The following is a 56361-nucleotide window of genomic DNA, read 5'->3' as shown; positions in this document are numbered from 1 at the left end:
GAAGGCGTACTGGCCTGGCGTTTCCCCATGCAGGATTTCGAGATCCAGAACGGCGCCATCCTGAATGTGCGCGAATCGCAGGTCGCCGTCTTCGTCAATGAAGGCAAGATCGCCGATGTCTTCGGTCCCGGCACGCACAAGCTGACGACGCAGACTTTACCGCTGCTGACCAACCTGAAAAACTGGGACAAGCTGTTCGATTCACCGTTCAAGTCGGACGTGTATTACTTCAGCACCCGCGTGCAGACGGGCCGCAAATGGGGCACGCCGCAGCCGATCACCATCCGCGACAAGGATTTCGACATGATCCGCGTGCGCGCCTTCGGCATGTACTCGTACCGCATCGCCGACGCCCGCACCTTCTTCACCGAGATCAGTGGCACGCGCGAAGTCTATACGCGCGACGAGGTGGAAGATCAATTACGCGGCATTTTGATGTCGAGCATGGCCAGCTCGCTGGGTGGCGCGAACGTTCCCTTCCTCGACATGGCGGCCAACCAGGCGCTGATGGCGCAGGAGGTCAAGGATGGCCTGGCGCAGGCGTTTGCCCGCTATGGCGTGGGTCTCGACGAATTCAACGTGGCCAGCATCAGCCTGCCCGAGGAATTGCAGGCGGCGCTCGACGAGCGCATCTCGGCCGGCATGAAGGGCGGCCTGGGCGCAGACAAGATGAGCGGCTTTACGAAATTCCAGGTGGCCAATGCGATTCCGCTGGCGGCGCAAAACGAAGGCGGCATGGCCGGCATCGGTGCGGGACTGGGCGCCGGGCTGTCGATCGGCCAGGTGATGGCGCAAAGCATGGGCGGCGCGCTGCAGCAGCCGGCACCTGCCCCGGCCGCACCGCCTGCGGCGCCACCGGCTCCTGCGGAAGAGCCGATCGAAGCGCGCCTGGAAAAACTCAAGGGCTTGCTCGATAAGGGTCTCATTTCGCCAGCCGACTACGACGGCGCCAAGGCTGAACTGCTGAAAAAACTGATCGGCTAAATACTAGCGAAATACGACTGCATGCAAACTGTTTCCTGTCCCAGCTGCGGCGCGGAAGTTCACTTCCGCTCGCACGCTTCCGTGCTCGCCGTGTGCGAGTACTGCCAAAGCACCATCCTCAAGGACGCCGATTCCATCAGGGACATGGGCAAGATGTCGGCCGTCCTGGAAGACTATACGCCGATCCAGATCGGCACGGCCGGCGTGCACGATGGCGTGCACTTCACCGTCGTCGGCCGCATCCAGCAGCGCTACAGCGCCGGCACGTGGAACGAGTGGTATCTGCTGTTCGACGACGCCAGCACGGCGTGGCTGGGTGACTCGTCCGGCCTGTACACCTTGACGCGCGAGCGCAGCACACAAGGTAGCTTACCCGTCTTTGGCGAGCTGGCGCCGGGCAAGCGCTACACGATCTGCGGCGAGCCGTACACGGCGGCCGAGATCCGCAGCGCCGAATGCATCGCCGGCCAGGGCGAACTGCCGTTCAAGGTGGGCGCCGGCTGGCGCATCCAGGTGGCGGACTTCCGCAACTACGCCAGCTTTGTCACGCTCGACTACACGGATGGCCCGCAACCGGTCGTCTACCAGGGCGTCGCCGTCACCCTGGACGGTTTGCAGTGCCAGCTGCTGCGCGACGACGACGCCATCGCCAAAAGCGCCGGCAAATACCGAGGCAAGCTCGACGCGCTCGACTGCCCGTCCTGCGGCAGCGGCATCAAGTACGTACCCGGCGCGGCGGCGCAACTCGTGTGCCCCGCCTGCCATGCGCAGCTCGACGCCAGCGGCCCGGAAGCACAGGTGCTGGCCATCGGCAAGCAGGTGCACGACAACGCCGACATCACGCTGGAACTGGGCGCCAGCGCAAAGATCAGCAATGTCGATTTCACGGTGATCGGCATGATGCGCCGCGCCGACGACGAAGGCAGCGAGTGGAACGAATACCTGCTGTACAACGCGCGCGCCGGCTTCTTCTGGCTGGTGGAAACGGACGATGGCTGGTCACGCTCGAACGTGCTGCCGAACTGGCCCAACTGGGCGTCGCTGGACGCCTCTACCTGCACGCTCGATGGCGCCACCTACCGCAAACTGTACGACTACGGCTCGCAGGTCGTGTATGCGGCGGGCGCCTTCAACTGGAAAGTGGCCGTCGGCGACAGCACGCGCGTGTTTGAATTCGAACAGGGACAGACCAAGCTGGCGGCGGAGCTCACCGGTGAGGAAATGACCTGGTCGCGCTCCGTGCCCGTCGCCTATGACCAGATGGCCGCCTGGTTCGGCGCCGCCTTCCATGGCGCCAGCAAAACGACGAATATCCAGCTGAGCCATCGCGGCATCGCCAAGGTCTTCATCGTCATCGTGCTGGTCCTGAATGCGATCCCGATGTTTGTCTCGTTCTCCAGCACCCTGATGTGGAGTTTGCTGGGCTGCCTGGCGCTGTTCCTGCCCGCCGCTTTTCTCGACAAGAATGCAAAGAATCCCCCATGAGTAAATACGTGATCTATGCCCTGATGGTGACCTTCAGTGTCACGGCCGCCAACTGGGTGCGCATGTTCAAGGTGGCCGGCAGCAGCAGCGGCAGCAGCTGGAGTTCGCGTACGGGCAGCGGCGGCGGCAGCTATGGCGGCGGCTCCAGCGGCGGCAGCCACAAGTAAGCATGGCAGCCACACCGCATCTGCCCCTGGGCACCCATTTGCTGGCCGATTTGTCGGACATCGCGCCGGAACGCCTGCATGACTGCGCCGCGCTCGAGCGCCTGCTGCGCGATGCGGCCGTCGCGGCTGGCGCGCAAGTACTGCACAGCCATTTCCACAGCTTTGGCGCCGGCCAGGGCGTCACCGGCGTGGTGCTGCTGGCCGAGTCGCATATCTCCATCCACACGTGGCCGGAATGCGGCTTTGCCGCCGTCGATATCTTCATGTGCGGCGCGGCGCGGCCGCAACTGGCGCTCGATGCCATCAAGGATGCGCTGCAGGCCGCGCACTGCCAGCTGCAGTCCGTGCGGCGCGCGCCACCCGGGCAAGCATAAGCCCGCTGGTGGATCGCGGGGGGATCGCTTACACTGTCGGCTCATCTCCCAACCGTGACTTCCATGCGCCGTTCCGCCCTGTTTGCCCTGCCCCTGCTGCTGCTGGTCTCCGCCTGCAACGACTACACGGCGCCCAGCCTGTACCAGGCCACGACGCCCGAGTGCAAGACGTGGACGGAGGGTTCACGCTTCGAGCTGCCGCGCGGTATCAGCGTGTATGCCACGCCACCCGTCACCCTGAAGGAAGGCGGCACGGAGCTGGCGCTGATTTTTACGCTTCCCATCGGCACGCAAGCCAGTTTCACGCGCCTGTCCTTCCTGCTGGAAGAGCCGAAAAAGCCCCCCTTCGCCGAAGCGAAAGTGCTGACCATCTACCAGCGCGGCATGAACCGCAAGGCGGAAATCGTCGACGTCATCGAGACCTTGCCCATCATGTTTTCCGCCGTCGGTTCAAGCGCCGAAACCCAGTGGCGCCTGCGCCTGCAACTGCCGCGCCAGCTGCCGCAGCGCTTTGACCTGTCGATGCCCGACATGCTCATCGCCGGCAAGCGCTACCCGGTGCGCACGTTTACGTACCGCTATTTCCCCGAGCGCCAGGCTTACGGCATGTGCAGCTAAGCCACACCTTCCGTTGACGCCGGCGCACGCCGCTGGCACACTGGGGTTTTCCATCACACTTGAGGAGTAGACAACATGCGCCATTCGGATACTGCCGTGCTGTCGGCTGCCTGATCACCGTTTTTCCCCGCTAAGGCTCTTGGCCCGCAACTCCCCATACGCGTGATCGCGTAGCCGACGTTCCCCTTCTTTCGTGCCAGTCATGGCGACTGGCGGTGCCTGCACGCACAGGCTTCATGTCCGCACGCGGACGACAGAATCTGGAATCACGCTACCATGATCGCATTCGATTTTGCGCAACTACGCCTTATCGGGCTGCAGCAGGCCATCGCCAGCGCAGCCACCCAACTCGAACTCTCTTCCCCAACCGCCCAACTGCTGCGCGTTTGCGCCGTGCACCGCGACAGCATCGGCGTGCACGACGGCATCCTGGAACAGCCGGCGCAAATCCTGCCGCGTCTGCTGCATCAGCTGCAGGCGCAAGACAATATTCTTACTGTCGGCGACTGGGTCGCCGCCGAACCCGACGCGCACGCTACGCTGTGGATAACAGCGCACTTATCCCCAGTCACGCAGATCGCCCGGCGCGGCAATGACGGCCGGCGCCAACTGCTCGCCAGCAATGTCGATACGGCCCTGCTGGTGATGGGACTGGACGAGGATTTCAATCCACGCCGTCTGGAGCGCTATCTGGCCATCGTGCTGGCGGCGCAAGTGACGCCCGTGGTGGTGCTGAGCAAGGCCGACGTGGCCGACGACGTGCCGGGCAAGCTGGCGCAGCTCAGACAGCGCCTGCCGCCACACGTGCCCCTGTTTGCCATCGATACGCGCCATGCATATGACGTGGCCATCCTGGCACCGTGGCTGGGTGCGGGCCAGACCCTGGTGCTGCTCGGTTCATCGGGCGCCGGCAAGTCCAGCCTGACCAATACTTTATGCGCGACGGAGCAGGCAACCAACGGCGTGCGCCATGGCGACGGGCGCGGCCGGCATACGACGACGGCCCGCTCGCTGCACGTGTGCGCCAGCGGCGCCTGCATCATCGACACGCCGGGCTTGCGCAGCTGGCGCGCCGATGCCGATGCGGATACGCTGGCGGCCACGTTCGACGACATCGCGGCGCTGGCGGCGACGTGCCAGTTCCGCGATTGCCGGCATGCCAGCGAGCCCGGTTGCGCCGTACGCGGCGCCGTCGATGCGGACCGCCTGCGCAATTATCACAAGCTGCTGCGTGACGCGCGCCGTATCGAGGAGACGCCGCTCGAGCGCATCGCCGCGCGCGCCAGGTGGAAGACGGTATTGAAGGCGGGACTGGAAAGGGGCAAGGACAAGCGCCGCTGATTTCTGCATAAAAAAAAGGCAGCCCGAAGGCTGCCTTTCTTGTGCGGCGCAGATTGAAATTAAATCTTGCGCAGCTTCTGGATCGCTGCCAGTTGCGCAATCGCGCTGGCCAGCTCGGCTTGCGCTTGCGCGTAGTCGATGCCCGAATCCTTGTTGTGGATATTTTCTTCCGCCAACTTCTTCGCTTCCAGCGCTTTCGCTTCGTCGAGGTCGTGACCGCGGATCGCGGTATCGGCCAGGACGGTCACGGTATCCGGTTGCACTTCCAGCAGGCCGCCGGCAACGAAGACGAACTCTTCTTCAGCCTGGCCGACTACCTTGATGCGGACCGCGCCCGGACGGATGCGGGTAATCAAAGGCGTGTGGCGTGGGTAGATACCCAGCTCGCCTTGTTCACCCGGCAACGCGACGAATTCTGCTTCACCTGAAAAAATCAGTTCTTCAGCGGAAACCACGTCAACGTGAATTGTGTGTGCCATGTGTGTCCTATCGGGTTGAAGAACCCCGCCTTGTAAGGGGCGGGGTTAGGCCCAGACTTAACTTAGTTAAGTTTCTTGGCTTTTTCGATTGCTTCTTCGATCGTGCCGACCATGTAGAACGCTTGTTCCGGCAGGTGATCGAGTTCGCCCGAAGCGATCATTTTGAAGCCCTTGATCGTGTCTTTGAGCGAAACGTATTTACCAGGCGCGCCGGTAAAGACTTCAGCGACGTGGAAAGGCTGCGACAGGAAACGCTGCATCTTACGTGCGCGGGCGACCAGCAGTTTGTCTTCCGGTGCCAGCTCGTCCATACCCAGAATCGCGATAATGTCGCGCAATTCCTTGTAGCGTTGCAGGGTCGTTTGCACGGCACGCGCGGTGTCATAGTGCTCTTGACCAACGATCAACGGATCGAGCTGACGCGAGGTCGAATCGAGTGGGTCCACGGCTGGGTAGATACCCAGGGAAGCGATGTCACGCGACAGCGCAACGGTCGAATCCAAGTGAGCAAACGTGGTAGCAGGCGACGGATCGGTGTAATCATCGGCTGGAACGTAGACGGCCTGGATCGAGGTGATCGAACCGGTCTTGGTCGACGTGATACGCTCTTGCAGACGGCCCATTTCTTCAGCCAGGGTCGGTTGGTAACCCACAGCCGACGGCATACGGCCCAGCAGTGCCGACACTTCGGTACCAGCCAGCGTAAAGCGGTAGATGTTGTCGACGAAGAACAGAACGTCTTTGCCTTCATCACGGAACGATTCAGCGATCGTCAGGCCGGTCAGCGCGACGCGCAGACGGTTACCTGGCGGTTCATTCATCTGACCGTAGACCATCGCCACTTTGGAGTTCTCTGGATTTTCCAGATCGACCACTTTCGCGTCAGCCATCTCGTGGTAGAAGTCGTTACCTTCACGCGTACGCTCACCAACACCGGCGAACACGGACACGCCGCTGTGCGCTTTGGCGATGTTGTTAATCAGTTCCATCATGTTCACGGTCTTGCCTACGCCAGCGCCGCCGAACAGACCAACTTTACCGCCTTTTGCAAACGGGCACACCAGATCGATCACCTTGATGCCGGTTTCCAGCAGTTCTTGCGAAGGCGACAGTTCGTCGTATGCAGGAGCGGTGCGGTGGATCGACGCGATCTGCTCGTGCGACACGGGGCCGCATTCGTCGATCGGGTTGCCCAGCACGTCCATGATGCGACCCAGGGTTGCTTTACCGACTGGCACCATGATAGGTTTGCCGGTGTTCTGGATCATCATGCCGCGACGCAGGCCATCGGACGAGCCGAGTGCAATGGTACGGACAATGCCGTCGCCCAACTGCTGTTGTACTTCCAGGGTCAGTTCCGAGCCTGCCATCTTCAAGGCATCAAATACCTTAGGCATCGCGTTGCGGGGAAACTCAACGTCCACCACAGCGCCGATACACTGAACGATTTTGCCATCAGCCATGTTCGTTCCTTCAATATAGTTAAATTCGTTTAAACCGCAGCCGCACCGGCGACGATTTCGGAGAGTTCTTTGGTAATCGCAGCTTGGCGGGTCTTGTTGTAGATCAGCTTCAATTCGCCGATCACACTACCCGCGTTGTCGCTTGCAGCTTTCATCGCGACCATCCGTGCCGATTGCTCGGACGCCAGATTCTCCGCGACTGCCTGGTACACCAGCGCTTCTACATAGCGCTCCAGCAATTCGTCGATGATGCTTTGTGCATCCGGCTCGTAGATGTAATCCCACGAGTGTGCGCTCTTGTCGGCGACCATTTTGTCAGCCGTCAAAGGCAGCAGCTGTTCGACCACTGGTTCCTGCTTCATCGTGTTGATGAATTTGGTGTAGCACAGGTACACTGCGTCGAGCTTGCCAGCCTGGAACTCTTCGAGCATGACCTTGACGGGTCCGATCAATTTTTCCAGATGGGGCGTATCACCAGTTTGAATGGCAGAGGCGACGATCTTGACGCCGATGCGATTCAAAAAACCCAAACCCTTGTTACCGATGGCAACTGCTTCAATCCGGTTGCCAGCTGCTTCCAGCTCGCGCGACTTCGACGTCACCTGGCGCAGGATGTTGGTATTCATGCCGCCGCACAGACCCTTGTCGGTCGTCACAACGATGAAACCTACTGCCTTCGCTTGCGTACCCTGGGCAGCTGCCAGGAACGGGTGCGTGTATTCCGGATTGGCATTCGCCAGATTGGCGGCGATATTCCGAATCTTGTCACTGTAGGGACGAGCGGCCCGCATCCGGTCTTGCGCCTTGCGCATTTTGGACGCGGCGACCATTTCCATCGCCTTGGTGATCTTCTTCGTATTCTCTACGCTCTTGATCTTGCCTCGTATCTCTTTGCTTGATGCCATGAGTCCTTACTCCTTCTGCGCGTAGGGCGGCGCCTCACTCAAGGTGGGCGCCGCCTGGCCGCTTAATATGCGCCGGATTTCTTGAAATCAGCAATGGCCGCCGACAGAGTTGCTTCGCTGTCTTTGTCGAGTTGCTTGGTTTCTTCGATCTTGGCCAGCAGAGCAGCTTGCTTGGTCTTCATGTAAGCGTGGACACCAGCTTCGAACGACAGCACTTGCTTGACTGGCACGTCGTCCATGAAGCCTTTGTTCACCGAGAACAGCGATACGGCCATCAGCGAGATCGACAGTGGCGAGTATTGGGCTTGCTTGAGCAATTCCGTCACGCGGGCACCACGGTCCAGCTGCTTGCGGGTCGATTCATCGAGGTCCGAAGCGAACTGCGCAAATGCGGCCAGTTCACGGTACTGCGCCAAGTCGGTACGGATACCGCCGGACAGGTTTTTGATGACCTTGGTCTGGGCGGCGCCACCGACGCGCGATACGGAAATACCGGCGTTAATTGCAGGACGGATACCGGCGTTGAACAGCGAGGTTTCCAGGAAGATCTGACCGTCGGTAATCGAAATCACGTTGGTTGGAACGAATGCGGACACGTCGCCAGCTTGCGTTTCAATGATCGGCAGTGCCGTCAGGGAACCGGTCTTGCCTTTGACGGCGCCGTCGGTGAACTTCTCGACGTAGTCGGCGTTCACGCGTGCTGCGCGTTCCAGCAGGCGGCTGTGCAGGTAGAACACGTCGCCTGGGTACGCTTCGCGACCTGGTGGACGGCGCAGCAGCAGCGAGATTTGACGGTATGCAACAGCTTGTTTGGACAGATCATCGTAGACGATCAGTGCATCTTCACCGCGGTCACGGAAGTATTCGCCCATGGCGCAACCGGAGTACGGCGAGATGTATTGCATGGCGGCCGATTCCGAAGCGGAAGCGGCGACAACGATGGTGTATTCCATCGCGCCGTGCTGTTCCAGCGAGCGCACGATGTTCTTGATCGACGAGGCTTTTTGGCCAATCGCGACGTAGATACATTTCATGCCCTGGCCTTTTTGATTGATGATCGCATCAATCGCCACAGCCGACTTGCCGGTTTGACGGTCGCCGATGATCAGTTCGCGCTGGCCGCGGCCAACTGGAACCATCGCATCGATCGACTTCAGGCCGGTTTGCATTGGTTGCGAAACGGATTCACGGGCGATCACGCCCGGCGCGATTTTTTCAATCGCGGCCGTCAGTTTGGTCTCGATGGCGCCTTTGCCGTCGATCGGCTGACCCAGCGCGTTGACAACGCGGCCGAGCAGCTCAGGACCGACTGGCACTTCCAGAATGCGGCCGGTGCATTTCACCGTGTCGCCTTCGGAGATGTGCTCGTAGGCACCCAGAATCACGGAACCGACGGAGTCGCGTTCCAGATTCATTGCCAGGCCAAACGTGTTGCCTGGGAATTCCAGCATCTCGCCTTGCATCACGTCCGACAAACCGTGGATGCGGCAGATACCGTCGGCGACGGAAATAACCGTGCCTTGATTACGCACTTCAGCGCCGCCGTCAAGACCTTGGATCCGGCTCTTGATCAACTCGCTGATTTCAGATGGGTTGAGTTGCATACTAACTCCTAAAAGTGTTTCTCTCAGCTTGCGCGAGGGGTAAGGGTCTGTCTAAGCTGGCCTGCCGAAGCGCGTGTCTTACGACACCAGTGCAGCGTGCAGTTGCTGCAGCTTGGCGCGCACCGAGGTATCGAGCACTTGGTCGCCAACGACCACGCGCACGCCGCCGAGCAGCGATGGATCCACTGTGACGGCAGGGTTGAGCTTACGACTGAATTTCTTTTCCAGCGTTGCGACCAGCTCGGCCGTTTGGCCTTCGCTCAGATCGAAAGCGCTCGTGATCTCGGCGTCAGCCGCACCTTCCAGGCCATTTTTCAGGGCATGGAATTGCGCGCCGATTTCCGGCAGCAGGCTGATGCGGCCATTTTCGATCAACATCGTGACGAAGTTTTTCACTTCCTCATTGAGCGGCGATTTCAACAACGACAGGATGGTGGCGGCGACGTCGCTTTCCGAAACTTTCGGATTGCGCGCGTACGCCTGTACCTCGGGGTGGCTACCGATCTGTGCCAGTTCGGACACCAGCTCGGACCACGCCGCGAGGTTGCTTGACTCCTTACCAGCTTGGGCTACGCGGAACAAAGCTTCCGCGTAGGGACGGGCGACGGTTGCGAGTTCTGCCATGATTACAGCTCGACAGCAAGACGCTGCAACATTTCGGCGTGAGCCGTAGCGTTAACTTCACGCTTCAAGATCTGCTCGGCACCCTTGACAGCCAGGTCAGCCACCTGAGCGCGCAATTGTTCGCGTGCTTTCGACAGTTGCTGTTCGGCGTCCGACTGGGCTTGCGCAATGATACGCGCAGCTTCAGCTTGTGCATTTTGCTTGATCTCTTCAGCAACCAGCTGCGCGCGCTTTTCAGCGTCCGCAACGCGTTGCGACGCTTCTTCACGTGCACTGTTCAATGCCTCTTGCGCACGCTTTTCAGCGACTGCCATCGAAGCCTGACCTTGATCGGCCGCAGCCAATCCATCCGCGATTCGTTTGGCACGCTCATCCAGCGCGTTGTTCAGCGCTGGAAATACGAACTTCATCGAGAACCAGACCAACACCGCGAAGGTGATCATCTGGCCGATGAGCGACATATTGATGTCCATACCTTTGCTCCTAACTAAAAGTTTCTCCTAGGGTTGGAGCGAATTACTGAGCAACAGCCGTCAGAGCGGACAGGAACGGGTTAGCGAACGTGTACAGCAGAGCAACACCAACGCCGATCATCGAGATAGCATCCAGCAGACCAGCGATAACGAACAGTTTGGTTTGCAGTTGTGGCATCAGTTCTGGTTGACGTGCCGAAGCTTCCAGGAATTTGCCACCCAAGATAGCGAAGCCCAGAGCGGTGCCGATTGCGGCCAGGCCGATGATGATTGCTGCTGCCAGAACGGTCATGCTTTGTACTTGTGCGATCAGAGCTTGCATAAAATTCTCCTAAATTTAAAAACGAAAGATACTAAAAAAACAAAATATAAAGTTAATGATTAATGTTTCTCAACCGCGAGGCTCAGATACACAACCGTCAACGCCATAAACACAAAAGCTTGCAAAGTTACAATCAAGATATGGAAAATTGCCCATGGACCACCCAACGCCCACTGTGCCCACCAAGGCAACAACGCGATCAAGATGAAAATCAGTTCGCCGGCATACATATTGCCGAACAGTCGCAGCGACAGGGAGATCAGTTTTGCAACCAGCTCAACCATTTGCAGCAAGAAATTGACAGGTGCCAGGGCGATCGTGCCGATCAGGCCGCTCGCATGGAACGGTGCCGTGAACAGTTCCTTGATCCAGCCGCCCAGGCCCTTGGCCTTGATCGAGAAGGCGATCACGCACAGCACGACCGACAGCGACATGGCGAAGGTGTGGTTGACGTCGGCGGTCGGCACGGCGCGCAGTTTATGCACGCCAAACCAGCTCAGGATCTTCGGCAGCAGGTCAACCGGCAGGAAGTCCATCGCGTTCAGCAACCAGACCCACACAAAAATAGTGATGGCCAGCGGCGCGATGACCTTGCTTTTCGCGTGGAAGGCCCCATTAATAGTGTCATTGACGATTTCCATGACCATTTCGACGAAGTTTTGCAACTTGCCAGGGACACCAGCCGTCGCGCGGCGCGACGCCATATAGAAAACAGCCAGGAAAACAAAGCCCAGAATGGCCGAAATCCAGAACGTATCCAGATTGATCATGCCGTCGGCACTTCTCAGGTGGGCCAGATGGTGACTGATGTATTCTGTGGCGTTGGCCGGGGCAGCATGGCCCGCTTCAATAGCGTGTTCTGTGGTCATAATGAATTTAGATTTGTCGTTTCAGAGCTCAACAGGCCCCAAAACCAATGATTAAACAGCGAGCAATGAAAACCAGTATGCTAAGGTTGCCACCGCGAAACCCAAGATCAGCCATAACCAGGCGGCCGACTGAAACAACACCAGTGCCAATATAAACAGCACCGCTGTGATAAATATTTTCACCACTTCTGCGCGCAAATGCGCCCGGAATGCCTTGTTGGCGTCGCTAGAACCGCGAACCACCAACAGGGCATACACCAGGCTACCGATGACTGCGATAGCGCCGCCGTATGCGGCGGACCAGCCTCTGACATTGCCACCAAAAAACAGGGTGACCGTGGCAAAGCTGATAGCAATTGCGAGCTGCAATGCAACTACTTTGTAGACTGGCTTGGCAATACTTTGTTGTGAATCACTCAATTGCCAAGTTCCCAGAAAAATCTACACACGCAAAGACACGGGATTATAGTTGGCTTTGATCTATAGAGTCAAACGTTGCTGCACCGCAGCAGGGCAATTGCTGCGTGAAACTGACGCTTTACCGACTATTCGCCGCCTTTTGCACCACTATATGGCAAAGCCGCTTGTCTGGCCGCTTCCAGCCGTGTTATCAAGGAATCACGTGGTCCATCCGGAAAGCATGGCCGGATTGTCCACACCGCAGGTCCCCTGCCTTTGCAGCTTGCTATTTAACCACGCAAGCGGGTCAACAAACCATCGAGCACGTCAAGATCGGCAAAATCAATCACCAATTGGCCACGGCCCTTGTTGCCCATCTTGAACACCACGGGCGTGGCCAGCGCATCGGACAGCTCTTCTTCCAGGCGCGCGATGTCGCCGGACTTTTCCTTCTGACGCGGCTCGACCGGGTTAGCCACTTCCTCGACCGTGCGCGTCACGAGCTTTTCCGTTTCGCGCACGGACAGGCGCTTGGCCACGACCTGATTGGCCAGCGTGATCTGGCTGGCCGCATCCACGGCCAGCAGCGCGCGCGCATGGCCCATGTCGATATCGCCGGCCATCAACATGGTTTGCACGGGACTGGCCAGGTTCATCAGGCGCAACAGGTTCGACACGGCGCTGCGCGAACGTCCCAGCGCAGTGGCCGCTTGCTCATGCGTAAAACTGAAGTCGGCGATCAGGCGATGGATGCCCTGCGCTTCTTCCAGGGGATTGAGGTCTTCGCGCTGGATATTCTCGATCAGCGCCATGGCCGCGGCGGCCAGGTCGTCCACATCGCGCACCAGCACCGGCACTTCCGTCAGACCGGCCAGTTGCGACGCGCGGAAACGGCGTTCGCCGGCGATAATTTCATATTTAACAAGTCCGCTCAAGGTGTCTTGCCCGATCGGGCGCACCAGGATCGGCTGCATCAGCCCTTGCGCCTTGATCGAGGCGGCCAGTTCATTCAAGGCCCCCTCGTCCATGCGCGTGCGCGGCTGGTATTTGCCGGCTTGCATTTGCGACACGGGCAAGTTCGACGGTTGATGCGTGTCCGCACTGGCGAAGTCGCCACCGCCGCCGCCCAACAGGGCGTCGAGTCCGCGACCCAGTCCTTTTAATTTTTTCGTAGCCATGCTGTCCTAACTAACTAAGGGGTCAGACCCTCCGGGTCCGACCCCAGTATTTTTCTTGGGGTTGGCAGTTTTTCAGCCCAACCGCTAAAGCCGGGGTCAGACCCAAAGGGTCCGACCCCGATACTGCTGTTTACATATGTTTGATGCGTTCGACCATCTCGGCGCCGAAGGCGATATACGCCTGGGCACCTTTCGAGCTGGGGTCGAAGGTCACGCCGGGCAGGCCGTACGATGGCGCTTCGGCCAGGCGGACATTGCGCGGGATGATGGTATTGAATACCTTGTCGCCGAAGTGCTGTTCCAGCTGCGCCGACACTTGTTGCGATAATGTCATGCGCGGATCGAACATCACGCGCAGCAAGCCGATGATCTTCAGGTCCGGGTTCAGGTTCGCATGCACCTTCTTGATGGTATTGACCAGATCGGACAAGCCTTCCAGTGCGTAGTACTCGCACTGCATCGGGATGATCACGCCATGCGCGGCGCACAGGCCGTTCAGGGTCAGCATCGATAATGCCGGTGGGCAATCTACCAGGATGAAATCGTATTCGCCGTCCACTTCGGCCAGCGCATCCTTCAGGCGGCGTTCGCGGTTGTCGAGTTCGACCATCTCCACTTCGGCGCCGGCCAGCTCGCGGTTCGATGGCAAGACATCGAAGCGCCCCGCTTCCGAACGCTGGCGTGCCGTTTTGACATCGGACTCGCCCAGCATGACTTCATAGGTCGACGCCTTCAGGCCGGCCTTGTTGATGCCGGCGCCCATGGTCGCATTGCCCTGCGGGTCGAGGTCGACCAGCAGCACGCGCTGGTTCAATTTGGCCAGACCGGCGGAGAGGTTGACGCTTGTTGTGGTTTTACCAACACCACCCTTTTGATTTGCTACACAAAAAATTTTGGCCATGTATCTTCTAGTTGTAAAGAGATGCAAACTTCATCGTGCGCCCCGGCATCTGGCCGAAACGATTTATACTGTTTATTTCATTTATACGATATAAATCGTTTATACGGTTTATATAATTTATACCGTATAAATTGTTTATATCATTTATTTTTCGGCTTTTAAATTCTTGCTATAAATACCAGATGACGCTCTGCATTTAGCCCTGGCACCTGAATCGCTCGTAATTGCGTCACTTGCCAGTCCGCCGGCAGTCGCTCTCTCTCGTCTGGCGGTGCCACCCCTTTCAAGGCGATGAATTGCCCACCCTCGGCCAGTACGTGGTTCGACCAGTTGACGAAGTCGGACAGGTCGGCAAAGGCGCGCGAGGTGATCACGTCGAATTTCTGCTGCACTTCCAGCTGTTCCACCCGTTTCGTGTACACGGTGACGTTGCTCAAGCCCAGTTCCGCCTTCACTTGCGTCAAAAATGCCGTCTTTTTATGCACCGTGTCGATCATCGACACTTTAATATCGGGCCGCGCGATGGCCAGAACCATGCCCGGCAAGCCGCCGCCGGCGCCCACGTCGAGCACATTCTTGGCATCCGCGAACGCCGGCACGGCGGCCAGCGAATCGAGCACGTGCAAGGTCAGCATCTGCAGGGGGTCGCGCACCGACGTCAGGTTGTACACGCTGTTCCATTTGGCCAGCAAGGCCAGGTAATCGAGCAGTTTTTCCGTCTGATCCGCGCTCAGGTCGAGCCCCAGCGCGGCGATGCCTTCATTCAAAATAGGGGCCAATGCGGCCCGGTCAAACTGCTTCATTCAACAACCTCGTCCTTTAAAGTGGTGGTCTGTATTTCGGCCTGACCTGCACCGAAGCCGCGCTTTTTCAGGTGCACCAGCAGCAGCGAAATGGCCGCCGGCGTCACGCCGGAAATGCGCGAGGCCTGGCCCAGGGTTTCAGGGCGCTGCTTGTCAAGTTTTTGCCGCACTTCGACCGACAGCGCGCCGATATCCAGGTAATTGAAACCTTCCGGCAAAGCCAGGTTTTCATAGTGTTCGTGGCGCTCGATTTCCTTGCTCTGGCGCTCGATGTAACCCGCATATTTGAGCTGGATTTCCACCTGCTCGCGTACGGCAGGGTCCTCCACGCCGGGGCCGGCCAGGGCCTGGCCTTCCATGCCCGTCATGCTCATCAGGGTGTCGTAGGCCACGTTCGGGCGGCGCAGCAAGTCCGCCAGCGAATACTCGCGCTCGATGGCCTGGCCGACGATGCGTTCCGATTCCGCAGCCGCCAGGATGCGCGGATTGACCCACGTGGAACGCAGGCGCTCGAGTTCGCGCGCCACCGCTTCGCGCTTGGTCTCGAAGGCTTGCCACTGGGCGTCGCCGACGCAGCCCAAAGCGCGGCCGATTTCCGTCAGGCGCATGTCGGCATTGTCTTCGCGCAGGCTCAAACGGTACTCGGCGCGGCTGGTGAACATGCGGTACGGTTCCTGCACGCCCTGGGTGATCAAATCGTCGACCAGCACGCCCAGATAAGCCTCGGAGCGGCCCGGCACCCAGGCTTCCTTGTCCTGCGTCAGCAAGGCCGCATTCAGGCCCGCCAGCATGCCTTGCGCGGCCGCTTCCTCGTAGCCGGTGGTGCCGTTGATCTGGCCAGCGAAGAACAGGCCGGCGACGGCCTTCGTTTCCAGCGACGCCTTCAAGCCGCGCGGGTCGAAATAATCGTATTCGATGGCGTAGCCGGGACGCAGGATGTGGGCGTTTTCCATGCCCTTCATCGATTGCACCAGGGCGATCTGCACGTCGAACGGCAGGCTCGTCGAGATGCCGTTCGGATAGAACTCGTGCGTCGTCAAGCCTTCCGGCTCGAGGAAGATCTGGTGCGATTCCTTGCCCGAGAAACGGTGGATCTTGTCTTCGATCGAGGGGCAATAACGGGGGCCGACGCCTTCGATGACGCCCGTGTACATGGGGCTGCGATCGAGGCCGGCGCGGATGATGTCGTGCGTCTGGCTATTCGTGTGCGTGACCCAGCACGGCACCTGGCGCGGGTGCATGGACGTGTTGCCCATCACGGAAAATACGGGCACGGGATCGAGGTCGCCCGGCTGTTCTTGCATCACGGAAAAGTCGATCGTGCGGCCATCGATGCGCGGCGGCGTGCCCGTTTTCAAGCGGCCCTGCGGCAGCTTTAATTCCTTCAAACGGGCCGACAGCGAAATGGCGGGTGGGTCGCCGGCGCGGCCAGCCGAATAATTGTTCAAGCCCACGTGGATCTTGCCGTCGAGGAAAGTACCGGCCGTCAGCACCACGGCGCGCGCGAGAAACTTCAGGCCGATCTGCGTGACGGCACCAACGACGCGGTCACCTTCGACGATCAGGTCATCGACGGCTTGCTGGAACAGCCACAGGTTAGGCTGGTTTTCCAGGCGCGTGCGGATGGCGGCCTTGTACAAAAGACGGTCGGCCTGGGCGCGCGTGGCGCGAACTGCCGGGCCTTTCGAAGAGTTCAGGATGCGGAACTGGATGCCGGACTCGTCGGTGGCAATCGCCATCGCGCCGCCCATGGCATCGACTTCCTTAACCAGGTGGCCCTTGCCGATGCCACCGATGGAAGGGTTGCACGACATCTGGCCCAGTGTCTCAATATTATGCGTGAGCAATAGCGTCTTCTGCCCCATGCGGGCGGAAGCGAGGGCCGCCTCGGTACCGGCGTGACCACCACCGACAACGATGACGTCGAATTCTGTAGGAAATAACATGATAAATAGGTAACAGTGCAAGTAAAAATGCGGGAAGAGAGCTCCGATTATAGAGTCTTTTTGCAAGCGCAACCTTGCGACGGCCAATTTTTGCTTAATTTTTACTCAGCAGTGGCAAGCCGACGGTCATTTTTGTTTCACGTGGAACACGCAACGACCCGGAATCGCACCTTCGACAGGCGGCTGCGGTGCTCGGGAATGTTTGCTACAATTGCCGCATCGTCCGCATCCATGGTCACGCCTGTGGCCAGCGGGACGATCATCCAGGAGGACGGCCTCCCCCATCATGGGAACACACCGGGACGGCCCGCTCTGTATAAGGAGCCGCCATGGCCTGGATACTCTTACTGATTGCCGGCATGTTTGAAGTCGTGTGGGCATACTCGATGAAACTCTCCGAGGGTTTCACCAGACTCACTCCCTCCGTCATTACCATCGTCATGATGATCGCCAGCTTCGGCTTGCTGTCGCTGGCCATGCGGACCCTGCCCCTCGGCACGGCCTATACGATCTGGACCGGCATCGGCGCCGTCGGCGCCTTTATCGTCGGCATCGTTTTTCTGGGCGAGCAAGTCAACACCATGCGCGTGTGCGCCGCCGTCCTCATCGTGTGCGGCATCGTGCTGATGAAACTGTCGTCCAGTCACTGAGAGGAATCGACATGCTGCTCGAAAACTATTTTCCCGTCCTGCTGTTCATTCTGATCGGCATCCTCGTCGGCATCGTGCCCATGCTGCTGGGGCGCACGCTCGGTCCGCACAAACCGGATGCGCAAAAACTGTCGCCGTACGAATGCGGCTTCGAGGCGTTCGGCGACGCGCGCATGAAGTTCGACATCCGTTTCTACCTGGTCGCCATCCTCTTCATCCTGTTCGATATCGAGGTGATCTTCCTGATGCCGTGGGCGGCCAATGTCAACGAACTGGGCCTCGCCGGTTTCTGGGCCGTCATGGGCTTTCTCGCCGTGCTGACCATCGGACTAATCTATGAGTGGAAGAAAGGCGCGCTGGAGTGGGAATAACCCCCGCTTCTGGTTTCACGTGAAACAGGCGCGGGGTGGGAAAGCGGAGTAAGCTTGGCTTCTGTCCTTATCGTCAGGAGTCCGCATGTCCGCCTTCCAGTTCCGCACCGTGCCGCACCTGATCGTCGAAGCGGGCGCCGCCGCCCAGCTGGGCGTACACATCGCCCATCACTTCCCCACCGTGCGCCGCGCCCTGCTCGTTACGGACGCAGGCGTTTTGCGCACGGGTCTGGCCGACGCCTCCCTGCACAGCTTGCAAGCCGCCGGCATCGAAGTCCACGTCTTTTCCGAGGTGCAAGCCGATCCGCCCGAAGCCATCGTGCTGGCCGGCGTGGCCCAGGCGCAGATGTTTCACGTGGAACTGATTATCGGCCTCGGTGGCGGCAGCTCGCTGGACGTGGCCAAGCTGATCGCCGTGCTGGCGCCGGGCCACCAGGAACTGGCGCAACTGTATGGCATCGGCAACGTCCATGGCCAGCGCTTGCCCCTGGTGCAATTGCCGACCACGGCTGGCACGGGCTCGGAAGTGACACACATCGCCATCGTCACCACGGGCGCCACCAGCAAGATGGGCGTGGTCGCGCCGCAACTGTATGCGGACCTGGCCATCCTCGACGCCAGCCTGACCCTGGGCTTGCCGCCCGCCGTGACGGCCGCCACCGGCATCGACGCCATGGTGCATGCGATCGAAGCGTACACCAGCCTCCTGCAGAAAAACCCTTTGTCCGACATGCTGGCCACCCAGGCGCTGTCGCTGCTGTCGAGCAACCTGGTCACCGCCTGCCGCGATGGCAGCAACTTGCCGGCGCGCCAGGCCATGCTGCTCGGTGCCATGCTGGCCGGCCAGGCGTTTGCCAATGCGCCCGTGGCCGCCGTGCACGCGCTCGCCTATCCCATCGGTGGACTGTTCCACGTGCCACATGGCTTGTCGAACGCGCTGGTACTGCCGCACGTGCTCCGTTTCAATTTGTCCCACGCGGCGCCCTTGTATGCGCAACTGGCCACCATCCTGCAGCCCGGCATCGCGGGCAGCGAGGAGGCGCGCGCCGTGGCCTTGATCGATACGATGCAGGAGATCGCCCTGGCCACCGGTATCGCGCGCACCCTGCGCGACGTGGGCATCGCGGCCAGCGACCTGGACAGGCTGGCCGATGAAGCCATGCTGCAGACGCGTTTACTGGGCAACAATCCCCGTCCCGTCACGCGCAGCGACGCGCGCGCCATCTATGCGGCCGCACTGTGAGCCAGCAAACGCAGCCAGTTCCCCCACCCTGCTACACTGCCGCCATGACACCTCCCGACATCCCCATTCATCCTGACAGCACCAGCTTTCCGCACGGTGCCTGTGCCGGCTGCCATGACGGCACGCCGCTGCCGTTTGCCTTCGAGTATGCGTATCAACCCATCGTTGACCTCGCCACGCGCAGCATCTATGCGCACGAGGCGCTGGTGCGCGGCCCCAACGGCGAAAGCGCGGCCAGCGTGCTGGCGCAAGTGAACGACGCCAACCGCTACCGCTTCGACCAGGCTTGCCGCGTCAAGGCCGTGGCCGGCGCCGCCAGGCTGGGCATGCAGGGATATCTGTCGATCAACTTCCTGCCCAACGCCGTCTACCGTCCCGAAGTGTGCATCCGCAGCACCCTGGAAGCGGCCAGGCTGCATCATTTCCCTACCGATAAAATCATCTTTGAAGTGACGGAAGGCGAACGGGTACAAGACCGTCCCCATCTGGTCGAGATCTTCCGCGCCTACAGGCGCTTCGGTTTCCAAACGGCCATCGATGATTTCGGCGCCGGCTATGCGGGTTTGAATCTGCTGGCCGAATACCAGCCCGACATCATCAAGATAGACATGGACCTGGTGCGCGACATCGATACGCACGCACCGCGCCAGGCCATCGTGCGGGCCATCGCCAGCCTGTGCCGTGAGCTCGGCATCCGCGTGCTGGCCGAAGGCATCGAGACGCGCGCCGAGCGCGATTTTCTTTCCGGCTGCGGCATTTCGCTGATGCAGGGCTACTGGTTTTCCAAGCCCGTCTTCCAGGGACTGGGCGATATCCCGGATACGGCCTGGGCATAAAAACGGCCACGTGAAACGTGGCCGCAGCGTCCACAGGCGAGACAGCCTAGTTGGGAATATCGACGACAGTCCCCGTCACGCTGATGACATTGCCAGGTGCCGGCGTTGCCGCAATCGCCGGCACGTTGACATTCGTGATCAGGGTCGACGCATCGGCACGCGTCACCGTGCGCACTACCTGCGATGGCGGCAAGGCTTGCTTGGCATGCAAGTGCGCATACATGGCATCTAACGCCCGGTTCAGGTACACGTGCAGCGGCACGATCAGGGTCGGCAAGGCGCTGCTGAAGGAATCGAAGTGGTTGGCATTGGTCACCTCGATATAGCGCAGCTGGCTGTTCCCTTCCACGGCGGCGTTCAGCCCGACATAGGCGCGCGAGGCGTGATTGACGGGAATCAGGGTGTCGCTGCGGCCGTGCACGATGATGGCCGGCTTGCCGTTCAATTTGCCGGTGGCCGCGACCTCGGCCATGCCTGCCCGCACGCGCACGCTTTGCGCAGCCAATGTCCCCTGCAAGTTGGCGTCGCTGACGGTGTCGCGCCCCGTCGCCAGGCTGCGCAGGCACAGGAAGCCATCGAGCGACTGGTCCGCCAGGCTGTTTGACGGCGACACGCCGGCCGTGTACACCCTGGCGCCGCCCACGCTGTTCTCGTACACGACATTGCCAAGAATACCGTTTTGCGCGGCAAAGCTGGCCGCCTTTTGCGCCGACGTGAACGCGATCGGATTGCCGCTGCCATCCGTCTGCGCAAACGTGAAACCGCACACTTTATCGGCCACAGAGAATTTCCCGTAGGCATATGCATACGTGACGGCCACCAGTATGTTCGTGCCCGCGTGCGCTGCCTGCAGCGGATCGGAATCGACCAGCCAGCCATACGCGCGCAAGCGCTGCTTCGCGTCCGCCTGCTGCGCCGCCAGGTCGGCACCGTTCAATAGCCCCTTGGCCACCAGCGCCGTGCAGCGTCCCGCATTGCCGGCCACGGAGGCGATGCACGGCTGATACAAGGCCGCATAAGTGGCGTAGTCGAACAGCGCGCGGCCGGGATTGGCGACCACCGCCCCGCCCTGGCGCACAGTGTAGGCGCTCGACGCCGCCGGCTGGATTTGCGGCTCGCTGACCGCCACGCCGCCGATCAAACCCTTGCTATCCTGTTCCGCCGCCAGCAAGGCCGAGCCGGCGCCGTTGGAAATGCTCGAGGCAATCGTGATGGTGTTCTTTGGCGTCAGGCGCACGACGCGCGAACTGCCATCGCGGGCCAGCACGCCGTAGCGCTCGTTCAACACGTAATACGCCATCTCGACGGCCTGCAAGGTGACCTTGCCCCAATCCTTCTCGGGATTTTGCTGCGAGTGCGCATGCTTGAAGGCGATGCGGTTCGGATTGCTGCCCGCCCAGGCCAGCCGCTCGGCGTCGCTCAAGTCCGGCGCGAAGAGCGCGTTCTTGCCGGCGGCCACCCTGCCCGCGCGCAGACCGTTCTGCAGGTTGACGCTGTCGTCCTCGAACACGTACAAGCCCGTGCCGGAACCCTTGTCCGCATACGCCACGGCGCAGCCTTTTTTCAAGCCCCATTCGCCCGAGCTGCCGATGGCGCCGTAGATGCCGCGCGAGCCGCTCGACGTGCCCGTGACGATGCAGGCATGGTCGGGGTCGAAGCTGGCCGGCACCTGCACCATCAAGGTGACGTTCTTCTTGCCCGTGCCATCGTCGGCATAGGCGATGTATTCGCTGCCCGCGACCAGGCCCTCGCCCGTGCCCACGTTCCCGGACGCATCCACGTTCGGTCCGTACAAGGTGCCGTAGCCGCTGTTGGCGGCAATGTCGAGCACGGCGCGGTAATTGGCGTAGATGGCATTGCGGCGCAGTTCGAGCGGCGTCGGCTGTTCCACGTTCGCATACGCGGGAGTTGCTCCCGCCAGCCCCGTCTTGCCCAGGCCGGCCGTGAGTAAGTCGTTCGTCTTGCCGTCGTAGTCGGCGCGCGTGATGGTGCCCAGGTAGCCGGGCATCTGGTTCAATTCTTCCGGCGCATGGTTGCTGCCGCAGGCTGCCAATGCCAGCAAGGTGCACAGGCTTGCGCCAGTGCCCGCGCGCGTGATCGTCGTTTGCATGGTGGTTCTCTCCGTTAAGGTAACAGTGGACGCACAATGAAAAACGCCGGACGATTCGTCCGGCGTTGCTTGAAAATCAGACCGCGGCTTTGGCTGGCCTGCCGCCGAAGCGCGCGATGGCTTCGCCGACGATGCCGCGCCGGAACATCAGCACGCAGATGACGAAGATCACGCCGGTCACCATGCCCACCGATTCACCCAGGGTGCCGAACCACTCGATGCCCGTGTGCGTGGCCAGATAGGTACCGACATCGCCCAGCTTGTTTTCCAGCGCGATGATCAAGACGGCGCCAAGGATGGGACCGGACAAAGTGCCCATGCCACCGACCAGTGTCATCAGCACGACCAGGCCCGACATGCCCCAGTAGACATCGGTGAGGGTTTCAAAGCCCAGCACAAGGGTCTTGGTGGCGCCGGCCAGCGCGGCCAAGGAGGCGGACAGGACGATGGCCATCAGCTTGTACTTGTTGACGTCATAGCCGAGCGAGATGGCGCGCGGTTCGTTTTCCTTGATGGCCTTGAGCACCTGGCCGAACGGCGAGTGGATGGTGCGCACGATCAGGGCGAAGCCGGCCACGAAGATGGCCAGCACGACGTAGTACAACACCGTGTCATTGCCCAGGTCTATCGTACCCAGCAAGGTTCCACGTGGAACACCCTGCAAGCCATCCTCGCCGCCCGTGAACGGCAGGCGCAAGGCCAGGAAGTACACCATCTGCGCCAGCGCCAGGGTGATCATCGTAAAGTAGATGCCCTGGCGGCGGATCGCCAGGCCGCCGATCACCAGGCCCAGCAAGGCGCCCGTGGCGACGCCGGCCAGCAAGCCCAGTTCCGTTGGCCAGCCCCAGGTGCGCAGCGCGTAGCCGGTGACATAGCCGGCGCCGCCAAAAAACGCCGCATGGCCGAACGAGAGCAAGCCCGTGTAGCCAATCAGCAAGTTGAAAGCGCAGGCAAACAGGGCAAAGCACAGCAACTTCATCAGGAAGACGGGATAGCCGTAAAACGGGGCCGCCAACGCCAGCAGCAAGGCAATGGCGTAGCCTACATTTTTATTCATCGTGGTAGCTCCAATACATGACTGATGAGGATTACTTTTCTTTGCCGAACAGGCCGGCGGGACGCAGCAGCAGCACGATGACCATCACCACGAACACCACGGTGGCCGAGCCTTCCGGGTAGAACACGCGGGTCAGGCCCTCGATCACGCCCAGGCCCAGGCCCGTCAGGATGGAACCCATGATGGAACCCATGCCGCCGATCACCACCACGGCGAACACGACGATGATCAGGTTCGAGCCCATCAGCGGCGAGACCTGGATGATGGGCGCCGCCAGCACGCCGGCGAAACCGGCCAGGGCCACGCCGAAGCCGAACGTCAGGGTGACCATCAGCGGCACGTTGATGCCGAACGCTTCCACCAGTTTCGGGTTCTCCGTGCCGGCCCGCAGGTAGGCGCCGAGCTTGGTTTTTTCGATGACGAACCAGGTCGCCAGGCAGACGGTGAGCGAGGCGATCACCACCCAGGCGCGGTAGTTCGGCAGGATCATGAAACCGAGGTCCGTCGCGCCGGCCAGCGCTTCGGGCACGGCATACGGCTGGCCCGAGACGCCATAGAAGGAGCGAAACACGCCTTCCATGATCAGGGTGATGCCGAAGGTCAGCAGCAAGCCATACAGGTGGTCGAGTTTATACAGCCAGCGCAGCATGGTCTTTTCAATCAGGATGCCGACCAGGCCGACAAGGATCGGGGCGATGACCAGCATGGCCCAGTAACTGATGTCGAAATAGCTGAGGCCCATCCAGGCCAGGAAGGCGCCCATCATGTACATGGCGCCGTGCGAGAAATTAATAACGTTAAGCAAGCCGAAGATGACGGCCAGACCGAGGGACAACATGGCATAGAACGAGCCGTTGACGAGACCCAGCAGCAGCTGGCTCATCATCGCTTGTATTGGAACGCCGAAAATTTCCATGGCATCACAGTATAAAAAGCACCGCCGGACGACGGTGTGGTATCAAGGGAAACGCGCCGCCGCAAACGGGTGCGGCGGCGCAAGGCGTACCCTGCGGGCAAAGCGTGCAGGACAGAGCGCCCGCGCGCAGGCGGGCACTCTGTGGATGTTGCTACAGCGTTACTTCCACAGCGAACACTTCGATTCAGCCTTGGTCACATACGCCTGTGCGCCGGGCACGGTGGCGACCACCTTGTAGTAATCCCATGGATATTTCGACTCGGACGGTTTCTTCACTTCCATCAAATACATATCGTGCACCATGCGGCCATCGGGACGCACTTCGCCATTCTGGGTGAACATGTCGTTGATCTTGGTCTTTTTCAGGTAGGCCATGACCTTCTCGGTGTCATCCGTACCGATCGCCTTGACGGCTTTCAGGTAATTCGCCGCCGCCGAATAATCGGCCGCCTGCAGCATCGACGGCTCTTTCTTCATCTTGGCGAAATAGCGTTTCGACCAGGCGCGCGTTTCAGGATTCAAGTCCCAGTACCAGCCATCCGTCAGGTACATGCCCTGCGTCAGGTTCAAGCCCAGCGAATGGATGTCATTGATGAAGATCAGCAAGCCGGCCAACTTCATGGACTTCGTCAAACCGAACTCGTTGGCCGCCTTGATGCTGTTGATGGCGTCGCCGCCGGCATTGGCCAGGCCGAGGATTTGCGGCTTGGACGATTGCGCCTGCAGCAGGAAGGAAGAGAAGTCCGAGGCGCCCAGCGGATGCTTGACGCTGCCCAGCACTTTGCCGCCGGCCGCCTTGACGACCTCGGCCGTGTCTTTTTCCAGCGAGTGGCCGAACGCATAATCTGCCGTCATGAAATACCAGTTTTTGCCGCCCTGCTTGACGATGGTGCCGCCCGTGCCGCGCGCCAACGCCACCGTGTCATAGGCGTAATGCACGGTGTACGGCGTGCACTCTTCATTCGTCAGGCGCGAGGAGCCGGCGCCGATGGCGATGAAGATTTTTTTCTTTTCCGCCGCGACCTTGGCCATGGCCAGGCTGGCGCCGGAATTGGTGCCGCCGATCAGCATGTCGACGCCCTGCTGGTCGAACCATTCGCGCGCTTTCGAGGCGGCGATGTCAGCCTTGTTTTGATGGTCGGCGGAAATGAATTCCACCTTCTTGCCGGCCAGTACGACGCCAGCATCGGCGATCGCCATCTTGATGGCTTCCGCGCCGCCGAGGCCGTCGACGTCGGAATACACGCCCGACATGTCGGAAATAAAACCGATCTTGATGGTGTCGCCCGATACCTGGGCATGCGCAGCGGCGGACAAGCCCAATGCGCACAGGGTGGCGGTGGCAATGGCGATAGCGTTACGTTTCATAGTGTCTCCGTTGGGATTATTGTTTGCTATTCAGTCGATTGCTGGACGATGACGAGTACAACAGACTACATGGGGACTACACGCCAAGCAGCTCGGTCAGTACCGGCATCTTGGCCTCCAGTTCGGATGCAGCAAAAGTCTCGACGATCTGACCGTGCTCCATCACATAAAACCGGTCCGCCAGCGGCGCGGCAAACCGGAAATTCTGTTCCACCATGACGATGGTGTAACCCTTCGCTTTCAGGGTGGTGATCATGCGCGCCAGCCCTTGCACGATGACGGGCGCCAGGCCTTCGGAAATTTCGTCGAGCAGCAGCAAACGCGCGCCCGTGCGCAGGATGCGCGCCACGGCCAGCATCTGCTGCTCGCCACCCGACAGGCGCGTGCCTTGGCTGTGGCGGCGTTCCTGCAAGTTCGGGAACATGGCGTAGATTTCCTCCACCGACATGCCCTTCTCGCCGCTGGCCAGGGTCGGCGGCAGCAGCAGGTTTTCCTCGGTCGACAGCGAGGAAAAAATGCCGCGCTCTTCCGGACAATACCCGATGCCCAGGTGGGCGATTTTGTGCGTGGCCAAACCTATCGCTTCAACGCCGTTGACTTTGATGGAGCCCGTGCGCGCGCCCGTCAAGCCCATGATGGCGCGCAAGGTGGTGGTGCGGCCGGCGCCGTTGCGGCCCAGCAAAGTCACCACTTCGCCCTGCTCCACTTTCAGGTTCACGTCGTGCAGGATGTGCGACTCGCCATACCAGGTGTGCAGCTGTGCGATTTCCAGTGCGGGTGCCTTGTTACTAACGGTCATCAATGTGCCCCTTCCAGTTCGGCGTGGGTGGTGCCCATGTACGCTTCCATCACTTGCGGATTGCGCGACACTTCCGCGTAACTGCCTTCGGCCAGCATGGCGCCGCGCTGCAGGACGGAAATCTTGTCGCAGATGCCGGAAACCACGCTCATATTGTGTTCCACCATCAAAATCGTGCGGCCAGCCGACACTTTTTTAATCAGCTCCGTCACGCGGTGCACGTCTTCGTGGCCCATGCCCTGCGTCGGTTCGTCGAGCAGCATCATTTCCGGTTCCATCGCCAGGGTGGTGGCAATTTCCAGCGCCCGCTTGCGCCCGTAGGGCATGTCGACCGTGATGGTGTCGGCAAACTCCGTCAGGTCGACTTCAGCCAGCAAGGCCATGGCGCGGTCGTTGAGCTGGTTCAATGCCCGTTCGCTTTGCCAAAAGTGGAACGAGGTGCCGAGCTGGCGCTGCAAGCCGATGCGCACATTTTGCAGCACGGAGAGATGCGGGAAGACGGCGGAAATCTGGAAGGAACGGATCACGCCCATGCGCGCGATCTGGGCCGGTTTGGCGGCCGTGATATCTTTCCCATTGAACAGGATCTGTCCGGAAGTGGGGACCAGGAATTTGGTGAGCAAGTTAAAACACGTGGTCTTGCCGGCGCCGTTCGGACCGATCAAGGCGTGGATATGGCCCCGCTCTACCTTCAGGTTCACTTCGCTCACAGCGGTGAAACCCTTGAATTCCTTGGTCAAATTTCTTGTTTCCAAGATTACGTTTGACATCGTGTCTCCTAGTTGTACTTTTTGTACTACTTAGTCATTTTTATAATACACAACTTAAATTTAACGCACAATACAGTATAACTACGGGGATTTTTCGCCAGCCCGAATGGCGCAAACTCGCACGCTTGCCCGGCTATTTCCACGCCGCATGTATCATTTGCGCCGCTTTTTCCGCGATCATCACGGTGGGCGAGTTCGTATTACCAGAAGTAATGTACGGCATGATCGAGGCATCGACGACGCGCAAACCCGCCACGCCGATCACGCGCAACTGGCTGTCGACCACGCTCGACGGATCGCTGGCCTGGCCCATGCGGCAAGTACCCACCGGGTGAAAGATCGTGGTGCCGATCTGGCTGGCCGCCTGCGCCAGCTCTTCCTGGCTCTGGAATTGCACGCCGGGCTTGTATTCTTCCGGAGAGAATTGTTTCAGGGCCGGCGCGGCGGCGATGGCCCGCGTCAGCCGCAAGGCATCGGCCGCGACCTTGCGGTCTTGCTCGGTACTCAGGTAATTGGGCACGATCTTCGGCGCCGCGTAGCTGTCGGCCGACGCGATGTGGACGTGGCCGCGCGAAGTGGGACGCAGATTGCAGACGCTGGCCGTAAACGCGGGAAACGCGTGCAAGGGTTCGCCGAATTTGTCGAGCGACAGCGGTTGCACGTGATATTGCAGGTTCGGCGTGGCTTGCAGCGGATCGGACTTGGCGAACGCCCCCAGCTGCGACGGCGCCATCGACATGGGCCCGCTCTGGAACAGCGCATACTGCAGGCCGATCTGCATCTTGCCCAGCATATTGCCCGCCATGATGTTCAGGGTTTTCACGCCCTGCACCTTGTATACCATGCGCAGCTGCAGGTGGTCCTGCAAATTGCCGCCCACGCCGGCGGCATCGGCCACGGGAACAATCCCATGCTGCTGCAGCAAGGCGGCCGGGCCGATACCGGACAGTTGCAGCAATTGCGGCGAACCGATGGCGCCCGCCGTCAGCAGAGTTTCCCGTTTGGCCGTCGCCTGCCATTGCGTGCCGCCGCCCGTAAACACGATGCCCGTGCAACGGGGACCCGAGTCCGTACTCTCGAGCAACAGACGTTCCACGTGGCAGCCCGTCATGATGGTCAGATTCGGGCGGCGCGATGCCGGTTTCAAGAACGCTTTCGAGGTATTCCAGCGGATGCCGCGGCGCTGGTTGACGTCGAAATACGCGCTGCCGCTATTGTCGCCACCATTGAAATCGCTGGTTTTCGGAATGCCGACCTGCTGCGCCGCATCGCGGAACGCGTTCAAAATATCCCACGACAGCCGCTGTTTTTCCACTCTCCACTCACCTCCGACGCCATGGTTTTCCGAGGCGCCGCCGTAGTAATCCTCGCTTTGCTTAAAGAGCGGCAAGACCTTGTCCCAGCGCCAGGAAGCGTCGTCCGTCAAGTCGGCCCAGTGGTCGTAATCGCCGGCCTGGCCCCGCATATAGATCATGCCGTTGATGGAAGAGCTGCCGCCCAGGACTTTTCCGCGCGGATAGATCAGGCTACGCCCGCCCAGTCCCGCGTCCGCCTGGGTGGAATACAGCCAGTCCGTGCGGGGATTGCCGATGCAATGCAGATAGCCGACGGGGATGTGGATCCACACGTAATCGTCCTTGCCGCCCGCTTCCACGAGTAAAACGTTGGCGTCCTTGTCGCGTGTGAGCCGATTGGCCAGCACGCAACCTGCCGTGCCGCCGCCCACGATGATGTAGTCGTATTCGCCTGCCGATTCCAATGAAGCTCCTTTCGGTATGCCATCAAGCTGTCGCGCGGCGTGTCTCCCCACCGCGTTCCGCTACCAGAGTCTGTCTTTCTTCATGCATGCATGGCTGCTGAGCCGCCTTGAGATTACCACCAGTGCCGGGCCAGGGCGACATTAATCGTTGCCAGGGATACGGACAAGCGTCACGGCCAGGTAAAAAGAGCACAAAACAAGGGGCTGCAAGCTGTGGATAACCGTATGGATATCCACAGGGACGATATGTGTGTAAACGAAAAATTTTTTCAGCAGCTTTTTTTTGTCCAGAAACCGTCCCAGGCAGATACAACGCTTACTCAGCGCTTATCCGCACGCCAAGCGATTGTTTACAAGGATAAATCGGCACTTATCCACAGAAGATGCATTCGTTAACTACTATTACTATTCTTGTATACGATCTTGTTAAGGTAAACCCGACAACGCACGCTGTGCCTGCCCTGCGTCTTCGGGAAGGTTCGCAAGCCTGTCTTCAAAAAAAAAGCTGACGAGCTACTTTGGCTGACAAAAAAAATGGCGCCAACAACTGAGCGACGAAAACCGGCACGGCCGGCATCACGCGCACTGCACTGCCAAACCGTTTTGCAAAATGGAAACGTCAACAGACCTGAGCAGGCACAGTGCCAGCAAGCGCTTCGATGTCGAAAAGAGGGGGAATTTAGAACGATTGTGGATAAGTCACTTGATATCCACAGGATGACTTGTGCGTAAGCACGAAGTTATGCGCAGGCCCGCATTTTATACAATTTTGCTCCTCGCGTGATACAGCGATTATGCACGCTTTATTTTGTGCGTAAACGATTGATCCTGTTGAAAAAAAGCGACTTATCCACAGAAAAAAACGCGTTTACTATTACTACTATTTTTATATATGAATCTATTGTAAACCGACAAAAAAAGCGGAAGTCCGGGGATATTTCCAAAAAACATGCAAAACCGTCAAAAAAAAAGCCAACGGCGACGTCACGAGCCACTGCCAAACCGTCTTCCAGGAATCACCTCGATGCCAGCCTCGGTGAAAGAACAACGCTCGTGGCCGCTTACTGTTGATTGCCAGACCTGGATCCATGCTGACGAAACACGTCAAACATGCCACTGCAGCAAGAAAATCCGCGATTTTTGCTTGCAGGTGTGGATAAGTGCCTGCATATCCACAGGATGAGATGTGGGAAAAGTCGATCTTTGTCCACAAGCCGATTTTTATCCCAAACAAGTCCTGCCTAGATACAATGCTTGTGCGCCTACTTTTTTGTGCGCTAAGTTGATGATTTTTCGATGGTATACCGACTTATCCACAAAAAAATGGCCGTTTACTATCACTACTATTTTTATGTATACATCTTTATTTAAAACACAGAGACAAACACAAACGGTGGAAAAGTCGCCGAAACGGCTGTTTTCACCATGTAAACCGTTTTGCAATCCCAAAAACCTGTAAAAACAGCATGAATTCACACAAAAATATGCGTTTAGGCATCATCAGTGCCTTGCACGAAGAACAGCAGGGGTTGGTAGAAGCCATGCAAGGCCCCCAGAGGCGTTCGCACGGCATGCGCGACTACACCCTGGGAACCCTGTGGAATATCGACGCTGTGTGCGTCCTGTCGCGTCTGGGCAAGGTTGCCGCTGCCATGACAGCTTCTATCCTTGTGGAAAAGTACGGAGTTACCCACATCGTCTTCACCGGCGTTGCCGGCAGTGGGGATAAACATGTGAAAGTGGGCGATATCGTGGTGGCTGAAGCGCTGTTGCAGCACGATATGGACGCTCGCCCTCTGTTTCCCCGCTTCGAAGTGCCGCTGACGGGCTTGCAGCGCTTTGCCACGGATCTGGAACTGAGCACGCAACTGGCTGGCGCCGCAGAAGATTTCCTGCGTGACGATGTGTCCAGCGTGCTCAAGGCGGCCGATATTGCGCAATTCGGTCTGCAACATGCGCAAGTGCACCGCGGCCTGATCGCCAGCGGCGACCAGTTCATCAGCAGCGCCGCGCATGTGAACCAGCTCAAAGCTGATATCCCCGACCTGCTGGCCGTCGAAATGGAAGGCGCCGCCGTGGCGCAAGTGTGTTTTGAACTGGGCGTGCCGTTTACGGTCATGCGTACCATTTCCGACAACGCCAACGAAGAGGCGGCCGTCGACTTCATGCGTTTCGTGCAAACCGTCGCTTCGCCGTATGCGTTGACGGTGATTCAGCAATTGTGCCAGCGCCTGGCTGGCTGATTTTTCATCCAGCGTGCATAAAAAAAGGGCAGAACCACAGGTTCTGCCCTTTTGCGTTGACTGCCTGCTTACATGTTAGACACTGAGCATCATCAGGCTGGCATTCCCACCGGCTGCCGTCGTATTCACGCACAGCGCCCGCTCAGCGACGAGGCGCCACAAGGGGATGACACCCTCCTGCGTGGTGGCGATGGTGCCCACCAGGGCCCCTTCCCGTGCCGCCAGCAGCGGTTTGAGTTGCGCATCGAGGCTAGGCTCGATCATGGCGATCTGGAAATCATGCTTGACCGACGCCAGGCTGCTGACGACCTGGAAGCGATCTTTCAGCGCCGCCGGCAAGTCGCCCGGGATCAACTCCGGCGTTTGCGCCAGTACCAGGGCCTGATTACCGGTGGCCAGCACGGCCGCCAGCTGGTTCATCAAGGTGCCGGACGTGGCGGCAGCGCACAGTATCGTGCCGCGCGCGGCAAAGCTCAGGGTATTGCGCTCGCCGGTCGGGCCTGGCAAGACGGTGGTGCTGCCCAGCAAAGTGGTGCGCGCATAGTCCTGCGCCAGTTGTTCGATCTTGTCGTGGCCATGCATCTTCGCCCACACGGTCAGCGCATCGAGCGCCGGCGGCGCCTGGCGCTGGTGCTGCGTGCCGGCTGGCGCATTGCGCTGCAGGCGTTTCAGGTACAGGGGACCGCCCGCCTTGGGGCCGGTTCCCGATTTGCCTTCGCCGCCGAACGGCTGCACGCCGACGACGGCGCCGACGATGTTGCGGTTCACATAAATGTTGCCGACGTGTGCGCGCTTGGTAATGAAATCGATGGTTTCATCGATACGCGTATGGATGCCCAGGGTCAGGCCGTAACCGCTGTCGTTGATCGATTGCACCAGTTGCGGCAGTTCGGACCGCTTGTAGCGGATCACGTGCAGCACGGGGCCGAAGACTTCCTGCGTCAATTGCGCCAGCGACTTGATTTCCAGCACGGTCGGGGCGACAAACGTGCCTTTGACGGTCAGCAAATCGAGCGAATAGTGATCGATGGCCATGGTTTTCATCTTGTTGATGTGCGCCAGTAAGTTACTTTGCGCTTCCGCATCGATGACGGGACCGATATCGGTCGCCAGACGGTCAGGATTACCGACGCGCAATTCCTGCATGGCGCCTTTCAGCATATGGATGGTCTTGTCGGCGATTTCCGTTTGCAGGAACAGCACGCGCAAGGCCGAGCAGCGCTGGCCGGCGCTGTCGAAAGCGGACGACATCACGTCCTGCACCACTTGTTCCGGCAAGGCGGACGAATCGACGATCAGGGCATTCTGGCCGCCCGTCTCCGCGATCAGCGGAATGTCGATGCCTTCGGCCACGGCGCGCGCGGACAAGTTGCGGTTGATCAATTGCGCCACTTCCGTCGAGCCCGTGAAAGTCACGCCTTTTACGCGCGTGTCATTGCACAGGCCGGCGCCAACGACCTCGCCGCTGCCGGGAAGGAATTGCAGCGCGCCGCGCGGCACGCCCGCCGCATGCAGCAATTGCACGGCGCGGTGGGCGATCAGCGGTGTTTGCTCGGCCGGCTTGGCCAGCACCACGTTGCCGGCGGCCAGTGCGGCGGCCAGCTGGCCCGTAAAGATGGCCAGCGGGAAGTTCCACGGACTGATGCAGGTGACGGGACCGAGCGCCAGGGTGTTCGGCGCGTGTTCCACCTGCGCCGCGTAGTAGCGCAGGAAGTCGACGGCTTCGCGGATTTCCGCGATCGCGTTCGGCAGGGACTTGCCCGCTTCGCGCACGGCCAGGGCCATCAGCTCGATGTGATGCTCTTCGAACAGGTCGGCGGCGCGCAATAACGCTTGCGCGCGGATCGACGGCTCCGTCGTTTGCCAATCCATGGCGTAGGCGCTGGCGCTGGCCAAGGCCGTTTCGACGTCGGCCGGACCGGCTTCCATGACCTTGCCCACGACATCGTCGTGCTGGGCCGGGTTGTGCAGCATGTGCGTGGGGCCATTCAGGCTGACGGCGCCATCGATCAGCGGCGCCGCCTGCCATGTCTGCTGCTGCGCCAGGCCGGTGGCCAAGGTGCGCAAGGTGTCTTCATTCGACAGGTCCAGGCCGGCCGAGTTCTTGCGCTCGTTGCCAAACATGTCCAGCGGCAGCGGAATCGACGGGTGCGGCAAGCCGCCCTGCAGGCGCGCCTGCTCGAGCGGATCGCGGATCAGGCTATCGATGGCCACGCTTTCGTCGACGATCTGGTTGACGAACGACGAGTTGGCGCCGTTTTCCAGCAAGCGGCGCACCAGGTAGGCCAGCAGGGTTTCATGCGAGCCGACAGGGGCGTAGATACGGCACGGCTTGTCCAGGTTGGCCGGGCCGACGACCTGGTCGTACAAGGTCTCGCCCATGCCGTGCAGACACTGGAATTCGTAGTCGGTAATGCCGTCGCGTTTCGCCCAGGTATAAATGGTCGACAGGGTTTGCGCGTTGTGCGTGGCAAATTGTGGGTAGATATCCTTGCTGGCGGCCAGCAGTTTTTGCGCGCACACGAGATAAGAAACGTCCGTGTAAACCTTGCGCGTGTAGACGGGATAGCCTTCCTGGCCGTCGACTTGCGCGCGTTTGACTTCCGCATCCCAATACGCGCCTTTTACCAGGCGCACCATGAACTTGCGGCCGCTGCGGCGCGCCAGGTCGATCAGGTAATCGATGGCGAACGGGCAGCGCTTCTGATACGCCTGCACCACGTAGCCGATGCCTTCGAAGCCGGCCAACTCTGCATCAAAGGCCAGTGCTTCCATCAGGTCGAGCGACAGTTCCAGGCGGTCCGTTTCTTCCGCATCGATGTTGAAGCCGATGTTGTACTGTTTGGCCAGCAACAGCAGCGTTTTGACTTTCGGCAGCAATTCTTCCATGACACGGGCGCGCTGGGCACGGCTGTAGCGCGCGTGCAGGGCCGACAGTTTCACGGAAATGCCGGGGCCATTCTTGATGCCACGGCCGTTCGACGCCTTGCCGATGGCGTGGATCGCCGTTTCGTACGAGGCGTAGTAATTGGCCGCGTCCTGCTGCGTCAGGGCTGCCTCGCCCAGCATGTCGTACGAGTAGCGATAGCCGCGCGTTTCATTCTCGCGGCTGTTCTTCAGCGCTTCTTCGATGGTCTGGCCTGTAACAAACTGGTTGCCCAGCATGCGCATGGCCAGATCGACGCCCTTGCGTATCAGCGGTTCGCCGCCTTTGGCGATGAGCTTGGTCATGGCCGAACCGAGGCCCGATTCGCTGCTGGTACTGACCAGTTTGCCCGTGATCAGCAAGCCCCAGGTGGCCGCGTTGACGAACAGCGACGGCGATTCGCCCAGGTGTTTTTTCCAGTCACCCTTGCTGATTTTGTCGGCGATCAGGCGATCGGCCGTTTGACTGTCGGGTATACGCAACAGCGCTTCAGCCAGACACATCAATGCAACACCTTCTTCCGACGACAGCGAGAACTCGTGCATCAGTGCATCGACGCCGGAGGCGCGTGTGCGTTTTTGGCGCACGTTCGAGACCAGACGGTGCGCCAGCGCTTGCCCTTCGGCCGTTGTTTCGGCACTGCTGGGGCGCACTTGTTGCAACAGCCACTGCACCGCGGAAACCTCATCGCGCCTATAGGCGGCGGTGATGGCGGCGCGTTGTGGTGTCGCTTCGGGCAGGATTTCTGCCTGGAACGCAGCAAAAGGAATCGGGGTAAAAGCCGAGGGGCCTGCAGGGTGCATAAGTGCTCTTTACAAGGAAAAGGGGACGAAAACTGACGTAATTCTTGCTCTTTTTTGGTGCAAAAAAATACAGAAAGTCGGACGTTAAGATGATTCGATTGTAAAGGGGATTCTTATGGATTAATTCTGGTAATACAGGGGACTAGCAATAGATAGTTTTTGATGCGACAATTTAACCAAATAATATTAATTTGGGGGTGATGGTAATGCTGGACAAGATCAGTAAGAAAATCTTGATGGAATTGCAGAGCGATGGACGCATCAGCAATGTGGAGCTGGCCGCGCGCGTCAACTTGTCGCCGGCGGCCTGCCTGGAGCGCGTGCGCAAGCTGCACGAATCCGGTTACATCATGGGCTATACGGCCCAGTTGAACCCGCAGCTGCTCGACGTGTCGCTGCTGGTGTTCATCGAAGTGGTGCTCGATCGCACGACACCGGAAGTGTTCGACGCCTTCAAGCATAGCGTACAAATCATTCCAGAGGTACTGGAATGTCATATGGTGGCTGGCGGTTTCGATTACCTGGTCAAGGCGCGCGTCAAGGATATGGCCGCCTACCGCGAATTCCTGGGCAAGACCTTGTTGCAGAAGGGTGTGCGGGAAACCCACACTTATGCCGTCATGGAAGAGGTCAAAAACACCACCAAATTGCCAATTAAGTGACCCTGGTGTAGCGGCCCCGTTTTTCTGATTGAGCTATCGGAACAAATGTTGTAGGGTAGAACTACAATTCTGCTATCCGGTAGCCGGCCTGAAAACGACGCGCAGACGTTGTATTCAGGGTGCAAGGTGGGCAATCGTGCCCACCCGCATACGGCCACAGCACGTCCCCTCAACGGGACGTGACGGGTTCGCGCAGCGGGGGACAAATGAAGCAGTTGCAGCATCAGCTGGTGCGTTTCTTTGTATTCACGATCCTGGCCATGGCCGTCGCCTGTTGCCTGGCCTATTTGCTGCTGTTGTCGGGCGGCGAACATCCCTATCTGATTGCCTGCGTGGCCGCCGCCATCGGCGCCGCGCTGCTGGCGTTTGCCGGCCGTCCGCGCGGCGAATCAGGCTTGCACCAGTTCGCCGACACGGTGGGCAACGCCATCGATGCCATCATGATCGGCGCGGCGGAAACCTCGTATTTTGTCGATTCCGTCAAACAGAAGGTGGAACTCGACGTGCGCACGGCCAGCGACATCGCCGACAGCTCCGTACAAAATGCCGCGATGACGGAAAAGATCGCCGCCAATGCGGAACGGGCCGCCAAGGTGGCCGCCGGCGTGCGCGTGGAGAGCGTGGCGGCGCGCGCCGAAGTGGATCAAGGCTTGCGCCGCATCAATAGCGCCCGCGAAGAAGCGCAAGGCGCTTCCAGCAACATGCTGAGCTTGCAGGAAAAATCCAAACGCATCACGGGCTTTACGGAAGCCATTTCCGATATTTCCGCGCGTACCAACTTGCTGGCGCTGAACGCCGCCATCGAGGCGGCGCGCGCCGGCGAACACGGCCGCGGTTTTGCTGTGGTGGCGGGGGAAGTGCGGCAATTGGCGCAGCGCACCAAGGAAGCTTCCGATGAAATCAGCGTGATGGTGCGCGAAATCAATGAACAGGCGGAAAAAGCCGCGCGTGGCATGAGTTCGCTGGCGGCCGGTGTCACGGAAGCGGCGCGCAATGTGGAAAGCGTGCATGCCTCGCTCAGCCATATCGAGGAATCGTCGGGCGAGTCGGAAGACGAGATCGGGCAGATCGCCCGCGCCTCGCGCGAGCACGTCGACACGACGCAAGTGATCGCCGACGCCATCCTGCAAATCCGCGACAGCATGCTGTCGACGAATGCCGAATTGCCGCGCGCCACGCAGTCGGCCATGGCCCTGGCCGAGCGGGCCGAAGTGATCGCCGGCGCCCTCGGCGAATCGAGCGTGGCCACGCCGCACGACGAGATCCGCGAGGCGGCCCAGCACGCCGCGCGCGAGGTGGGCAAACTGTTCGAGCAAGCGATCGCGTCGGGCCGTATCACGCGCGAAGCCCTGTTCGACCGCCACTATCGCCCCATCCCGAATACCAATCCGCCCAAGCACAACACGAAATTCGACGCCTTTACGGACAAGGTGCTGCCCGACCTGCAGGAAGGCGTGCTGGCCGCCCTGCCGCACCTGGCCTACGCGGGCGCCGTCGACAACAATGGCTATTTTCCAACGCACAACAAGAAGTTTTCCCAGCCGCTGACGGGCGACTACGCCACCGACATGGTCAATAACCGCACCAAGCGCATCTTCAGCGACCGCACGGGCAAGCGCTGCGGCAGCAACACCAAGGCCTTCCTGTTGCAGACGTATAAACGCGACACGGGCGAGGTCATGCATGATTTATCCGTACCGATCCACGTCGATGGCAAGCACTGGGGTGGTTTCCGAATCGGTTATCGCTCCAGCAATCACGCATAGCAAAACGCCTGATGAGAGATCATCAGGCGTTTTTTCTTGCGCAGGCTACGGTTTATTCAATATGCGGTTTCGGCGCCACGCCGCCGCCGGCCGCCGTCGCCGTCCGTAATGTCGGCGTGTTCATGCTTTCCAGGTGATTGCGCAGCCATTTGTGGGCGGGGCTGCGGGCGTCGCGCTCGTGCCACAGCATGTCCAGGTGGACGGCTGGCAAGGTCAATGGCAAATCCTTGTACAGCAGGGACTCCGTCATGCCCGTCGAGGCGATCAGATGGCGCGGCAAGACCGTGATCAGGTCGGAATTGGCGACCACTCTGCCTGCCGTGAAGAACTGGTTCACCGTCAGCAAAATGCGCCGTTCACGGTGAATCTGCGACAGGGCTTCGTCGATCAAGCCATGCGCGCGGCCGGAAAAGCTCACCAATAAATGGTTGGCCGCGCAGTAGTTATCCAGGGTCAATTCCTTGTCGGCCAGCGGATGGCCGCGCCGCATCACGCACACATACTTGCCGGAATACAGGCGCTCGTGGCGGATGGGCGAACCTGTTTCGCTCGACAATTGCGCCGCCACGCCGGGAAAGAAGCCGACGGCCAGGTCGATATCGCCGCGCAGCAGCATCGGGCGCGGTTCGCGCGTGGTCAGCGGCATCATGCGCACGTTGACGCCCGGTGCTTCCCGTTCGATCGAGCGCATCAATGACGGCAGCCAGAACGCGGCCGTCGCATCGGCCATGGCCATGCGGAAGGTGGCGTGGGTTTTCGACACATCGAAGGTTTCCGGCGTGACGGCCGCTTCCAGGCTGGCCAGGGCCGAGCGCACGGATGGCCACAGGGCTTCGGCGCGGGGCGTGGGTTTCACGCCATACGCCGTGCGGATCAGCAATTCGTCACCGAGGCTCTCGCGCAGGCGTTTGATGGCGTTCGATACCGCCGGCTGCGTCATCGCCAGGTGGCCGGCTGCGCGCGTCAGGTTTTGTTCCGTCATGACGGCGTCGAAAACACGCAGCAAGTTCAGATCCAGCGTCAGAAAACTCATGGAAAGCCCAAGATAAAAGTTGAATTGATTACTTAAAATTGATTACTTAGGAGTGTAAACCGCGCCGGGCACGAATATTTTCACTCGTCAAAAAATATTACAGTTTTCCATTCACGATTCATATAATTGGTATCAAGAAATGGAATTAGATTTATATGTTGCACTGCACTATAGTACTGGCAAATTCTATAATGCACTGGAACACTATGTCTACCTTCGCCTCCGCCCTGTACGCAGTATCCGCACCCGTGCTGGAGATTTCCCTGCTGAACACCCTGCAACTCGTGCTGGTGATCGTTGCCGTGGGCGCTTTCGCCCTGCTGTTCAAGCCTTTGCTGGTGGGCATTGCCCGCGCCATGATGCTGGTGGTGCGTCCCAAGCTGAGCCGCGAAGAACGCCTGGCGCGCCAGCAGATGCGCGAAGCGCAAGCCTTGCAGCGCACCTTGGGCAAGATGGATGGTGTGTCGCCAAGCAACGCCGCCGAACTGCGCGCCCTGTCGACCCGCGCATAAGCTCGCTTTTGCAGAAAGACAAGCCGGCGCGAGCCGGCTTTTTTTACGCCCGCGTTTTGCTTCAGGCCATGTCACCCAGCAAATGCGCGCGCAATACCGTGTCGGCCGGATGGGCGCCGATCCAGATTTTCAGCAGCGCATTGTAAAAGGCCAGGTCCGGCACCGTGTCGCCCACCTGCTTGCCGTTCAGCTTGCACAAGGTACCCTCTTCCGGCAGCCAGTCCACGGTGAGAATGTCGCCCTTTTTCAGGCCGGGCACCATTTCGAACATGGCGCCGAACTGCATCGTCTGGCTCAGCAGGCGTGTGCGGTCGGCCTGCTCGGAACTGCGCTTCAAGCCCTGCATGAAGGCTTGCCCAAGCTCGTCGGAAGTGATGTCGCGCAGCATGACGATTTCCAGGCGGCGCGGTCCGGGCAGGGCCAGGATGTCAGCCAGCTGGGTTTTCTTTTCAGGCAGGTACAGCGCGATCGTGTAGACCTTGAAGATGACCTTGTAGCGCACGCCGGCGCCGTTGAGTTTTAATTCGCGGCTGGCCAGCTGCACCGTGTCGTCCAGCTTGACGCCGCCGATCTCGACAGCCAGCGCCGGCTGTGCCAGGACGGCGCTCAGGCAGGCGGCAGCGAGGGAGCGGCCCAAACGGGATGTGCGTATTTGCATCTTCTACCTCCGTGGAAACCATGGGCTGTGGATAAGTCAGCACACAGTGTAGAACAGTTGGCAGAAGCTGGCGCCACGCAGAAGTGGCCTGGATGTGGCGCGGGAGAAAAGCTTAGGGCTTGGCGGGCAGTTCCGCCTGCAGGCGTTCGTACTTGGCCATCAATTGCTCCGGGCTTTCGCGCCAGGCGGGATTGAAGGGGATACAACTGACGGGGCATACTTGCTGGCATTGCGGCTCGTCAAAGTGGCCCACGCATTCGGTGCACTTGTTGGGATCGATTTCGTAGATTTCCGCGCCCATGTAGATCGCGTCATTCGGGCACTCGGGCTCGCAAATGTCGCAATTGATGCATTCGTCGGTGATCAGTAATGCCATGATTTCACTCTTACTTATTGCGATGAAGCAGCGTTGGCGGCAATCTTGTTTTGCAGCCAGCGGTTCACCGAGGGGAAGACAAACTTGGAGACGTCGCCGCCCAGCGCCGCGATTTCGCGCACGATGGTGCCCGAAATGAACTGGTACTGGTCGGATGGCGTCAGGAACATGGTTTCGACATCGGGCAGCAGGTAGCGGTTCATGCCCGCCATCTGGAATTCGTACTCGAAATCGGAAACGGCGCGCAAACCGCGCACAATGACTCTGGCTTCATGCTTGCGCACGAAATCCTTGAGCAGGCCGGAAAAGCTTTCCACTTGCACGTTCGGGTAATGGCCAAGTACTTCGTTGGCGATTTCCAGGCGTTCGTCGAGCGAGAAAAACGGTTGCTTGTTCTTGCTGTCGGCGACACCGACGATCAGCTTGTCAAACAGACCCGATGCGCGGCGCACCAAATCTTCATGACCGCGCGTGAGCGGATCGAATGTTCCTGGATAAACGGCTACAACCATTGCGGCTCCCTGACGATGCACCAATATAGACGCGCATTATGCCTGAAATTGGTGACCACCTTGGTGCAGTGCCTCGGGCCAGGGAGCTTTTTTGCCTCATTTATAGGCAGATTCAGGCAGTTGCCGGCACTTTGTTGTAAGTTAGCAAATGATAATAAACGGTGCCCGCCTTGTCGGCGCGGATGACTTCCCATGGCGCCATCCACTCCGGTTTTTCCAGTGCGCTGGCTTCATCGAAGACCAGCGGCAAGCCCGATTCCGCGTACACCATGCCGCCTTCCTTGAGCAGGTTGGCGCACAAGGGCAACACTTTTGCGAGGAAATCCTGCTGGTAGGGCGGATCGAGGAAGATCAGGTCGAAGCGCTGGCCGCGCGCTGCCAGGCCTTGCGCCGTCAGCAGGGCGTCGCCGCGCAGCAGTTGCACATTGTCGGCGCGCAATTTCGTCTTGTTTTCTTCCAGCTGGCGGATCACGGGCGTGTGCGTGTCGACCATGGTGACGGAGTCTGCGCCGCGGCTGGCCGCTTCAAAACCGAGCGCGCCGCTGCCGGCGAACAGATCCAGCACCTGGGCGTTGGACCAGTCGCCGTCACGCAAGTGATTGATCCAGTTAAATACGGTTTCGCGCACGCGGTCCGGTGTCGGGCGCAGTCCCAGTGCCTGCAAAACAGGCAGCACGGAGCGCTTCCACTGGCCGCCGATGATGCGCACCTGGTTCGGTGGCGGTGCGTGGTGGACGGGGACTTTGGCGGGTTTTCTAATCTTCTTTTGCATGGGGATTTCTTCAATTCGGTGGCGGCCACTATAGCATATGGCCCCCTCCCCCCTGCTGGCGCTGCCTCTCTATTTGGCTTGCGTGGCCAGGGAATTGAAATCGTCGATCCAGCCCTGCATGCGCTTGACGGCGTTGGTCTTTTGCGCCGGCGTGGCGCTCTTGATCACCGTCATGACCATCTGCGCCGTGCTGCTTTCGTAGGCATCGAAGAAGGCCTTGCGCTCGGAATGCTCGAGGCGCTCAAAACTGTCCTTGATCAGGGTTGTGATCAAGCCCACGGTCGCTTCCTTGCCGAGTTTTTCCTGGTGAACTTTCTTGACCAGGTTCAACACATTCTGCTGGCGCCGCATGCGTTCGTCGAGCCAGATCTCATTGTTCAGCGGACGCGCGTCGGACGCCTTGCGGATGAGGGCTTCCTGCTCGCTGCTGAAGCTGCCGAACCACAGTTCGAATTGCTCCATGGCTTTCTTGTAGCGCAGCTTCTGGCGCTTCTCCTGATCGCCGCTCAGGTATTTCTTGCGGTAATCCTCATTGTTCGACTTGAACTTCTTTTCCATCTGCGCAATCTGCTCGGGCTTGAGCGAGCGCGCCAGGTCGGCCAGTTCGGGCGCCGCCTTCAGCAACAGCGCCTGGGTGCGCTGCTTGATCTCGCTGTAGTCGGCCATCAGGTCCGCCTGCGTGATATTGCCTTGCAACTGTTTCTGGCCCGTGTGCAGGATTTCCACGTAATCCTTCAATTGCGTCTTGCGGTGCCAGTCGAACAGCTTGTCGATATCCTCGCGCACCCAGCCCTTCTGGTCGCGGTCCAGGTCGACATACGCGTTCAGCCACCAGTACAGCACGGTATCGCCATTGTTGTAGGCCAGGCGCAAGCCGCTGCAGCCGGCGACGAAGACCAGCAGTAAGGCCAGCACGGCATAAGTAAAGCGGCTGGAAGGCGTGGAAGACGGGGCCTGCGTGTTAAACTTTTTCATATTCTTAACTTATAAAAGACGGTCTATGAACGTTGTCATTCTCGCTGCCGGTATGGGCAAACGCATGCAGTCGGCACTGCCCAAGGTATTGCACCCGTTGGCGGGCAAGCCGCTGTTGTCGCACGTCATCGACACGGCGCGCGGCCTGGCGCCGTCCCGATTATGCGTGATTTACGGGCATGGGGGCGCAGCGGTGCTGACGTTGCTCGACGGCTACAAGGTGAACCATGCCGTGCAGATCGACGCCGCCGAGCAGGCGCAGCAACTGGGCACCGGTCATGCCGTGCAACAAGCGCTGCCTTTGCTCGATGACAGCGTGCCGACCCTGATCTTGTACGGCGACGTGCCGCTGACCAGCGCCGCTTCCCTGCAGCAGCTGGTGCAGGCGGCTGGCAACGACAAGCTGGCCATCCTGACCGTGGAACAGGACGATCCCTTTGGCTTGGGCCGCATCGTGCGCGAGCATGGCGCCATCGTGCGCATCGTCGAGGAAAAAGATGCCACGCCTGAAGAGCGCGCCATCAAGGAAATCAACAGCGGCATCATGGTCGCGCCTACCGTGCAGCTGAAACAATGGCTGTCGGCCTTGTCGAATGACAATGCGCAAGGGGAATACTATCTGACCGATATCGTTGCCCAGGCCGTCGCCGACGGCGTGGCCGTCACCTCGGCCCACCCGGCCGCCGTGTGGGAAGTGGCGGGCGTCAACAGCAAGGTGCAGCTGGCCCAGCTGGAACGCATCCACCAGAACAATATCGCGCAAGCCTTGCTCGAGCGGGGCGTGACCCTGCTGGACCCGGCGCGCATCGACGTGCGCGGCGAACTCATTTGCGGCCGCGATGTCACCATCGACGTCGGCTGCGTGTTCGAAGGCCGTGTCGAACTGGGCGACGGCGTGCGCGTGGGCGCCAACAACGTCTTCATCAACGCCACGGTGGCCGCTGGCGCGCACATCAAGCCCTTCTGCCATATCGAGGACGCCGTCGTCGGCGCCGCCTCCATCATCGGCCCGTACGCGCGCCTGCGCCCCGGCACGGTCCTGGCAGAAGACGTGCACATCGGTAACTTCGTCGAAGTGAAAAACAGCCAGATCGCCGCGCACAGCAAGGCCAATCACCTGGCCTACATCGGCGACGCCACCATCGGCTCGAAGGTCAACATCGGCGCCGGCACGATCACTTGTAATTACGATGGCGTGAACAAGTTCCGCACGGTGATTGAAGACGATGCCTTCATTGGCAGCGACAGCCAGCTGATCGCGCCCGTCACCGTCGGCAAGGGCGCCACCCTGGGCGCCGGCACGACCTTGTCGAAAGATGCGCCGGCCGGCAAGCTGACCGTCTCGCGCGCGCGCCAGGTGACCATCGACGGCTGGACGCGTCCCGTGAAAATCAAGAAATAAGCGCACGGCCCCCGGTTCGCATGACGCCGTCAGCCTGTCCGGGCTGGCGGCGTTTTTTTACGCCTGTGGATAATCCTGTGGAGAGTTGGCTGGCAACCCGGGATAAGTCTGGCCATTTTCCCCATCCCGTATTTTCTCCGTATTGTTGTGTGTGGATAAACATGTGAACAAGCATGCGGACAAGTGATGGATAAGCCCGGTATAAGCTGCGTATAAACGATAAATAACCTGTGGAAAAGACGGGATAAGTTATCGGGCCCAGCTTGCCAATCCGGCATACAAGCCAGTTTGAGCCGGCTGAAAAAGTATCGTTGGTTTTTGCTTGCCTGGACTGTGGATAAGCTTGTGCGCAATCTGAGAATAAGTGATGAATAACTTGTAAGTCATTGTATTGTAAGGATATTCAAGAGTTATTCGTCAATGCGGGTTGTGGGTAAAGCTGTGCAAAAGCCTGTGCTTAAGGCATGGACAAGCCATGGATAAGCCGGGATAAGTTTTATCCTGGAGGCTATGTATATTTATTCAGGGGCCTCATGCGAGGCTGGATGTAGCGGCTGTGGAAATCTGGAATTTTTTGTGTTGTGGATAAGCTTGTGCATAAGCAGGCGAAAAGACAGGGATAAGCCGGGATAACTTGTCTGCAGTCTGCTTCACACCGCGATGCGCGTCTCGAATTTGCTGCGGAACGTGGAAAAATAGCTTTTCACGTTGCGCACATTCGCGTGCGCGGCGAACAGGCGGTGCGCCAGCGCGTGATACGCGGGCATGTCGGCCACCTGCACCATCAGCACGAAGTCGGGCCCGGGCGAGACGCGGTAGCATTGCAGCACCGCCGCTTCTTGCGCCACCAACTCTTCGAATTCCGCCATGCGTTCCGCCGCCTGCACATCGAGCGTGATTTCCACGATGGCCGTCAGGCGCGCGCCCACCAGCTGCGGCGCGACGATGGCCACCTGCCGCTCGATGACGCCGCTTTCGCGTAAATGCTTGACTCTGCGCAAACAGGTGGGCGCCGAGACGTGGACTGCTTGCGCCAGCTCGCTGTTGGTTTGCGATGCATCAATTTGCAGGGCGTTCAGAATGCGACGATCGATCTCGTCGAGGGTAATGTTGCTATTGTTCATGATTTTAATGAATTGGGAAATATATTGAGTTTAAATGAAATAATATTTCATCATAAAATAGTTGTGAAATATTAAGTCAAAAATACACAGATTTAGAAAGCATATTTCATACACTCTGCATTAGCATGCTTGCATTGATTAAATTTTAAACAGAGGTTTCCATGTGCGGCATCGTCGGCGCAGTAGCGCAACGTAATATCACTCCCATCCTGGTCGAAGGCTTGAAGCGCCTGGAATACCGCGGCTACGATTCCTGCGGCATCGCTCTGCATGCGGATGGCCGTTTGCAGCGTTCGCGCTCCACCTCGCGCGTGGCCGAGCTGGAAAAGCAGATCGCGGAAGAAGGCTTGAGCGGTTTTACGGGCATCGCCCATACGCGCTGGGCCACGCATGGCGCCCCTGTCTCCTTCAATGCCCACCCGCACTTTTCCCCCACGGAAGAGAACGCCCGCGTGGCGCTGGTGCATAACGGCATCATCGAAAACCACGACGAACTGCGCGCCGAACTGACTGCGCTCGGTTACGTCTTCCAGAGCCAGACGGACACGGAAGTGATCGCCCACCTGGTCGAGCACATGTATAACGGCGACCTGTTCGAGACCGTGCAGCAAGCTGTCAAACGCCTCGACGGCGCGTATGCGATTGCCGTCTTCTGCCGCGACGAGCCGCACCGCGTGGTGGCCGCGCGCCAGGGCTCGCCCCTGATCGTCGGCCTGGGCAACGGTGAAAACTTTGTCGCGTCCGACGCCATGGCCCTGGCCGGCACGACGGACCAGATCATCTACCTGGAAGAAGGCGACGTGGTCGACCTGCAATTGTCGCGCTGCTGGATCGTCGACGTCGACGGCAAGCCCGTCGAGCGCGAAGTGAAGACCGTGCACGCGCACACGGGCGCGGCCGAGCTGGGCCCGTACCGCCACTACATGCAGAAGGAAATTTTTGAGCAGCCGCGCGCCATCGGCGACACGCTCGAAGGCGTGACGGGCATCATGCCGGAACTGTTCGGCGACAACGCCTATGCCATCTTCAAGCAGATCGACCGCGTGCTGATCCTCGCCTGCGGCACCAGCTCGTATGCGGGCATGACGGCCAAGTACTGGATCGAGTCGATCGCCAAGGTGCCCGTCAGCGTGGAAGTGGCCAGCGAATACCGCTACCGCGACAGCGTGCCGCACCCGAACACCTTGGTCGTGACCATTTCGCAAAGCGGCGAAACGGCCGACACCCTGGCAGCCCTGAAACATGCGCGCAGCCTGGGCATGCAGCACACCTTGACCATCTGCAACGTGGCCACCAGCGCCATGGTGCGCGAATGCGCGCTGGCCTACATCACGCGCGCCGGCGTGGAAGTGGGCGTGGCGTCCACCAAGGCGTTCACGACGCAGCTGGCCGGCCTGTTCCTGCTGACCCTGTGCCTGGCGCAAGTCAATGGCCGCCTCTCCGAAGAACAGGAAGCGGCGCACCTGAAAGCCATGCGCCACTTGCCCGTCGCCATCGCCTCCGTGCTGGCGCTGGAACCGCAAATCATCGCCTGGTCCGAAGAATTCGCGCGCAAGGAAAACGCCCTCTTCCTGGGCCGCGGCATGCACTACCCGATCGCCCTGGAAGGCGCGTTGAAGCTGAAGGAAATCTCGTACATCCACGCCGAAGCGTATCCGGCCGGCGAACTGAAACACGGTCCGCTGGCCCTGGTGACGAATGAAATGCCCGTCGTCACCATCGCGCCAAACGACGCGCTGATCGAAAAGCTGAAATCGAACATGCAGGAAGTGCGCGCCCGCGGCGGCCAACTGTACGTCTTCGCTGACGTGGATTCCCGCATCAGCTCCGGCGAAGGCCTGCACGTCATCCGCCTGCCCGAGCACTACGGCGACCTGTCGCCGATCCTGCACGTGGTCGCGCTGCAATTGCTGGCCTACCACACGGCACTGGCGCGCGGCACGGATGTGGACAAGCCACGCAATCTGGCGAAGTCGGTGACGGTGGAGTAAGGGGGCCGGATTCAGGCTTTCTTCTTCAAGGGGGCGGGGCGGTGCTAGAACGGTACTGCTCCACCCACTTCACCGACTGCGCTATGCCGCCAAACGGAAAGAAATGCAGGCTGACCTTGCCATGTGCTTCTGTCAGCCCGGCGGTCAGGCGATCAACAAACACATCCGGCCCTGCCGTGCCGAACAGCTTGCCGATGGAAACCCCGTACTTGGATAACATCGAGGCGCAAGCGCCCACGCCGCACATTGCAGCATAGCGCGCCAGCACCGCGATGCTCGCGGGGCCTGGCACGCCCACGCGCACGGGATGGTTGATGCCACGCGCGCGCAGCGCTTGCAACCACGTCAACACGATGTCGGCATCAAAGGCGAATTGCGTGACGATCAAGGGCGTCATGCCGCGCTTCTCGATGCTGTGACACTTGCGTTCAAGCACCTCCCACTGTTCAGCCGTGTTCATCACCGGATGGCCTTCCGGGTGGCCGCCCACGCCGATCACCTTCATGCCCGCGCGCTCGAAAACGCCGGTGTCGATCAGCGAGGCACTGTCGGAAAACGGCCCCATCGGGGTCGACGGATCGCCAGCGATGATGACGCAGCGCTCGACGCCGGCTTCAGCGACCGCGCGCTGGATGAATGACTCCAAGCCAGCGAGCGAGACGATACGGCGCGCAGACAAGTGCGGCATGGGCTCAAAGCCGAGCTTGCGCACGGCGCGCGCCGCAGCCAGCCGCGCGTCGTCGTCCTCGCGTGCCAGGTAGGGGATGGCAATCGTGGACCCAGGCAATATCCGGGGCGCCGCCGCGCTCAACGCAGCAATGTCCTTCGTACTGGCTTCCAGGGAATAGGCATCAGTGATGTTGCCAGCGGGCCAGGGCTGAGCGGGATGCATCAAGGGGCCGACCATAGCTTCACTACGCATGAGCGCTGGCAGGCTGGCGCGCCAGTGCGATGAAGGCCTTCACGTAGTCGATGGCGGTGTCCGTCTCGCGTGCGCCCAGGAAAATCTGCTTGGCGATGCCGCGCGGGCCCAGCCGTACAGGCACCACGTCCATCTTGGCCGCGTATTCCTCGACCAGCCAGCGCGGCAGGGCGGCCACGCCGCGGCCGCTGGCCACCATCTGCAGCATGATGTCGGTCGTTTCGATGGCTTTGTGGCGCTTGGGCGTGACGCCGGCCGGCAACAGAAACTGGTTATAGATGTCCAGACGCTCGATATCGACGGGGTAGCTGATCAGTACTTCCTGGGTCAGTTGCTGCGGTTTTACATAGGCCGCCGACGCCAGGGCATGGCCCTTGGCCACGACCAGTACCTGCTCGTAGTCGAACACGGGTTCGAATGTCAGCCCCGGCTTGTACAGCGGGTCGGGCGTGACCAGCAGGTCGATCTCGTAGCCGAACAGCGCGCCGATGCCGCCGAACTGGAACTTTTGCTTGACGTCCACATCCACGTCGGGCCAGGCGGCCAGATACGGAGACACCACTTTCAGCAGCCACTGGTAGCAAGGGTGGCATTCCATGCCGATGCGCAACGCACCGCGCTCGCCCTGCGCGAACTGGCCCAGGCGCTCTTCAGCCAGGTCCAGTTGCGGCAGCACCCGGTTCGCCACCGCCAGCAGATACTGGCCGGCCTGCGTCAGGCGCAGGTTGCGCCCTTCGCGCAGCCAGACGTCGGTGCCCAGTTGCTGCTCCAGCTTCTTCATGCTGTGGCTCAGGGCCGACTGGGTCAGGTGCAGCACGCTGGCTGCGGCCGTCAGCGAGCCTTGTTTTTCGACCTGCTGGACGATGCTGAGGTGGATGCGTTCAAGCATTGAAATGAGCCATATTCATGGATGTATGAAATAAGACCATTATACTTCATCGATCCTCCCCGCTATCATCCATCTCCTTGTCGTTGGCATTCTTCGCCCTCGCGCATCACTCCCTATGAAAGCAAACATGACACGTCCACTTCGCTTAGTCGCGGTTTCCGGCGGGCTGCAACGCCCTTCCAAGGCGGCAGCCCTGGCCGAGCACCTGATGGATCTGATCGCAGAGGAAGTGTTGTGCGAGCAGCGCCTGGTCGAGCTGGGCCAGCTCGCACCGCAGCTGGCCGGCGCGACCTGGCGCTCCCATCTGCCCGAGACGGTGGAGCGGGAGCTTGCGGCGGTCGAGCAAGCCGACATTGTGGTGGTGGCAACGCCGGTCTTCCGTGGTTCCTACACGGGACTGTTCAAGCACTTCTTCGACTTCATTGACCAGGATGCCTTGATCGACAAGCCGATCTTGCTGGCGGCCACCGGCGGCAGCGAGCGCCATGCGCTGATGATCGATCACCAGCTGCGGCCGCTGTTCAGCTTCTTCCAGGCACGCACCTTGCCGCTGGGCGTCTACGCGACCGACAAGGACTTTACCGACTACCGTCTGCAGGACGAGGCCCTGATCCAGCGCGCCGCGCTGGCCGTTCAACGGGCCTTGCCCTTGATCGGCTTGACGCGCCAAGCGAGACCTGCCGCCGCTGAAGCGCTGGTCGCGGCCTGATACGCATCACCACGGTCAATCAACATATTCACCTTTTCGCAGACATCAGGACAGATCACCATGAGCAAAGATTTTGTATTCAGCATCAAGAGCATTGTTTTCGATGAAAACTATCACCCATCGGATAGCACGCGCTTGACGACCAACTTTGCCAATCTGGCCAGGGGCGAGCGTCGCCAGGAGAACTTGCGCAACACCCTGAAAATGATCGACAGCCGCTTCAACAATCTGGCGCACTGGGACAACCCGAAGGCGGACCGCTACTCGGTAGAACTTGAAATCATTTCCGTCGCGTTGAATATCGATGCCGAAGGCGACAATATCCCATTGATCGAGATATTGAAGCCGAACATCATCGACAAAAAAAACAATGAGCGCATCGATGGCATCGCCGGCAATAACTTCTCCTCGTACGTGCGCGATTACGACTTCAGCGTGCTGCTGCCGGAGCACAACAATAATCAATCCACATTCAGCACGCCAGAGAACTTCGGCGATTTTCATGGCAGGCTGTTCAAGCACTTTGTCGGATCGACTACTTACAAGCAGCATTTCAAGAAGCTGCCGGTGATCTGCCTCAGCGCTTCGAGCAGCAAGACCTATCAGCGCACTGAAAACCAGCACCCCATCCTGGGCGTCGAGTATCAACAAAATGAGTTCTCGTCGACGGATACATATTTCGAAAAAATGGGGATGCAGGTGCGCTATTTCATGCCGCCAAACAGTTCCGCGCCGCTGGCCTTCTACTTTATCGGCGACCTGCTGGGTGATTACAGCAATCTTGAGCTGATCGGCACCATCAGCACGATGGAAACATTCCAAAAGATTTACCGGCCCGAGATTTACAACGCCAATTCCGCGGCAGGGAAGTTGTATCAGCCTAGCCTGAAGAACCAGGATTACTCATTGACGCAAATTGTCTATGACCGGGAAGAGCGCAGCCAGCTGGCAGTCAAGCAGGGCAAATATACGGAAGAGCACTTCATCAAGCCATACAAGCATGTTCTTGAACAATGGTCTGCGAACTACGCTCTCTGATTAATCACAATACACGACATCAATCATCATGAAAAAATTATTGCCTACTTCCACCGCCGGCAGCTTGCCCAAACCTTCCTGGCTGGCACAGCCTGAAAAGCTGTGGTCACCGTGGAAATTGCAGGATGAGGAATTAATCGAGGGCAAACAGGATGCCTTGCTTTTGTCACTGCAAGAACAGCAGCTGGCAGGCATCGATATCGTCAGTGACGGCGAGCAAACCCGCCAGCATTTCGTCACCACGTTCATCGAGCATCTGAGCGGCGTGGATTTCGACAAACGCGAGACCGTCAGGATTCGTGACCGCTACGATGCGAGCGTGCCGACCGTCGTGGGCGCCGTGAGCCGTCCGAAGCCGGTGTTTGTGGCAGACGCCAAGTTTTTACGTCAGCAAACCAAGCAGCCGATCAAATGGGCGCTGCCAGGCCCGATGACGATGATCGATACGCTGTATGACAGCCATTACAAGAGCCGCGAAAAACTGGCCTGGGAATTCGCCAAGATCCTCAATCAGGAAGCGAGGGAACTGGAGGCGGCCGGCGTCGACATCATCCAGTTTGACGAACCCGCATTCAATGTCTTCTTTGATGAGGTCAATGACTGGGGTATCGCCGCCTTGGAACGGGCCATCGAAGGACTCAAATGCGAAACGGCCGTGCACATTTGCTATGGCTACGGCATCAAGGCCAATACGGACTGGAAAAACACGCTGGGCTCCGAGTGGCGCCAATATGAAGAGTCTTTTCCGAAGCTGCAGCAATCGAATATCGACATCATCTCGCTCGAATGCCACAACTCGCGTGTGCCCATCGACCTGATTGAACTCATTCGCGGCAAGAAGGTGATGGTCGGCGCCATTGACGTGGCCAGCAACACCATTGAAACGCCGGAGCAAGTGGCCGACACCCTGCGCAAAGCGCTGCGCTTTGTCGATGCCGACAAACTTTACCCGAGCACCAACTGCGGCATGGCGCCCTTGTCGCGTCAGGTAGCACGAGGCAAGTTGAATGCGCTCAGCGCTGGCGCGGAAATTATCCGGAGAGAGCTTTCCTAGTCGGCTGGTGACGTTACACCTGCGCCTAAGCCAGGCGCAGCAGCATTGTCCGCAAGCGCTCCGCCATCCGTGCCCGCAAGGCCGCGTTCAGCAGCGGCGCCACCTGCGCAAAAGCGTTCGCGATGCGCACCAGCAGGGCATCGATATACTCCTCCGCCTGCCCGCGTGTGGTGAAGCCAAAACGGGTCACATCGCGCAGCATGGCGTCGCGCGTGATGTCGCGGCGGCCGGCGCTCACTTGCATGACCAGTGATTGCGGCTCGTCTTGCGTATCCGGTACGACATCGAAGGCGGGCGAGAGGCGCCAGCGTTGCTCGTCCAGATGGAACAGCACGGCGTGGTTGCGCGGATGGTCGTCGTTGTTGCCGACGACGCCGTTGAAGACCATGCGGCCAAACAGTTCGATGCCGTCTTCTGCCGGTGCGCCGATGCGCCGCAGTTCTTCGGCCAGGCGGGGGTAGCTGGCGCCATCGCTGTCAGCCACTTCCACCGGTGGATATTGCACTTGCAGCAGCGAAGCGGCACTGACGGTCATGACGCGCCGCGCGCCGCGCCGGTCGTAGCGCAGGATGCGCACCACGCTGCGCTCGGCCGTCAATGCATGGTGGCGCGTGTCGGCGAAACGCAGGCCGGCCGCCCTGCCCCATTGCATCGTCGCGTGTTCCAGCAGTGCCAGGTCGACCGTATCGGTCATCAGGCCCGGCTTCACTAGCCAATAGTCTTCGCCGTCCTGCACCGTGGCCTTGGGGCGCGCGCCGCCCATGCTGGGGGTGGCGAACAGGCGTTTGCGCAGGGGCGCATTGAGTGTTGGCCGGCTTTCCGCGATGGCCAACAGTTCTTGCACCAGCGCGTCCAGGCGATGCAGCCTGGGACTGGCCAGTTGCGCTATGTTCGGTTTGGGCGTGTCGCCCACGGCCAGCGCACCCCAGCGGTCACCATTGCCCGACAGGCGCAAGAACTGGATCGCCGTGGCTTTTTCGCCCAGCTGGTGTTCGCGGCGTATCAGCATCTGTCCCCAGGAATCCGGACTGGCGTCGCGCAGCACGTCATGCAGGCCGCCATAGCGGCGCGCCAGGTGTTCCATGCCGGGAATGAAGGGCAGATTGACGGGATCGATGGCCCAGGACAAGCCTGCATCGGCATAGCTGGGCGCGTACCGAAAGCTGCCGATGCCGGTACGCGCATCGAGCACATAGCGACCAGCCACCACCCATTCGCCGTTGTCGGGCCGCTGCAGATAGACAAACAGGGGACGGCTAGAAGTAGCCATCGTCGTGCTCGTTTACGGCGGGGCGGCTGCGGATGTTGGCGCTGTCCATTTGCCACAGCGCCGCGTCCGGTTCCGGCGCCGTGATGGCAAGGATGCCGAGCACGTGGAAGGCGGCCAGGAACAGACCCACGTTGACGGATGCCTCGCCCCGTTCCATGCGTTGCAGGGTGGGGTGCGAAATGTCGAGGCGGGCGCACAGGTCGCGTGCCGTGATGTTTTGCTGCACCCGCTGCTTGCGCACGCACTGGCCCCATATCCTGAGCCGCTCGTTGACGAGCGTCGGCATGGCATCTTCCGGGCGGGCACGTTTTGTCATAATCAGGAAGTGAACATGGAAGTGAACATATTTTTTATATTGTAGTCCTTAATTGCAAGCATATGTACGCAACAGTTGAGCTAGCAGTTGAGCTTTAAGGTAAACATAAAATTGAATTTAATACGACTAAATTCAATCTTATGTTCATGGTACACGCCGGCGCGCTATTTTAAAATTCCTCCCACTGCGCCGGTGCGCTGGCGCGTTGCGGCGCCGCTGTCACGGCCACGCGCATTGCCGTGCCGGTCGCTGGCCGCGCGGCAGATGTTGGCACGGTCGTCGCAGCCACGCCGCCCAGTTTAAATACGCTCACCACCTGCGCCAGGGTCGCCGCCTGCTCCTGCATGGCAGCGGCCGCGGCGGCCGATTCTTCCACCAGGGCCGCATTTTGCTGGGTGACGTTGTCCATCTCGCTGATGGCCTGGTTGATTTGCTCGATGCCGGCCGTCTGTTCCGCGCTGGCCGAGGTGATGTCTTCCATGATGTCGGTCACGCGGCGCACGCTGTCGACCAGGTCGGTCATGGTGTCGCCGGCTTGATGCACGAGCTCGCTGCCGGCCGCCACGCTCCGGGTCGAGTCGTCGATCAGGGTCTTGATTTCCTTGGCGGCCGCTGCCGAGCGATGCGCCAGGCTGCGCACTTCCGTGGCCACGACGGCAAAGCCGCGTCCCTGTTCGCCTGCGCGCGCCGCTTCCACGGCCGCGTTCAAGGCCAGAATGTTGGTCTGGAAGGCGATGCCGTCGATGACGCCGATGATGTCGGCGATCTTGCTCGACGAGGCGTCGATTTGCCGCATGGTCGCCACCACTTGGGCGATGACGGCGCCGCCGCGCTGCGCCACGCCGGAGGCCGTGTCGGCCAGCACATGCGCCTGGCGTGCATTGTCGGCATTCTGCTTGACGGTCGAGGTCAGCTCTTCCATGGATGACGCCGTCTCTTCCAGCGAGCTGGCTTGCTGCTCCGTGCGCGCAGACAGGTCCAGGCTGCCCGCCGCCACTTCGGACGAGGCCGAGGCGATCGTTTCCGTGCCGGCGCGCACCGTGCCCACCGTGTGCGCCAGGCTGTCGTTCATGCGCTTGAGCGCCTGCAACAGTTGCCCCATTTCATCGCGCGACTGTACGGTGATCTGGCTGCGCAAATCGCCTGCGGCCACCGTGTTGGCCACCTGCAGCGCCGTCGCGACGGGACCGGTGATCGAGCGTGTGATGCCATACGCCAAGGCCGCCGCGATGGCCAAGGCAGCCAGCGACATGCCGATCAGCAAGGTGCGCGTGTTGGCATACGTGGCATTGGCATTGTCGCCCGCCGTGGTGGCCAGGGTGTTTTGCAAGCTGATCTGTTCAGCGATCAATTGCTTGTAGACCAGCAAGACGGGACGCAGCTGGCCGTACAGGTAGGCGCTGCTGTCGTCCGGCGTGCCGCTCCTGATCAGTTCAAGCAAGGCTTCCTGCCCTTGCGCGTAGCGTGTGTTGGCGTCGTTCATCTTCGCCAGCAACGCGCGTTCACGGTCGGAATCGAGCATGCTCGCGAGCTTGCCGAGATTGCCGGCCGCCGCCTGGCGCGCGGCCAGGATGGCGTCCGTTTGCTTGCGCTGGTCGGCCGGATCGGCGCTGAGCATCATGTTGCGCAGGGCAATGGCGATGTCGTTGATGTTGGCCGAGACGCTGTTGGCGAGCTCGATCTTCGGCATGCTGTCATGCACGATATGGCCGGTGCCCTGGTTGATCTTGCCCAGCATGGCAATGCCCAGGCAGGAGATGATGATCAGCATGGCGCCGATGGCGCCAAAGCCCACTGCGAGGCGTGTGCCGATGGTCAGGTTGGATAAAAACTTCATGGCGGTCTCAATACGGAGGGAATGGTGAAAAGGTCGGCGGCGTGCAGATGGCTGCCGCGCCGCCAAGCGGACGACGATCCTAGACCTTTTTGAATCATATTTCCATAGGGTAATATGCCTAGTTTCCCTCCGGGGCACACGCCGGTTCCGCTTATCCTGCGGCTTGGCGGTGTTTTCAGCTATATTGGCAGGCACCTGCCGGGCGGCACGCCTTGACCGGCGCCGCCGCCAATCCGGCCGTTTTTCTCATTTTCAGCCATAGGTCCGCATGACTTCTTTCCGTCTCCGTTTCTTTCCCTTCCTGCTGGCGTTGTTGCTGGCCTGCTCGCTGGCTCCCCCGCCCGCCTGGTCGCAACCCGTCGATGACGCCGCCACGGCCGACCAGCGCCTCGATGGCTTGCGCAAGCAGATCACCGGCATCCAGAAGGCGCTCGACGGCGAGGCGGAGCTCGATGACGCGACCCTGTCGCAGATGCGCGCCGATGCGCTGGCGGCCAGCGCCGAGGCGGACAAGGTGGCCGATGCGCTCGCACCCACGCTCACCAGCGTGCAGGCGCGGCTGGCCGAGTTGGGCAAGCCGGCGGCAGGCACGAAAGATGCTCCTGATGTGGCGGCGCAGCGCAGCCAGCTGGACCGCACCAGCAGCGCCCTCGATGCGCAGGTCAAACTGGCGCGTTTGCTGGCCGTGGAAGCGACGCAGGCGTCGGAGCAGGTGTCGACGGTGCGCCGCGCGCAGTTGCAGGCGCGCCTGGGCGAACGCACGGCCTCGATACTCGCCGGCTCGTTCTGGAAACAGTTGCATGCGGAATTGCCGCAGAACCTGCAGCGCCTGCGGGCGCTGGAGCTGGAATTGGCGAACGCGGCAAGCGCCACGCCGTGGTCGGCCTGGGGCGGCTTGCTGGCCGCCATCGTGGCCGTGATCGGCGCCAGCGTCTGGATTTCGCGCTATTTGCTGGTGGTGACGTCCACGCGCGTGCCGCACGGCCGCTTGCGCCGCTCCCTGCATGCGCTGGCCGTGCTGGTGCTGGCGCTGGCCACGCCGGGCCTGGTGGCCGAATTGCTGGCCATGGGACTGCGCTGGGAGGGCGGCCTGTCCGAAAAGACCTCGACTTTCCTCAGCAGCTTGATCGGCATCATCTGTTTTGCCGGTTTCACGGCAGGGCTCGGCCACGCGCTGCTGTCGCCGCGCCGCGTGTCGTGGCGTTTGCTGCCCCTGCCCGATGCGCTGGCGCACCGCATGCGCAATTTTCCATCGATGTTTTCCTTCATCGTCGTGCTCGTGTGGGCGACCGAAAGAGTCACCATCGTCATCAATGCGGGCCTGTCGACGGCCGTGGCCGTCAACTGCATCGTCGCCCTCGTGATGAGCACGACCATCGCCTACGGCTTGATGCGCGCCGAGCGCTGCTGGCGCCAGTTGCGCGAGGCCGATCCCGCCAATCTGATCACGCCGTTGTGGCTGCGCTGCGTCACGGTGCTGCTGTGGCTGGCGCTGGCGTCGAGCGTCATCAGCTTGCTGATCGGCTATGTGGCCTTTGGCAGCTTTGTTGCCAAGCAAATCGCCTGGGTCATCGTCGTGCTGTGCAGCACCTATCTGCTGACGGTGCTGGTCGACGATATCTGCATGCTGCTGGCCTCCACGCCGCCGCCGCCGGACGCGGCCCATCCCGTGCTGGCCACGCCCAAGGCGCGCGACCAGGCGGCCGTGCTGTTGTCGGGTATCGGCCGCGCCATCGTCGTGCTGCTGGCCCTGATGT

The 56361-nt window shown here is 60.2% G+C and carries 53 protein-coding genes (2 of these 53 only partly in view); 20 read left to right on the top strand and 33 right to left on the bottom strand.

Annotated features, from left to right (window positions below):
• The 6 genes from HWE17_RS03770 to rsgA all read left to right on the top strand — a co-directional run.
• A protein-coding gene (locus tag HWE17_RS03770) for an SPFH domain-containing protein (RefSeq protein ID WP_034783830.1) crosses the window boundary here: on the top strand, positions 1-984 show its 3' portion. 63 nt of this gene lie to the left of the window's left edge; only the last 984 of its 1047 coding nucleotides appear in the window; its start codon lies off the left edge, out of view; its stop codon occupies positions 982-984.
• A gap of 21 nt (positions 985-1005) precedes the next feature.
• Positions 1006-2469 carry a DUF4178 domain-containing protein gene (locus HWE17_RS03765; protein ID WP_176387858.1) on the top strand — a complete coding sequence of 488 codons (1464 nt, stop codon included), beginning with the start codon at positions 1006-1008 and terminating at the stop codon, positions 2467-2469.
• A complete protein-coding gene (locus HWE17_RS03760) occupies positions 2466-2636 on the top strand; it encodes a hypothetical protein (RefSeq protein ID WP_157814714.1) in 171 nt (56 codons plus the stop codon). Before HWE17_RS03765 ends, HWE17_RS03760 begins: the two co-directional genes overlap by 4 nt.
• 2 nt (positions 2637-2638) lie before the next feature.
• Positions 2639-3010, top strand: coding sequence for an adenosylmethionine decarboxylase (gene speD, locus HWE17_RS03755; protein WP_176387857.1), 372 nt, complete (start codon positions 2639-2641; stop codon positions 3008-3010).
• Between the two features lie 63 nt (positions 3011-3073).
• On the top strand, positions 3074-3628 hold the full coding sequence (locus tag HWE17_RS03750) for a hypothetical protein (protein ID WP_176387856.1): 555 nt from the start codon (positions 3074-3076) through the stop codon (positions 3626-3628).
• A gap of 276 nt (positions 3629-3904) precedes the next feature.
• Positions 3905-4969, top strand: coding sequence for a ribosome small subunit-dependent GTPase A (gene rsgA, locus HWE17_RS03745; RefSeq protein WP_176387855.1), 1065 nt, complete (start codon positions 3905-3907; stop codon positions 4967-4969).
• 59 nt (positions 4970-5028) lie between these two features.
• Here rsgA and HWE17_RS03740 read toward each other — a convergent pair whose 3' ends face one another.
• The 13 genes from HWE17_RS03740 to mnmG all read right to left on the bottom strand — a co-directional run bounded on the left by HWE17_RS03740 (position 5029) and on the right by mnmG (position 16935).
• Positions 5029-5448, bottom strand: coding sequence for a F0F1 ATP synthase subunit epsilon (locus tag HWE17_RS03740; RefSeq protein WP_058050961.1), 420 nt, complete (start codon positions 5446-5448; stop codon positions 5029-5031).
• Positions 5449-5510: 62 nt separating this feature from the next.
• Positions 5511-6911, bottom strand: coding sequence for a F0F1 ATP synthase subunit beta (atpD, locus tag HWE17_RS03735; protein WP_034752705.1), 1401 nt, complete (start codon positions 6909-6911; stop codon positions 5511-5513).
• Between the two features lie 29 nt (positions 6912-6940).
• A complete protein-coding gene (atpG, locus tag HWE17_RS03730; RefSeq protein WP_035823466.1) occupies positions 6941-7816 on the bottom strand; it encodes a F0F1 ATP synthase subunit gamma in 876 nt (291 codons plus the stop codon).
• 62 nt (positions 7817-7878) lie between these two features.
• The gene (gene atpA, locus HWE17_RS03725) at positions 7879-9420 is read right to left on the bottom strand and encodes a F0F1 ATP synthase subunit alpha (protein ID WP_034752701.1); all 1542 of its coding nucleotides are present in this window, start codon (positions 9418-9420) and stop codon (positions 7879-7881) included.
• 78 nt (positions 9421-9498) lie between these two features.
• Positions 9499-10044, bottom strand: a complete 546-nt coding sequence (locus HWE17_RS03720; RefSeq protein ID WP_034752699.1) for a F0F1 ATP synthase subunit delta — start codon at positions 10042-10044, stop codon at positions 9499-9501.
• Positions 10045-10046: 2 nt separating this feature from the next.
• Positions 10047-10517 carry a F0F1 ATP synthase subunit B gene (locus HWE17_RS03715; RefSeq protein WP_034752697.1) on the bottom strand — a complete coding sequence of 157 codons (471 nt, stop codon included), beginning with the start codon at positions 10515-10517 and terminating at the stop codon, positions 10047-10049.
• Between the two features lie 43 nt (positions 10518-10560).
• Positions 10561-10839, bottom strand: a complete 279-nt coding sequence (gene atpE, locus HWE17_RS03710; RefSeq protein WP_034752695.1) for a F0F1 ATP synthase subunit C — start codon at positions 10837-10839, stop codon at positions 10561-10563.
• A gap of 59 nt (positions 10840-10898) precedes the next feature.
• Positions 10899-11708: a F0F1 ATP synthase subunit A gene (gene atpB / locus HWE17_RS03705; protein ID WP_046681851.1), complete on the bottom strand. Its 810-nt coding sequence runs from the start codon at positions 11706-11708 to the stop codon at positions 10899-10901.
• A 51-nt stretch (positions 11709-11759) separates the two neighbouring features.
• On the bottom strand, positions 11760-12128 hold the full coding sequence (locus HWE17_RS03700) for an ATP synthase subunit I (protein WP_035823464.1): 369 nt from the start codon (positions 12126-12128) through the stop codon (positions 11760-11762).
• Positions 12129-12397: 269 nt separating this feature from the next.
• Positions 12398-13285, bottom strand: a complete 888-nt coding sequence (locus HWE17_RS03695; protein ID WP_099403832.1) for a ParB/RepB/Spo0J family partition protein — start codon at positions 13283-13285, stop codon at positions 12398-12400.
• A gap of 130 nt (positions 13286-13415) precedes the next feature.
• Positions 13416-14186 carry a ParA family protein gene (locus HWE17_RS03690; protein WP_034752687.1) on the bottom strand — a complete coding sequence of 257 codons (771 nt, stop codon included), beginning with the start codon at positions 14184-14186 and terminating at the stop codon, positions 13416-13418.
• Positions 14187-14344: 158 nt separating this feature from the next.
• Positions 14345-14989, bottom strand: coding sequence for a 16S rRNA (guanine(527)-N(7))-methyltransferase RsmG (rsmG, locus tag HWE17_RS03685; protein WP_035823460.1), 645 nt, complete (start codon positions 14987-14989; stop codon positions 14345-14347).
• Positions 14986-16935 (bottom strand): tRNA uridine-5-carboxymethylaminomethyl(34) synthesis enzyme MnmG, encoded by a 1950-nt coding sequence (mnmG, locus tag HWE17_RS03680; RefSeq protein WP_176387854.1) that lies wholly within the window; start codon positions 16933-16935, stop codon positions 14986-14988. The genes rsmG and mnmG overlap by 4 nt, the downstream gene beginning before the upstream one ends.
• Positions 16936-17264: 329 nt before the next feature.
• Between mnmG and sugE the strand changes: the two genes are divergently transcribed.
• The 4 genes from sugE to HWE17_RS03660 all read left to right on the top strand — a co-directional run bounded on the left by sugE (position 17265) and on the right by HWE17_RS03660 (position 20035).
• On the top strand, positions 17265-17585 hold the full coding sequence (sugE, locus tag HWE17_RS03675; RefSeq protein ID WP_035823456.1) for a quaternary ammonium compound efflux SMR transporter SugE: 321 nt from the start codon (positions 17265-17267) through the stop codon (positions 17583-17585).
• Between the two features lie 11 nt (positions 17586-17596).
• Positions 17597-17956, top strand: coding sequence for an NADH-quinone oxidoreductase subunit A (locus tag HWE17_RS03670; RefSeq protein WP_176387853.1), 360 nt, complete (start codon positions 17597-17599; stop codon positions 17954-17956).
• A gap of 85 nt (positions 17957-18041) precedes the next feature.
• A complete protein-coding gene (locus tag HWE17_RS03665) occupies positions 18042-19199 on the top strand; it encodes an iron-containing alcohol dehydrogenase (RefSeq protein WP_176387852.1) in 1158 nt (385 codons plus the stop codon).
• Between the two features lie 44 nt (positions 19200-19243).
• Positions 19244-20035 (top strand): EAL domain-containing protein, encoded by a 792-nt coding sequence (locus HWE17_RS03660; protein WP_217916687.1) that lies wholly within the window; start codon positions 19244-19246, stop codon positions 20033-20035.
• A gap of 46 nt (positions 20036-20081) precedes the next feature.
• Here the strand turns inward: HWE17_RS03660 and HWE17_RS03655 are convergent, their stop codons facing one another.
• The 7 genes from HWE17_RS03655 to HWE17_RS03625 form a co-directional block, all read right to left on the bottom strand.
• On the bottom strand, positions 20082-22145 hold the full coding sequence (locus HWE17_RS03655; protein WP_176387851.1) for a 3-hydroxybutyrate oligomer hydrolase family protein: 2064 nt from the start codon (positions 22143-22145) through the stop codon (positions 20082-20084).
• A gap of 76 nt (positions 22146-22221) precedes the next feature.
• Positions 22222-23202: a branched-chain amino acid ABC transporter permease gene (locus HWE17_RS03650; protein WP_035823444.1), complete on the bottom strand. Its 981-nt coding sequence runs from the start codon at positions 23200-23202 to the stop codon at positions 22222-22224.
• Positions 23203-23233: 31 nt separating this feature from the next.
• Positions 23234-24118 (bottom strand): branched-chain amino acid ABC transporter permease, encoded by an 885-nt coding sequence (locus HWE17_RS03645; protein ID WP_034783850.1) that lies wholly within the window; start codon positions 24116-24118, stop codon positions 23234-23236.
• A gap of 159 nt (positions 24119-24277) precedes the next feature.
• Positions 24278-25486 (bottom strand): ABC transporter substrate-binding protein, encoded by a 1209-nt coding sequence (locus tag HWE17_RS03640; protein WP_176387850.1) that lies wholly within the window; start codon positions 25484-25486, stop codon positions 24278-24280.
• Positions 25487-25562: 76 nt separating this feature from the next.
• Positions 25563-26285: an ABC transporter ATP-binding protein gene (locus HWE17_RS03635; RefSeq protein ID WP_035823439.1), complete on the bottom strand. Its 723-nt coding sequence runs from the start codon at positions 26283-26285 to the stop codon at positions 25563-25565.
• Positions 26285-27055 carry an ABC transporter ATP-binding protein gene (locus HWE17_RS03630; RefSeq protein ID WP_035823437.1) on the bottom strand — a complete coding sequence of 257 codons (771 nt, stop codon included), beginning with the start codon at positions 27053-27055 and terminating at the stop codon, positions 26285-26287. The genes HWE17_RS03635 and HWE17_RS03630 overlap by 1 nt, the downstream gene beginning before the upstream one ends.
• Positions 27056-27188: 133 nt before the next feature.
• Complete coding sequence (locus tag HWE17_RS03625) at positions 27189-28814, bottom strand: GMC family oxidoreductase (RefSeq protein WP_176387849.1); 1626 nt, start codon at positions 28812-28814, stop codon at positions 27189-27191.
• A gap of 1466 nt (positions 28815-30280) precedes the next feature.
• On the opposite strand from HWE17_RS03625, the gene HWE17_RS03620 reads away from it, so the two are divergent.
• Positions 30281-31057 carry a 5'-methylthioadenosine/adenosylhomocysteine nucleosidase gene (locus tag HWE17_RS03620; RefSeq protein ID WP_255206100.1) on the top strand — a complete coding sequence of 259 codons (777 nt, stop codon included), beginning with the start codon at positions 30281-30283 and terminating at the stop codon, positions 31055-31057.
• A gap of 75 nt (positions 31058-31132) precedes the next feature.
• Here HWE17_RS03620 and putA read toward each other — a convergent pair whose 3' ends face one another.
• Positions 31133-34786 (bottom strand): trifunctional transcriptional regulator/proline dehydrogenase/L-glutamate gamma-semialdehyde dehydrogenase, encoded by a 3654-nt coding sequence (gene putA, locus HWE17_RS03615; RefSeq protein ID WP_176387848.1) that lies wholly within the window; start codon positions 34784-34786, stop codon positions 31133-31135.
• 206 nt (positions 34787-34992) lie between these two features.
• Between putA and HWE17_RS03610 the strand changes: the two genes are divergently transcribed.
• Entirely contained in the window at positions 34993-35448 is a 456-nt protein-coding gene (locus HWE17_RS03610) for an Lrp/AsnC ligand binding domain-containing protein (RefSeq protein WP_010393827.1), read from the top strand.
• 206 nt (positions 35449-35654) lie between these two features.
• The gene (locus HWE17_RS03605) at positions 35655-37214 is read left to right on the top strand and encodes a methyl-accepting chemotaxis protein (RefSeq protein ID WP_176387847.1); all 1560 of its coding nucleotides are present in this window, start codon (positions 35655-35657) and stop codon (positions 37212-37214) included.
• A 52-nt stretch (positions 37215-37266) separates the two neighbouring features.
• On the opposite strand, the gene HWE17_RS03600 is transcribed toward HWE17_RS03605, so the two are convergent.
• Entirely contained in the window at positions 37267-38247 is a 981-nt protein-coding gene (locus tag HWE17_RS03600) for a LysR family transcriptional regulator (protein ID WP_034752642.1), read from the bottom strand.
• A gap of 206 nt (positions 38248-38453) precedes the next feature.
• Here HWE17_RS03600 and HWE17_RS03595 point away from each other — a divergent pair, with 206 nt between their 5' ends.
• Positions 38454-38759 (top strand): hypothetical protein, encoded by a 306-nt coding sequence (locus HWE17_RS03595; RefSeq protein ID WP_035823429.1) that lies wholly within the window; start codon positions 38454-38456, stop codon positions 38757-38759.
• Positions 38760-38820: 61 nt separating this feature from the next.
• Here HWE17_RS03595 and HWE17_RS03590 read toward each other — a convergent pair whose 3' ends face one another.
• From HWE17_RS03590 to HWE17_RS03570, 5 genes are all read right to left on the bottom strand, one after another.
• On the bottom strand, positions 38821-39417 hold the full coding sequence (locus HWE17_RS03590) for a chalcone isomerase family protein (protein WP_176387846.1): 597 nt from the start codon (positions 39415-39417) through the stop codon (positions 38821-38823).
• A 112-nt stretch (positions 39418-39529) separates the two neighbouring features.
• Positions 39530-39793, bottom strand: coding sequence for a YfhL family 4Fe-4S dicluster ferredoxin (locus HWE17_RS03585; protein WP_070303217.1), 264 nt, complete (start codon positions 39791-39793; stop codon positions 39530-39532).
• 14 nt (positions 39794-39807) lie between these two features.
• On the bottom strand, positions 39808-40305 hold the full coding sequence (coaD, locus tag HWE17_RS03580) for a pantetheine-phosphate adenylyltransferase (protein WP_034752633.1): 498 nt from the start codon (positions 40303-40305) through the stop codon (positions 39808-39810).
• A gap of 112 nt (positions 40306-40417) precedes the next feature.
• Positions 40418-41077 (bottom strand): 16S rRNA (guanine(966)-N(2))-methyltransferase RsmD, encoded by a 660-nt coding sequence (gene rsmD / locus HWE17_RS03575; protein WP_176387845.1) that lies wholly within the window; start codon positions 41075-41077, stop codon positions 40418-40420.
• A 69-nt stretch (positions 41078-41146) separates the two neighbouring features.
• Positions 41147-42052, bottom strand: coding sequence for a DUF6279 family lipoprotein (locus HWE17_RS03570; RefSeq protein ID WP_176387844.1), 906 nt, complete (start codon positions 42050-42052; stop codon positions 41147-41149).
• Between the two features lie 25 nt (positions 42053-42077).
• On the opposite strand from HWE17_RS03570, the gene glmU reads away from it, so the two are divergent.
• Positions 42078-43454: a bifunctional UDP-N-acetylglucosamine diphosphorylase/glucosamine-1-phosphate N-acetyltransferase GlmU gene (gene glmU / locus HWE17_RS03565; RefSeq protein WP_176387843.1), complete on the top strand. Its 1377-nt coding sequence runs from the start codon at positions 42078-42080 to the stop codon at positions 43452-43454.
• Between the two features lie 650 nt (positions 43455-44104).
• On the opposite strand, the gene HWE17_RS03560 is transcribed toward glmU, so the two are convergent.
• Positions 44105-44578 carry an Lrp/AsnC family transcriptional regulator gene (locus HWE17_RS03560; protein WP_035823420.1) on the bottom strand — a complete coding sequence of 158 codons (474 nt, stop codon included), beginning with the start codon at positions 44576-44578 and terminating at the stop codon, positions 44105-44107.
• A 161-nt stretch (positions 44579-44739) separates the two neighbouring features.
• On the opposite strand from HWE17_RS03560, the gene glmS reads away from it, so the two are divergent.
• Complete coding sequence (glmS, locus tag HWE17_RS03555) at positions 44740-46569, top strand: glutamine--fructose-6-phosphate transaminase (isomerizing) (protein ID WP_035823418.1); 1830 nt, start codon at positions 44740-44742, stop codon at positions 46567-46569.
• Between the two features lie 25 nt (positions 46570-46594).
• Here glmS and HWE17_RS03550 read toward each other — a convergent pair whose 3' ends face one another.
• Both HWE17_RS03550 and HWE17_RS03545 read right to left on the bottom strand, forming a co-directional pair.
• Positions 46595-47461, bottom strand: a complete 867-nt coding sequence (locus tag HWE17_RS03550; RefSeq protein ID WP_035828466.1) for a methylenetetrahydrofolate reductase — start codon at positions 47459-47461, stop codon at positions 46595-46597.
• A gap of 22 nt (positions 47462-47483) precedes the next feature.
• Positions 47484-48380, bottom strand: a complete 897-nt coding sequence (locus HWE17_RS03545; protein ID WP_176387842.1) for a LysR family transcriptional regulator — start codon at positions 48378-48380, stop codon at positions 47484-47486.
• A gap of 127 nt (positions 48381-48507) precedes the next feature.
• Here HWE17_RS03545 and msuE point away from each other — a divergent pair, with 127 nt between their 5' ends.
• The 3 genes from msuE to HWE17_RS03530 are packed head-to-tail and all read left to right on the top strand — an operon-like array spanning position 48508 to position 51181.
• Positions 48508-49089 (top strand): FMN reductase, encoded by a 582-nt coding sequence (gene msuE, locus HWE17_RS03540; protein ID WP_176387841.1) that lies wholly within the window; start codon positions 48508-48510, stop codon positions 49087-49089.
• A 60-nt stretch (positions 49090-49149) separates the two neighbouring features.
• A complete protein-coding gene (locus tag HWE17_RS03535; RefSeq protein WP_176387840.1) occupies positions 49150-50127 on the top strand; it encodes a DUF1852 domain-containing protein in 978 nt (325 codons plus the stop codon).
• A gap of 28 nt (positions 50128-50155) precedes the next feature.
• A complete protein-coding gene (locus tag HWE17_RS03530; protein WP_176387839.1) occupies positions 50156-51181 on the top strand; it encodes a methionine synthase in 1026 nt (341 codons plus the stop codon).
• Between the two features lie 25 nt (positions 51182-51206).
• Here HWE17_RS03530 and HWE17_RS03525 read toward each other — a convergent pair whose 3' ends face one another.
• The 3 genes from HWE17_RS03525 to HWE17_RS03515 form a co-directional block, all read right to left on the bottom strand.
• A complete protein-coding gene (locus HWE17_RS03525; RefSeq protein WP_176387838.1) occupies positions 51207-52451 on the bottom strand; it encodes a type II toxin-antitoxin system HipA family toxin in 1245 nt (414 codons plus the stop codon).
• Positions 52438-52737 carry a helix-turn-helix transcriptional regulator gene (locus HWE17_RS03520; RefSeq protein WP_035823375.1) on the bottom strand — a complete coding sequence of 100 codons (300 nt, stop codon included), beginning with the start codon at positions 52735-52737 and terminating at the stop codon, positions 52438-52440. The genes HWE17_RS03525 and HWE17_RS03520 overlap by 14 nt, the downstream gene beginning before the upstream one ends.
• 199 nt (positions 52738-52936) lie before the next feature.
• Positions 52937-54604 (bottom strand): methyl-accepting chemotaxis protein, encoded by a 1668-nt coding sequence (locus HWE17_RS03515; RefSeq protein WP_176387837.1) that lies wholly within the window; start codon positions 54602-54604, stop codon positions 52937-52939.
• 268 nt (positions 54605-54872) lie between these two features.
• On the opposite strand from HWE17_RS03515, the gene HWE17_RS03510 reads away from it, so the two are divergent.
• Positions 54873-56361, top strand: the 5' portion of a protein-coding gene (locus HWE17_RS03510; protein WP_176387836.1) for a DUF3772 domain-containing protein. It continues 935 nt past the right edge of the window; the window shows 1489 of its 2424 coding nt (coding positions 1-1489); it begins with the start codon at positions 54873-54875; the stop codon falls past the right edge of the window.

Source organism: Janthinobacterium sp. BJB401, assembly GCF_013372745.1.
Lineage (GTDB): Bacteria > Pseudomonadota > Gammaproteobacteria > Burkholderiales > Burkholderiaceae_D > Janthinobacterium > Janthinobacterium rivuli.
The sequence above is the reverse complement of the archived record's forward strand: the minus strand, read 5'-3'. Positions and strand labels throughout refer to the sequence as shown.

What these genes read in the sequence shown, in the direction of transcription:
- HWE17_RS03765 (WP_176387858.1), top strand. Translation starts at nt 1,006, where the DNA reads ATGCAAACTGTTTCCTGTCCCAGCTGCGGCGCGGAAGTTCACTTCCGC.
- HWE17_RS03760 (WP_157814714.1), top strand. Translation starts at nt 2,466, where the DNA reads ATGAGTAAATACGTGATCTATGCCCTGATGGTGACCTTCAGTGTCACG.
- speD (WP_176387857.1), top strand. Translation starts at nt 2,639, where the DNA reads ATGGCAGCCACACCGCATCTGCCCCTGGGCACCCATTTGCTGGCCGAT.
- HWE17_RS03750 (WP_176387856.1), top strand. Translation starts at nt 3,074, where the DNA reads ATGCGCCGTTCCGCCCTGTTTGCCCTGCCCCTGCTGCTGCTGGTCTCC.
- rsgA (WP_176387855.1), top strand. Translation starts at nt 3,905, where the DNA reads ATGATCGCATTCGATTTTGCGCAACTACGCCTTATCGGGCTGCAGCAG.
- HWE17_RS03740 (WP_058050961.1), bottom strand. Translation starts at nt 5,448, where the DNA reads ATGGCACACACAATTCACGTTGACGTGGTTTCCGCTGAAGAACTGATT.
- atpD (WP_034752705.1), bottom strand. Translation starts at nt 6,911, where the DNA reads ATGGCTGATGGCAAAATCGTTCAGTGTATCGGCGCTGTGGTGGACGTT.
- atpG (WP_035823466.1), bottom strand. Translation starts at nt 7,816, where the DNA reads ATGGCATCAAGCAAAGAGATACGAGGCAAGATCAAGAGCGTAGAGAAT.
- atpA (WP_034752701.1), bottom strand. Translation starts at nt 9,420, where the DNA reads ATGCAACTCAACCCATCTGAAATCAGCGAGTTGATCAAGAGCCGGATC.
- HWE17_RS03720 (WP_034752699.1), bottom strand. Translation starts at nt 10,044, where the DNA reads ATGGCAGAACTCGCAACCGTCGCCCGTCCCTACGCGGAAGCTTTGTTC.
- HWE17_RS03715 (WP_034752697.1), bottom strand. Translation starts at nt 10,517, where the DNA reads ATGGACATCAATATGTCGCTCATCGGCCAGATGATCACCTTCGCGGTG.
- atpE (WP_034752695.1), bottom strand. Translation starts at nt 10,839, where the DNA reads ATGCAAGCTCTGATCGCACAAGTACAAAGCATGACCGTTCTGGCAGCA.
- atpB (WP_046681851.1), bottom strand. Translation starts at nt 11,708, where the DNA reads ATGACCACAGAACACGCTATTGAAGCGGGCCATGCTGCCCCGGCCAAC.
- HWE17_RS03695 (WP_099403832.1), bottom strand. Translation starts at nt 13,285, where the DNA reads ATGGCTACGAAAAAATTAAAAGGACTGGGTCGCGGACTCGACGCCCTG.
- HWE17_RS03690 (WP_034752687.1), bottom strand. Translation starts at nt 14,186, where the DNA reads ATGGCCAAAATTTTTTGTGTAGCAAATCAAAAGGGTGGTGTTGGTAAA.
- rsmG (WP_035823460.1), bottom strand. Translation starts at nt 14,989, where the DNA reads ATGAAGCAGTTTGACCGGGCCGCATTGGCCCCTATTTTGAATGAAGGC.
- mnmG (WP_176387854.1), bottom strand. Translation starts at nt 16,935, where the DNA reads ATGTTATTTCCTACAGAATTCGACGTCATCGTTGTCGGTGGTGGTCAC.
- sugE (WP_035823456.1), top strand. Translation starts at nt 17,265, where the DNA reads ATGGCCTGGATACTCTTACTGATTGCCGGCATGTTTGAAGTCGTGTGG.
- HWE17_RS03670 (WP_176387853.1), top strand. Translation starts at nt 17,597, where the DNA reads ATGCTGCTCGAAAACTATTTTCCCGTCCTGCTGTTCATTCTGATCGGC.
- HWE17_RS03665 (WP_176387852.1), top strand. Translation starts at nt 18,042, where the DNA reads ATGTCCGCCTTCCAGTTCCGCACCGTGCCGCACCTGATCGTCGAAGCG.
- HWE17_RS03660 (WP_217916687.1), top strand. Translation starts at nt 19,244, where the DNA reads ATGACACCTCCCGACATCCCCATTCATCCTGACAGCACCAGCTTTCCG.
- HWE17_RS03655 (WP_176387851.1), bottom strand. Translation starts at nt 22,145, where the DNA reads ATGCAAACGACGATCACGCGCGCGGGCACTGGCGCAAGCCTGTGCACC.
- HWE17_RS03650 (WP_035823444.1), bottom strand. Translation starts at nt 23,202, where the DNA reads ATGAATAAAAATGTAGGCTACGCCATTGCCTTGCTGCTGGCGTTGGCG.
- HWE17_RS03645 (WP_034783850.1), bottom strand. Translation starts at nt 24,118, where the DNA reads ATGGAAATTTTCGGCGTTCCAATACAAGCGATGATGAGCCAGCTGCTG.
- HWE17_RS03640 (WP_176387850.1), bottom strand. Translation starts at nt 25,486, where the DNA reads ATGAAACGTAACGCTATCGCCATTGCCACCGCCACCCTGTGCGCATTG.
- HWE17_RS03635 (WP_035823439.1), bottom strand. Translation starts at nt 26,285, where the DNA reads ATGACCGTTAGTAACAAGGCACCCGCACTGGAAATCGCACAGCTGCAC.
- HWE17_RS03630 (WP_035823437.1), bottom strand. Translation starts at nt 27,055, where the DNA reads ATGTCAAACGTAATCTTGGAAACAAGAAATTTGACCAAGGAATTCAAG.
- HWE17_RS03620 (WP_255206100.1), top strand. Translation starts at nt 30,281, where the DNA reads ATGAATTCACACAAAAATATGCGTTTAGGCATCATCAGTGCCTTGCAC.
- putA (WP_176387848.1), bottom strand. Translation starts at nt 34,786, where the DNA reads ATGCACCCTGCAGGCCCCTCGGCTTTTACCCCGATTCCTTTTGCTGCG.
- HWE17_RS03610 (WP_010393827.1), top strand. Translation starts at nt 34,993, where the DNA reads ATGCTGGACAAGATCAGTAAGAAAATCTTGATGGAATTGCAGAGCGAT.
- HWE17_RS03605 (WP_176387847.1), top strand. Translation starts at nt 35,655, where the DNA reads ATGAAGCAGTTGCAGCATCAGCTGGTGCGTTTCTTTGTATTCACGATC.
- HWE17_RS03600 (WP_034752642.1), bottom strand. Translation starts at nt 38,247, where the DNA reads ATGAGTTTTCTGACGCTGGATCTGAACTTGCTGCGTGTTTTCGACGCC.
- HWE17_RS03595 (WP_035823429.1), top strand. Translation starts at nt 38,454, where the DNA reads ATGTCTACCTTCGCCTCCGCCCTGTACGCAGTATCCGCACCCGTGCTG.
- HWE17_RS03590 (WP_176387846.1), bottom strand. Translation starts at nt 39,417, where the DNA reads ATGCAAATACGCACATCCCGTTTGGGCCGCTCCCTCGCTGCCGCCTGC.
- HWE17_RS03585 (WP_070303217.1), bottom strand. Translation starts at nt 39,793, where the DNA reads ATGGCATTACTGATCACCGACGAATGCATCAATTGCGACATTTGCGAG.
- coaD (WP_034752633.1), bottom strand. Translation starts at nt 40,305, where the DNA reads ATGGTTGTAGCCGTTTATCCAGGAACATTCGATCCGCTCACGCGCGGT.
- rsmD (WP_176387845.1), bottom strand. Translation starts at nt 41,077, where the DNA reads ATGCAAAAGAAGATTAGAAAACCCGCCAAAGTCCCCGTCCACCACGCA.
- HWE17_RS03570 (WP_176387844.1), bottom strand. Translation starts at nt 42,052, where the DNA reads ATGAAAAAGTTTAACACGCAGGCCCCGTCTTCCACGCCTTCCAGCCGC.
- glmU (WP_176387843.1), top strand. Translation starts at nt 42,078, where the DNA reads ATGAACGTTGTCATTCTCGCTGCCGGTATGGGCAAACGCATGCAGTCG.
- HWE17_RS03560 (WP_035823420.1), bottom strand. Translation starts at nt 44,578, where the DNA reads ATGAACAATAGCAACATTACCCTCGACGAGATCGATCGTCGCATTCTG.
- glmS (WP_035823418.1), top strand. Translation starts at nt 44,740, where the DNA reads ATGTGCGGCATCGTCGGCGCAGTAGCGCAACGTAATATCACTCCCATC.
- HWE17_RS03550 (WP_035828466.1), bottom strand. Translation starts at nt 47,461, where the DNA reads ATGCATCCCGCTCAGCCCTGGCCCGCTGGCAACATCACTGATGCCTAT.
- HWE17_RS03545 (WP_176387842.1), bottom strand. Translation starts at nt 48,380, where the DNA reads ATGCTTGAACGCATCCACCTCAGCATCGTCCAGCAGGTCGAAAAACAA.
- msuE (WP_176387841.1), top strand. Translation starts at nt 48,508, where the DNA reads ATGACACGTCCACTTCGCTTAGTCGCGGTTTCCGGCGGGCTGCAACGC.
- HWE17_RS03535 (WP_176387840.1), top strand. Translation starts at nt 49,150, where the DNA reads ATGAGCAAAGATTTTGTATTCAGCATCAAGAGCATTGTTTTCGATGAA.
- HWE17_RS03530 (WP_176387839.1), top strand. Translation starts at nt 50,156, where the DNA reads ATGAAAAAATTATTGCCTACTTCCACCGCCGGCAGCTTGCCCAAACCT.
- HWE17_RS03525 (WP_176387838.1), bottom strand. Translation starts at nt 52,451, where the DNA reads ATGGCTACTTCTAGCCGTCCCCTGTTTGTCTATCTGCAGCGGCCCGAC.
- HWE17_RS03520 (WP_035823375.1), bottom strand. Translation starts at nt 52,737, where the DNA reads ATGCCGACGCTCGTCAACGAGCGGCTCAGGATATGGGGCCAGTGCGTG.
- HWE17_RS03515 (WP_176387837.1), bottom strand. Translation starts at nt 54,604, where the DNA reads ATGAAGTTTTTATCCAACCTGACCATCGGCACACGCCTCGCAGTGGGC.